Below are 57,671 nucleotides of genomic sequence, written 5' to 3' on the forward strand. Positions count from 1 at the left end.
GAATCGCCAGGGCACTGGTAATAATTAGCAGTTCATTCAAGGCGCGGTTTTTATGGGCTTCAATCAGCATGCGCGCCAGTCTTGGGTCAACCGGTAACTGCGACAACTGCCTGCCCACCCGGGTCATACAACGATCGTCATTAACCGCCCCCAGCTCCTGCAACAGTTTAAAGCCGTCGTTAATCGCCTTGGAGTCCGGTAAGTCCACAAACGGAAAAGCCGCGATATCGCCCAGCCCCAGTCGTAACATCTGCAGGATAACCGCTGCCAGGTTGGTACGAAGAATTTCAGCATCGGTAAACTCAGGCCGGGACAGAAAATCCTCTTCACTGTACAGACGAAAACAGAGCCCTTCCGCTACCCGGCCACAACGGCCTTTGCGCTGATTAGCCGACGCCTGGGATACAGGCTCTACTGGTAAACGTTGTACTTTGGAACGCACACTGTAGCGGCTGATCCGGGCCGTTCCCGGATCGATCACATAGCGAATGCCCGGAACCGTCAGGGAGGTTTCCGCGACGTTGGTGGAAAGAATTACACGACGCCCGGAGTGCGACTGAAAAATCCGGTTCTGTTCAGCCGCTGACAGGCGGGCATAGAGAGGAAGAATCTCGGTATGCGCCAGACGGGCATCCCGCAGGAACTTTGCCGTTTCACGGATTTCCCGTTCACCACTGAGAAACACCAGCACATCGCCCAGCCTTCCGCTTTTACTGCCCCGCTCCAGATCTTCAATTTCCCTTAGCGAAGCAAGAATACCCTGCTGTAAACGCTGATCGGCATCACGCCCTTCCAGCTCCAGGTTTTCCAGAGGACGATAGTTGACGTCAACCGGGTAGGTCCGACCCGAAACCTCAATCACAGGGGCGTTATCAAAGTGTTTCGAGAAACGCTCAACATCAATGGTGGCCGAGGTAATGATGACCTTAAGATCCGGACGTTTCGGCAACAGATGTTTCAGGTAGCCCATCAGAAAATCAATGTTAAGGCTGCGCTCATGCGCCTCGTCAATAATAATGGTGTCGTAGCGGTTCAGAAAGCGATCGTTCTGAACCTCAGCCAGCAGAATACCGTCGGTCATCAGTTTAACCAGGGTATTCTCGTTACCATGATCGGTAAAACGAACCTGATAACCCACCTGCTCACCCACTGGCACTTTCAACTCTTCCGCAATGCGGCTGGACACCGAACGGGCTGCCAGCCGACGTGGCTGAGTGTGACCAATCAGACCATAAACGCCACGCCCGGCCTCAAGACAGATTTTGGGTAACTGTGTGGTTTTGCCCGAACCGGTTTCACCGGCAATAACCACCACCTGATGTTCACGAATGGCTTTGGCAATTTCATCCCGACGTTGCACAACGGGCAAAGCGTCATCGTATTCGACCTCAGGGATGGCAGCCGCTCGCGCCTGCGCCCGGTTAACTGAGCGTTCGATACGATCCTGCAGCTTTTTCAGTGCTGGCTCATCGCTGCGCTTCAGGCGCTGCAACTGCCGCCGCAGGGGATAACGATCCCTGATCATGCACTGGTTAATGGCACTGCGAAGTTCGTTTTTACCGGACACTCAGCTCTCCTGTATTTTTTACATCAAATAAGAAAGGGCGGGATTATACCCGCCCTTTGCCTGTAAACAACAATGTCTTAAGCAACAATGTCTTAAGCAACAATGCCTCTAAACAACAACCGGTTGCCTTTAAGACGCTGCCCGCTTTTTCAGCTCTTCGTCACGCAGCTCACGACGAAGGATTTTACCAACGTTCGTGGTAGGCAGCTCATCACGGAACTCAACCTGCTTAGGGACCTTGTAGCCTGTAACATGTTTGCGCAGATGAGCAATGACATCATCACGGGTCAGTTCAGGATTAGAAGATACCAGGAAGACCTTAATCGCTTCGCCGCTGCGCTCGTGGGGAACCCCGATGGCGGCACTCTGGGTAATATCAGGGTGCATGGTCAACACCTCTTCCAGCTCGTTCGGGTAAACGTTAAAGCCGGAAATACAAATCATGTCTTTTTTGCGGTCGACGATGGTGACATAACCTTCATGGTCAATATTGGCAATATCACCGGTTTTCAGCCAGCCATCCCCATCAATGCTGTCGACGGTGGCAACTTCATTTTCCCAGTAGCCTTTCATGACCTGCGGACCACGAACACACAGTTCACCGGCCTTGTTCAGACCCAGTTCATTGCCTTCATCGTCAATCACTTTCAGCTGGCAGGACGGAACAGGAATGCCAATGGTACCCAGCTTGATACGATCCAGGGGGTTAATGGTGACTATCGGCGAAGTTTCCGTCATGCCATAACCCTCACAGATTTTACAGCCGGTCAGCTGCTCCCAGCGCTCAGCAGTATCCATCTGCAATGCCATACCGCCAGATATAGTGTTCTTCAGGTGGCTGAAGTCCATTTTGCGGAACTCTTCATTTTTCATCAGTCCCACAAACAGGGTATTCAGGCCAACAAACATGCTGAACGGCTTACCCTTAAGGTCTTTCATAAAGGTTTTCATATCCCGCGGGTTGGTAATCAGCAGGTTATGAGCGCCCACCAACATGCCGACCATGCAGTGAACAGTAAACGCGAAAATATGGTACAGCGGCAGAGGTGCCACCAGCAGCTCTTTACCGTCTTCCAGATTGCGGGCCACCATGGCCTTGGTCTGGAACATATTGCTGAGAATATTGCGGTGTGTCAGCATCGCCCCTTTAGCGACACCCGTCGTACCACCGGTGTATTGCAGTACTGCAGTTTCGTCGCCTTCCTTGCGGGCATCCAGAGGCGTATTCAAAGCCCCCAGTCTCATGGCTTTCGTGAACGGCACCGCGTCGGACACAACATAGTCCGGCACCATTTTCTTCACATGCTTAACTACCGCATTGACCAGCACACGCTTCACGGCTGGCAGCATATCGCCCACATTGGTAATGATGACATGCCTGATGCTGGTCTTTGGCACCACACGTTCAGCCATGTGAGCCATGTTTGACAGCACCACCAACGCCTTGGCGCCAGAGTCATTAAACTGGTGCTCCATTTCACGTTCGGTGTACAGCGGGTTGGTATTCACGACAACCAGCCCCGCACGCAGAGCTCCAAACACAGCGACCGGGAACTGCAAAAGGTTGGGCAGCATCACGGCAATACGGTCGCCCGGACGCAGGTCGGTATGGTTTTGCAGATAGCTGCAGAACAGTCCGCTCTGGTGGTGCAGCTCTGCATAAGTGAGGGTTTTACCCAGGTTACTGAACACCGGTTTATCAGCGTATTTGCGTGCTGAATAATCCAGAACGTCCAGAATAGAACGGTACTGTCCGGTATCTATTTCGGATGGTACGCCATCAGGGTACTTGTCATGCCAGAAGTTGTTATTAATCACTGTCGCCCTCCGTTGAGGGAACCGGTGCGTTGCGGCAGCTGCCCTTTAGACATAAAAATCACGAAATCCGTTACCACTCAATACGGTCAAAGTTCAATCAGATTGGAGCTGGATGCATAGGTACTTTTAATTCCTGTCCAACCCCGGCGCCGAAAGGTTATCAGTTTTGACTTTTTACGAACAGGCAGTATTCGGTAAATACCTTGTTCTTTCTTGTAACTGAGCTTCAGGCTCAGTTATGCAGGGAATAACAAAACAGTCCGAAGCCCGAACTGTAAAAATACGGACACAAAAGTAATACGATGGTATAACTACGCAAAAAATAAATGAGCCAGAAGAGCATGGATCAAACAATAACCCTGCCAACTGATGACGGTCATAGTATTCCCGTTTTTCAGTGGCCGTGTGATCAGGCAAAAGCCGTTGTGCATATCAGCCATGGACTCAGCGAACACGCACAGCGTTACCACCAACTTGCCCTTCAACTGAACGACGCTGGTTTTGAAGTCTTTGCCCACAATCACCGGGGACACGGACACTCTGCCTCGCAGCCCGCCTTCTTTGCCCACAAAAGAGGCTGGGACAAAGTGGTCGAAGATCTGGACATTGTTGTACAAAGCATCGACGAGCAATCTCCGGGCAAGCCTCTGTTTCTGCTGGGACACAGTATGGGCAGCTACATCCTGCAGAGTTATCTCATGCGCTATTCACCAAAATCTGTGGCCGGGTCTGTACTGTCTGGTTCCAACCTTGCCCCACAGCCCCTGCTGACTCTGGCACGATTCATTGCACAGATTGAACGCTACCGGCAGGGGGAAAACGGGCAAAGCCCGATTATTCATGCGCTGGTATTTGGTCAGTACAACAAGGCATTCAAACCTAATCGCACAGGCTTCGACTGGCTCTCCAGAGACCCGGCTGCAGTGGATGCCTATGTTAATGACCCTCTTTGCGGACAACGTCCCGGAAACCACCTCTGGTACGACCTGTTTGGGGGTCTGCAATCCATCTCCTCTACCAAAGCACTGCAACAGATCAATGCTGAACTTCCCATACTGGTGATGGGGGGAACGCACGATCCGGTCAGTGCCCCGGCAGCACCGTCTGCAAAAAACGGACAACATAAACTGTCACAGGCGTTACAGAAAGCAGGCGTAAAAGATGTCACCCTGACGCTCTATCCTGAAGGCCGCCACGAAATGTTCAATGAAATTAATCGTGAGCAGGTTGTCTCAGACCTGATAGAATGGCTTGAATCTAAAATTCAATAATTGGACTCAAAGACGTATGCGCCAGTTGGAAAACATTCCCTTTGAAGAACTCACCGTGGGCCAGACCGATTCCCTGACCCGCACCCTGACCGAAGAAGACCTGCTGCTGTTTGCCAAAGTGTCCGGCGATACCAACCCGGTTCATCTCGATAAAGCCTTCGCGGCCACTACCCAGTTTGAAGGTCGTATCGCCCACGGCATGTGGACGTCGTCCCTTATCTCCTGTGCGCTGGCCACCAGACTGCCGGGGCCTGGCGGCATCTACCTGTCTCAGGAAGTAAAGTTCATGCGCCCGGTCAAGATAGGCGACACGGTGACCGTTAAACTGGAAGTGCTGGACATTAACGAACGCCGCAAGCGTGCGACAGTTTCCACCAATGTAGTGAATCAGGATGGCAAAACCGTCGTAAAAGGGAAGGCTGAAATCATGCCGGCTGTTGAGAAAGTAGTGGTGGATGAATACCCTCTGCCCGAGGTTGAGCTGAAGGCTTAATCTCTGATGGCCAGTTAAAGTCAGACCGCTCAGAGGCTGTTTTAAAACTAAACAAGCCTCTTAACCATTATTCGAATCATACATATATAGATAAACGATTCTGAATTCTCTGGTAGTTGCTCATAATCCTTTGCCAAGCGACGAGAGCCTTCAAACCACCCAAAGGTTCTCTCTACGACCCATCGCCTGGCTTGCACAACAAACTTACCCTGCGGGCGCTTTGTAATTTCCAGCTCTCGTCTCGGCTTTCTCCGATAAAACCACTCTTCCAGATACCCTCTGTAGCCGCAGTCTGCCCAAACCTTACGGATTCTCTTGAAGTGCTTGATCACGCAGGCAAGCAATATTTCTCCAGAAAGTAGGTGTAAACAGTTCCCCAAGGCGGGAAGTCAGAAGGCAGCTGTCGCCACTGACAACCAGTTTTATCGACATAGATAATGGCATCCAGAATGTGTCGATAAGTCCACTCTCTGGGTCTGCCATTTTTGGGTTGGTCATATCCTGGATCGGGAAAGAAGGGCTGAATTACTTTCCACTGGTCATCAGTCAAACCTGAGGGGTACATGGACAACCCTCCATCAAAGGAACTTTATAAAGGGTAATACATTGCGTACAAATTTTCTTGAGTCAGTGGTCTATAGCTTTTGAAACAGCCTCTCACTTTTCTCTCCGGATCAGGGTACAATCCCCACCTTTCTGCGGGGAATAAAACCTTCAGAGCTTTAAACGACAAAGCATTACTGTTTCCGTGGCTCCATTGTCTTTTTAATCACATTTAAAAGATTTCGCTTTTTACTGTGTTTTTTATCATAAGCATATTTAATTTCGAGCCTTTTATTTTCAAGAGCCAGTCGTGAATTTTTCTGCCGTGCTTCAATACCCTGTAATACACCCAGCTCAAATCTCGCGATATCGGTAATGTGGGCTGTCAGAATTTCATTGGAATCGGACAGGACGGGCAGACTGTCAAGATGAAAAGCCAGTGCTTCTCGAATGCTGCGCAAAACATCCAGACTGCCTGAGTTCACGATAGTATGAGGCGTTTGACCAGAGAAGGGCATTCTCATCAAAAAATAGAGGGAGTGGTACACGTCAGGGCGATAGTACTGCAATCCTAGTGTGCTGAGCATGTCCATATTACCGTCAACCACCCGGTTGATTAAAGAGCTAACCTCCTGACTATCTTCACCTCGCGGAAAGGTAACTTCTCCATCGGCAACGGTTCGAAGAATCTCGTGGGCTCGTGAAGTATCCCCCATAAATGTCATGTAGAGAGCAGTAAAAGATCGGTATGCAGAATTAATATAGCGACTCTCTTCACGAGAAAACTCACGAACCCCATCGAAGAGATGGAAAAGCCAAAACAACGCTCTGCTTCTGGCGTACGCTTCCCGGTTCCCCTCCAGATAGTTTTGTCCATCAAATGTTGATGCCACATTTTCGGAAAGATGACGAATAAAAACCAGTAATTGTCCAATATTAGGACGACCTCCGGGGTTCGCCAGAGCGTTTTTATACTGTTCCAGCGCATACAAACGAATAGCGTTGTATAAATGCGAGTTAACAATACCCGGCAACAACTGGGCAGCATTACCTGCATTTGCACTGATGCTGACGGCGATTCTTAAATCATTCAATCTGCTCAGCAAGGCCTCTCTTCCAATAAACTCTCCGGACAGTTGATCGAAAGTGATCAGATCCCGCATAAAACTGCGGGACAGCAAGTTAGTGTTTAAAACCAACGTCCTCATAAGCCCCCGGCTCCCGATATTATGAGCAATTCTCCAGAGTACATAATGAAGATCAATGAGCGAATACTGGGCGAAATTTTCAACTATAGAATCCAGGGCAGTAAAATCATTTACTGATTGTAGCCACGGGTTGACCTGCTCAGTGTCCGGAAAACGATCAAATACACCATCCAATACATCGTTTCCACCACCCATGCGATCTCTATTGGCGCGATCACTACTCGATAGTGGCGCTACCAGTTGGCGGTGGCTTTGCTGCCAGAAACGATTAGCTTCAATTAAGAAGTTAAGTGAGTCAGAACGACTTGATGAATGTGTGGAAGGACTGGCTGCATCATTAGAATCGACAGCGGTTGCTCCTTCCGGTACAGGTTCCTGATTCTGGTTAGCCTGATATTCGGAATCTTCGAATGGAAGAGTATTGACCTCGAGACTTCTGATATATTCCAAAGCATCTGCTGGAAGATTTGGTCGGACTGCAGTGCTCTCAGCGACAGGCTGTTGATGTGGTTCCATCTGTTGCTGAGGGTTTTCGGGGATTGCAACATTATTTGAATTTAAAGCTTGATGACCAAAAGCACCTAATGCTGCCAGTATCGCTATGTTGCTTGTATCCGGAACATCCCCCTTCCCGGGCAGCACTGCATGGACGGGGCATACAGAAAGAGAAACTAACAGGCTGGATGAAAGAAAAAAAGGGTCACGCATCAAACACGTTGATACCACGTTCGTGAGATGAACTCCCCGATAACCTTATCATGCAGTTCGTCTGATCGAGAGAAACAGATCGTTCTACGTGTTAACCGCTTCAGCCGAGTGCGAAGCGTTAGGTTTGTTCTCTCGATGCTCTGGGTCAGCTTCTTACTGATAACATGGCTATCTTCCGGCAGTTCTGATCCGTAGGGCTTCCAGTCATCTGTGCAGTAAAATTTGAACTTGTAAGGTTTGACCAGCTTTATCAGTTTCTTCAAGGTCTTTTTCGTTCTTCGACCAAAAACATGAGCGATCACCCTCTGGTAGCGAGGTTCCCACGCATAGAATAGCCAACGCTGATTCTTTTTATTGCCGACATAAGACCATTGCTCATCCATCTGGCAGATGAGCACCAGCTCTTCATTGTCGAAGGGGAGTGATGTCACCTGTCGCGGGACGAGTTTTTTAAGTGGCTGATGACCGTCGTTGGACTGATGCCCAGAACGCGTCCCGTATCTCTGACACCGGAACCATTCATGGCCATATCCACTATGCGCTCGTGAGCACCGGGCTTGTTGGCGTTGTAGACAAATTCAAGCTGGAAGCTTTGCCTGCAATTTCGACACAGATAGCGCTGTATGCCTGAGGGCGCTTTACCATTTTTCACGACACCATCTGTGGTATCACAGTGAGCACAAACGACTTTAATAATTGCCATAGGAAAATCGGCAGGATAACAGCAAGTATTGGTCGTTAGATATACGAGATCAACGCATTTGATTCATGACCAAAAAAAGACTTGCCAACCTTTTCTGGAACGGTTGAAAATGGCATTTTTTTTTAAACATTTTTTACGTTCTCATATCATTGAATGGTTTGTGAAACATCAATGCCCTTTGATTCTAAATCCTGATTTTCCTTTTCTATAAAATAAAAATCTCGAAATAAACCAGATTTTGAACGGTCATTATAGTTAATGTTTTTTTAAAGAGGTGTGTATTTTTTATGAACCGTATTTCATTCTGTTTACTAGCCCGAATATTTCATGAAAGGAGGCAAGTTCCGCCCAATCACTTGATATAATTGGGTCGACCAAAAAACCGCTTCGGAAGAAGCAGACCGGAACTTGCCATGTCTAAATCTACACAAGAACAGCTTCGTTTTCACCCCTCAAATGGAAAAACCATCCGGGCTGACTTTAACGGTGGAGAGCTATCGTCAGACTTTGGAACCCTGCTGCTACGCGAAACTATCCTTCAGAGTGGGCTCATTAACGGATTGACTGATGCTATCAACGACAGGCGTCACCAATCCTACATCGACCACACAATGAAAGAGCTTCTGGTTCAGCGAGTGCTGCAAATGGCCTGCGGCTATGAAGACGCTAACGACTGTAATCGTCTACGCTCAGACCCCATGTTCAAGCTTGCCAGTGGTCGTAATCCCCTGGACAGTGATAACCACTTTTCCGGATGACAGCCATGAAATGTCGACTCGGGTGCGGTGCCTGCTGCATTGCACCCTCTATCTCCAGCCCCATACCCGGTATGCCAGAAGGAAAACCTGCCGGAGTGCGTTGTGTACAACTGGACGACAACAACCTGTGCAAACTGTTTGGCAAGCCGGAACGTCCAGCCGTATGCCTGAGTTTTCAGGCAGACCCGGACCTTTGTGGCACTGGCAGAGATCAGGCAATGACAAACCTGATTCAGCTTGAGAATATTACGCAGTGTGATTAACAGATAACTTGTTGAATGAACACAGCACAACAACTGTCCAGGCAAGAGCCCTGAACCCGTTTCTGGCTCAGAGCCAGCGCACAGGTTAACGGTTCAGAGCGTTCTGAAGCTTATCGCGGCTAACCATCCTTTTGATGAAGCAGCAGACTCTCCAGATCTTAACTAGACTCCGGTGTGTATGCTCTACTTCCAGTAGTTAAGCGAAAGCCGATATGCCTGTCTATCAATGCCCTCAATGTCCAAAAAGCTATACGACTCAGGAAATACTGAATAGGCACATGCGAGTTCATACTGGTGTAAAACCTCATCAGTGTGAGGTATGTGGTAAGAAATTTGCACGTAAGGATGTTTTAGCCAAGCACATAAAATGCCATACTGGCGAACGCTCCTACGTCTGTGACATTTGTAAGCGGAGATTCTTGCTGCCGGGTCACCTTACTGACCATAAGCGAACCCATACAGGTGAACAACCTTTCTGCTGTGATGTATGTGGTACACGTTTTTCTAAAAGTGGCAATCGTGATAGACACAGACGAAACAAACATCCCGGGAATCCAGGAGAGTCTACGTCTACTGTACACGCTCAGGCAGAGCCGGTAGGAGTAGTAACGACAGTAACTCAGACCTTGGCATCTACATCCCAGCTGACCACGATCAGTGATGTAAGGTCCCCAAAAGGAAGCGCCCACGTTGTGGAGACTCGTACAGCTTCGTCTACAACAACAATTGTGGCCTGGGGGTCAGGTAAGAGTATAACCAGTGTTGCCCCCAGCCCTGACAGCGATGATGATAACTATAATCCAGACAACGACCTTTGGGATATATCAATCAATGAGTGATTAACCAGGGTCCTTATCATTGTGCGAGATCAATCGGCATAAACGGGTTTAATCCGTTGCCAGCGACAGAGGTGACTGCCAGCACATCCAGCTGCAAAGTGATGTTGGCAAAATCGTCAGAGATAAATCCAAGATTCTGCGCTGGTGAGAACGTCACCCGATGCCTCCGGATATTAAACGGCAGACCTTTCCGGGCATCGTTCAGCTCCTGTCGCATCAGTTCCGAAAATGGTTTCAGTAACATCGGATCCATGTTTGCCAGCTTGCCTGATGCCCGTCTGGTAACCTTCGCTACCTTGTCCGGGGAATCTTTGAACCCGGCAATCAGAGGCTCAAGTTCGTCATCAAGATAGATCTTCATGCACCGTCCATGTGGCCAGGCTTCCTCCAAGACCATGCAGAGTCCGCATTAGTCAGTTAGAATTGCCCCTTTGCAGTATTATCAATAAGAATCGAGGCAAGCATGAAGCTTTCCACCTTTGGTACCAAGTTCACGACTCATTCGGGCATACTCTCGTTAATGGATGACCTTGGTAACGCTCTGGCAACAGAAGACGAAATGATCATGATGGGTGGCGGCAACCCAGCCCATATCCCTGAAGTTGAGGAAATCTTCCGTACCCGCCTGCAGCGCATTCTGGACAACCAGGGCGAATTTACCCGGCTGGTAGGCACCTATGACCCGCCACAGGGTGAAAAAGAATTTGTCCACGAAGTGGCGGCGTTCCTGAAGCGTCAGTTTGGCTGGCAGCTGAGCGAACGCAATATAGCCCTGACCAACGGCAGTCAGGCAGGCTTCTTCATGTTGTTCAACATGTTTGCCGGTGATTTCGACGACGGTTCCCACAAACGTATTCAGCTCCCCATTGCCCCAGAGTACATCGGTTACACCGATGCTGGCCTCAGTGAAAACTTTTTCATAGCCAGCCGTCCGGCTATTGATCACATAGCTCCTCATCAGTTCAAGTACCGGGTCAATTTCGGCAACCTGACCATTGATGACTCTACTGGTGCGCTGTGTGCTTCAAGACCTACCAACCCTTCCGGTAATGTCCTGACCGACGAAGAGGTCAGCACCCTCGACACTCTTGCCCGCACTCACGATATTCCACTGATTATTGACGGCGCTTACGGCACCCCTTTCCCTAACCTGATTTACACCGATGCACAGCCTCAATGGAACAGCAACACCATCCTGTGCCTGACGCTGTCCAAACTGGGCCTGCCTGCGGCCCGAACCGGAATTGTCATTGCTAACGAAGAAGTGATTAAAGCGCTGACTGGCATTAACGCCATTATGAACCTGGCACCCAACAGCTTTGGCAGTCTGGTCGCTCTGGACATGGTGAGGGATGACAGCATTGTCGATATCAGCAATTCCCTTATCCGGCCGTTCTACAAAAACAAGGCTGACTTTGCCATAAAATGCCTGCATCGTTATATGGACGACAGCCTGCCCTGGCACGCACACAAACCGGAAGGTGCCATGTTCCTGTGGCTCTGGCTCAAGGACCTGCCCATTTCCAGCCTGGAACTGTATGAACGACTGAAGCAGCGTCGTGTACTGGTCGTATCCGGACATTACTTCTTCCCCGGCATTGATGACTGGCGCCATAAACACGAATGCATTCGCATGACCTTTACCCGCGACAATACAACCGTCGAACAGGGTATTGCCATTATTGCTGAAGAAATTCGCAAAGCCTACGCAGAATAACCCGTTCATAAAGGTTCCCTGTTCAAAGGGAACCTGCCTTGCTTTTCCTCAAATCAGTCCTAAAGTTATCGGATGCAGATTTTGCTGTTCAGAGAGTCTGTTCTGAAGCCTTTCCCCGATGCTGCTTCCTGTTACAACACTCTGATAACGTACGACAACGAGTCTTCATCATTGGCTAACAAGAACGTCAATGCCTTCATAAGGAAGGTCATTATGAATACCTTTATCCGGTCAAAAGCGCTGTGTGTACTGGTTCCGTTTTTTGCTGTCACCCTGACCGCGACCTCACCAGCCTACTGCCAGACCAACACGACCAAACGTCCAATCCCGCTGGAGCAGATCATCAGCCAGATGCGCAAACAGCATGGTAACGTTGTCGTTTATAATGCACGCCTTATACAGGAGGACCGGCGTACTGTTCGTCTTATTGACTTTACTCCCGAGTTTAAAATCAGCCGTCAGGGAATGCAGCGCCTGGTGGTCGATGCCTTCACCGGTAAAGAGATTGAACTGGTCACCATGCGCCTCCCGATGTCACTGGAAAAAACACTGGCTAACCTGCGCAAAAATCACCAGATTGCCAATATCACCAAAACCTGGATTGAAAACAATCAGGGTAACGAGATTCGGGTGGTCGAATTCACTGACAACACAAAAAAACGCTGGCATGCAGAAACAGATGCTTACACTGGCCTGCTACTGAATGAACACTCGTTCGAGTTCACACTATCCGGTAAACAGGTTCCGCTGAGTGATATTCTTAACGAAGCCCGCAAAACCCACAAAAATATGATCATCCTGAGAACGACTTCAAAACACCGCAAAAACGTCCCAGTCAGAGAGATCGTTTATCTGGATGAAAACGGTTATCGGAAACGCCTTATTGTTAATTCAATCACAGGAGAAACCATTAGCGACCAACTAACACCAACCCTGCCCTATCAGTAACAACTTTCAACATTTGAGTGTAAATAATATTTACATATTAAGTATTTAGTCCCATTAAAATCACATACTCATAGGTGTCAGCGCGCTTCAACAACCAGCAAAACGAAAACACAAAGCGCCAGAAGCATAGAGCCTCCGAACAAACGCTACGCCATGCCACTATGTAAACGTATTTGTACGTAGTGCTATCTACATACGTCAACGATAACCTATACCCGTTGTGTTCAATCCGTAAACGATATGGGTTTTTACAGCTCTGCATAAAGGGTTGTTTGGAAAATTATTTCATCAGCGTAGCGACTGCACGCTACTCTACCCGATATTACTTATTCGCATTCAGAGTCTGGACATCAGACCTGAGGCGATAGAAGATGTTCGATTCTGCGATTAGGGCTCAGCCTGCAGCCTCTCAATCAGCGATCCAACTTTTCTGTGTATCCGGAGTTTACTGGACATTTGTTCCAGAACCTCCTGACAGGAAACTGATTAAAAAAGAGCAATATTATGGATTTCAGACTGAAAGATCGTCACTTCGTCAAACTTCTGGATTTCACTTCCGAAGAAATCAACAGCCTGCTGACACTATCCCGCGAATTAAAAGCCGCGAAGAAGTCATGCGAAGAGCCTCGTTTTTTACAAAATAAAAACATTGCCCTGATTTTTGAAAAAGCCTCCACCCGCACACGCTGTGCTTTTGAGGTGGCAGCTTTTGACCAGGGAGCCAATGTCACTTACATCTCCAGTGGCTCACAAATGGGAAGTAAGGAGTCCGTAAAAGACACAGCCAGAGTGTTAGGACGCATGTATGATGGCATAGAATTTCGCGGACATTTACAACAGCACGTCGAAGAACTCGCCGAGTTCTCCGGTATTCCCGTATGGAATGGTCTGACCAACGAATGGCATCCAACCCAGATTCTGGCCGATTTCCTGACCATGATTGAACACGGCAACGGTCGTCCGCTGAACGAACTGAAACTGTGTTACGTGGGTGATGGGCGTAATAATGTCGCCAACTCACTTCTGGTGGGTTCAGCTAAAATGGGTGTGGATTTCCGAATCGCTGCTCCGGCTGGTTTTGCTCCTGATGAGGCACTTGTTGAACAATGCCAGAACATCGCCAGAGACTCAGGTGCCAGACTCACTATTACTGAATCGGTTGAAGACGCAGTCGCCGGTTGCGACTTTATTTACACCGACGTCTGGGTATCCATGGGCGAACCGATGGAAGCCTGGGAAGAGCGGGTAAAACTGATGACCCCCTACCAGGTCAACCAGACCATGCTGGAACAGACCGGCAATCCGGATGTTCGCTTCCTGCACTGTCTGCCAGCGTTCCACAACGACGAAACCACCATTGGTAAAGAAATTGCGGAACACTTCTTCAAAGGTGAAGAGAAAATGAACGGGCTGGAAGTGACCGAAGAGGTCTTTGAGTCTGAACACTCCATCGTGTTTGATCAGGCCGAAAACCGGATGCACACCATCAAGGCTGTTATGGTGGCAACGTTGGGCGATTAATCTCCCAGCTGTCCCAGCGGCCTTGACAGACCGGAGATATTCCATGCTGGTTGTCATTGCCCTGGGAGACAGCGCGATTGTGCAGAGAGACCAACCTCTCAATTCACATGCGCTGCGACAATGCATTCAACACGCAGCCCAATGCATTGCCGAAATAGCAAACCAACATCAGGTGATATTGCTGCATGGCAATGGTCCGGCCATTGGCCTTCTGACCCTGATGAATGGCAACTGCGCCGACCTGAATACCGGTACCGCCGATGTTCTGGGAGCCCAGGCCAGGGCAATGACGGGCTTCCTGCTGGAACAGGGGCTGAGAAACCAGCTGCCGCAAAAGTCATTTTGCAGCATGTCGCATCTGACACTGGTTGACGCTGACGATCCGGCAATGATGCATCCGACACGTTACGTTGGACCATTGTACAACAGAGTACAGGCACAACTGGTACAGGAGCAGAACCCGGACTGGGTACTGCAGCGGACAGGAAGGCTTTATCGCCGGATGATCCCGGCCCCGGTACCAAAAGACGTCCTGGAAATGGCGACTCTGAAACATCTGGTCGCCGCTGACAATATATTCGTTATCTGCGGCTGCGGCGGTGGTCTGCCCGTCCGAAATGACACAGATAACCGCCTCCATGGTGTTGAAGCCATGGTTGACAGAGATGAAACTGCCGCATTTATTGCGCGTAAACTGAATGCTAATGCTTTGCTGATGTTATCCAGCATCGATGCCGTTTTAGACAAGCCCGGCCATCCGGAAGCAAGACAGATTCGCACCATTACCATCAACCGTCTTGAATCACTGGGATTCAATGACACGGCGATGGCTCCAAAGGTGAAAGCAGCCAGTGGCTATCTTGCTAAAAACGAGCTTGCTAAAGATGACTTAGCCGACCGCCAGTTAAACGACAGGCGACGATTTTGTGCAATAGGCAATCTGCACAACGCTGCCAGTGTGCTTTCCGGTCAGTCCGGAACCCGGATCAGCGCATCAGCGTCTTCTTCATCCGAAGGCGCTGAGATTGTCTACTATTGAGAGATTTTGGGTTGCCCTCACACCGAAATTTTCTGAAAACCTGTAGGACTTTTGTTCTACATTATTTGGGGTTGTTGCAAAGGTTTGGAACAGTGTGGCATGAACGGTTTGTTATGAAGCCAGTCATGCCAAAGCAGCTCCGTTCTTTTGCAACAGCCTCAATTGAGGGCATTGGTCTTAGTGCTTCTATCAAAACGTTCTTTCATTCAATGAAAACAAACGTCCAATAGAGGTGCTGTGTTTTCCATGGAGCCTGACAGGCCTGAGTCCCCCGTCACCGGGTCACTGACTTAAGCCCAACAGGTTCCGAGCAGTACAGAGGAGCAGAAATGCCCCAGAGCTTATTGCGATACACCAACATTCTCAGCATTGTTGGTGACTTGATTCGCGTTCAAGTGCCGAACCTGACGGAGGGCAATGCCCGGGCCAATTATGGCGACCTGGCATTGATCGAGCAGAATGGTCAGCCCTATTCCATGGCCCAGATCATCAAGATCGACCATGAAGAGGTTTCCCTGCAGGTATTCGCAGGCACCAAAGGTCTGTCTACCGGTGCCGCCGTATGCTTTTTGGGTGAGCCAATGAAGGCGACCTACTCTCCGAACATCCTTGGCCGTATCTTTAACGGTGCCGGTGAACCGATTGACGGTGGCCCTGCACTGGAACAGGACCCCAAGGTAGAGATCGACGGCCCTTCCGTAAACCCTGTTCGTCGTGTATTGGCGTCCCGCATGGTACGTACCAATGTGCCAATGATCGACGTATTCAACACCCTGGTAGAGTCCCAGAAGATTCCTATCTTCTCCGTGGCCGGTGAACCGTACAACCGTTTCCTGGCGCGTATTGCGATTCAGGCCGAAGCCGACGTCGTAGTATTCGGCGGCATGGGTCTGATCTTCGACGATTACCACTTCTTCCGTAACGAGTTTGAGAAAGCGGGCGTATCCTCCCGTACCGTTATGTTCACCAACCAGGCGTCCGACCCGACGGTAGAACGTCTGCTGACTCCGGACATGGCGCTGGCCGTGGCAGAGCACTTCGCTGTAGAAGAGTCCAAGAAAGTGCTGGTCCTTCTGACCGATATGACCTCCTACGCTGACGCGATGAAGGAAATCGGTGTAGCAATGGATAAGATTCCTGCTAACCGTGGTTACATGGGTGACCTGTACTCCCAGCTGGCAAAGCGTTACGAAAAAGCCTGCGACTACAAGGGTGCAGGCTCTGTAACTATTCTGGCGGTAACCACCATGCCGGGTAATGACGTTACTCACCCGGTACCGGATAACACCGGTTACATCACCGAAGGTCAGTTCTATCTGCACGACGGTGTACTGGATCCGTTTGGTTCCCTGTCCCGACTGAAGCAGATGGTTCAGGGTAAAGAAACCCGCGACGACCACGCACCGATCATGAACACCATGATCCGCTTCTACTCCGACTCTGTGAATGCCAAGCAGAAGCAGGCCATGGCGTTTGAACTGTCCAGCTACGACCTGAAAACCATCCGGTTTGGCGACCTGTTCAAAGAGCGCTTTATGGCCCTGGACGCAGCTATGAGCCTGGAAGACGCTCTGGATCTGTGTTGGGAAACTCTGGCGGAATGCTTTGAACCGGGCGAAACCCTGATGAAGCAGAGCCTGCTGGAGAAGTACTGGCCAAACAAGGCAGCTGTCGGTGTTGAGGAAAAAGAACTCGCAGCAGCAGAGGCATAAACCATGGCCAAGGTAGCCCTCAACAAAAGTTCGCTTAACAAAGAAAAGCGCAGCTTAAAAACGTACAACCGTTACCTGCCGGCGCTGGAACTGAAGCGCCAGCAGCTGATGGCTGAACGTAAGAAAGCGGAAGAGGCACTGGCTGAGGCTCAAACCGAACTGGCTGACGTTGAACGTCTGGTACAGGCACAACTACCCATGCTGGCCCGTGCCGACGTTCCGGTAGAAAATTTGGTTCGAGTCAGGAACGTCAGACTGATTGATGAAAACATCGTCGGTACCACTGTACCTGCCGTGGGCAACATCGATATTGAACTGACGCCATACAGCGACCTGGCCAAGCCTCACTGGGTGGATTTCCTGGTGGAACTGCTGCAGAAGATGGTACGGCTGCGTGTTGAGTATCAGGTGCGCGAACTGCGTCATGCTGAACTCGACAAGGCAACCCGTACGACTTCTCAGCGAGTCAACCTGTTCTCCAAGGTACTGATTCCTCAGACCAAGAAGAACATCCAGAAAATCCAGATTTACATGTCCGACCAGGACCGCGCCAGCGTTATGAACGCCAAGCTCTCCAAGGGCAAGGTGTTGGCGCAGGAAGCCAAAGCGGCAGCGGCTGGCTGAATGAGGCATTCTATCTGGGAATAAGACATGGCTATAAAACAACTTAACAAGATCACCCTGTACGGACCGAGCCAGGACAAGGCTCATGTTCTGCAGGGACTGCAGTCAATGGGCTGCCTGCACCTGATCCCGTTGACGGATCAGCCTGCAGAAGCCTCTGTACGACTGCAGCCAGCTGAAGCCAGCGAAGCACTGGCCTGGCTGGAACGAGCGCCCAGAACCAGACGACAGGTGAAGGACAAGTCCATAGCGGATATCGACACGGTAGTGCGTGAAGTACTGGACAACAAGTCCAGCACCCGCGAAGTCAGCGATGCCCGTGACAAGCTGGAAGAACGTGTTCGGGAAGTTCGCCCCTGGGGTGAATTCCACTTTCCGGAAGTCTCCCAGCTTGATGGTCAGCGCTTCTGGTTCTATGTTCTGCCAGAGGGCGATATGTCAGCTTTGAATGACATTGAACTGCCCTGGCAGCTCATGGCAAAGGATAACAGGCAAAAACTGGCTTATGTGATCGTGATCAGCGAGCAGGAACCTGCAGAGGATCTCCTGCCGGTTTCACGGTCCCATATCGGTATCGTGCCTCTGTCCCGCCTTGAAGACGAACTGGAAGAGTCCGAACAGCTTCTGGAAGACCTGTACGCCGAGCGCGAAGCCCTGACTCGCTGGAACTACCTGCTGGGTCAGGCGGTTGCCGCCAGACAGGACGCTGCGGAGCTGGCAGAAGCCCAGAGTACCACTCAGGATGAACAGGAGTTCTTCCTGGTACAGGGCTGGATTCCTCAAAGCGAGCGTCAGGCAGCTGAAGCGTTCTGTATTGAGAACGGTGTGGCTGCCCTGTTTGAAGAACCCACCGAAGACGACCATCCACCGACTCTGCTGGAGAAAAAGCCCGGCACCGGTGGTGGCTCCGACGCCCTGGGCTTTTTCCAGACCCCGAACTATCGGGCCTGGGATCCGGGTAACGTGGTGTTCTACTCGTTCTCGCTGTTCTTCGGCATGATCATGTCCGATGTGATGTACAGTTTTCTGTTCGGTCTCATCGTCTTCATGTTCCGTGGCAAGCTGAAAAAATCAGAAGCCGGCTCCCGCCTGATGAACCTGGCGTACTTCATGTCCGCCGTCGGTATCGTCTGGGGCGCCATGATTGGCAGTTACTTCGGAGCCTCGCCCGGTGGCGGGATACTCGACAGTATCGCCTTTGTGGACCTGAACGATTACAACGCCATGATGAAACTCTCCGTCTTTATCGGTGTGGCTCATCTGATCATTGCTAATATCATGACCGCCTGGGTCAACCGCTCACGCAGTTATGCCCTGTCCCCGCTGGGGTGGGCGCTGGTGATGGGTGGCGGCCTGAGCATCTGGCTCGGCATGTCCGGCACGCTGCCGGAAGCCTTTGCCGACCTGTTCGGTCCGGCGATGATGGCAGTGGGCGGTGCGTTTGTATTCCTGTTCACCAGTACCCGTAAGGTTCGCTCGGCAGGTGACCTGCTCCTGCGCGGCCTGGACGGTCTGAAAGCGGTCTACAACATCACATCGGCCTTTGGCGATGTTCTGAGTTACATGCGTCTGTTCGCGCTCGGCCTGTCCGGTGCGTCCCTGGCCATGACCTTTAACTCACTGGCAATGGACGCACTGCATTCCAGCCCGGTCATCGGTGTGCTGTTTGCAGGCCTGATTCTGCTACTGGGTCACGTATTGAATTTCGCTCTGTGTATCATGAGCGGCGTGGTTCACGGCATGCGTCTTAACGTAATTGAATTTGTTAACTGGGGTCTGTCCGACGAGGGCTACCCGTTTAAAGCATTTAGTAAGAAAGAGGATTGATAATGGAACAATTAATTATTGCACTGGGCTGGTTGGGTGTTTTTGCTCCTGTTGCACTGGGTGCGGTAGGTTCTGCGATTGGTTGTTCGGTTGCCGGCCAGGCGGCCTGTGGTGCAATGCTGGACGTCGAGAGTGGCTACGGTAAATTCGTCGGCCTGTCTGCGATGCCATCTTCCCAGGTTATCTACGGTATCGTAATCATGTTCACCCTGAGCGGTCTGGGTGTATCTGAAGCGACTGCTCCGGGTCTGTTCGGTATTGGTCTGCTGACCGGTGTTGCCCTGATGTACTCCGCTACCTACCAGGGTCAGGCGGTTGCTGCTGCAATCAACGCTTCCAAGAACAAGCCTGAAGTATTCGGTCTGTCCATCGCACCAGCTGCGATTGTAGAAGGCTTCGCGGTATTCGCATTCGTATTCGCTCTGGTTATGGGTCAGGCCATCGGCGCCTGAGCCGTCTGACTCATCCCGTGATGATGCTGAGCCGCTGCTTTTATATGAAAAGCTTCAATATAAGCAGCGGATTCAGCCAATGGAAATCAGAGGAAATACATTATGACTGCAGCGATGCACCCCGAAGGTAAAGCGTCCGTTGGCGTTCAGGAACTGATTGAAAAACTGCGCAAGCAGGGTGTTCAGAACGGTCGTACTGAAGCGGACAAGATTATCAGCGACGCCGAGGCAAAAGCCGCCGAGCTGATCAAAGAAGCACAGACCAAAGCTGACGCGATTGTCGGCAAGGCCCGTGAAGAAGCAGACTTCATCACCAAAGCCGGTAAGGAAGCCCTGCAACTGGCAGAGCGCAATGCCATCCTGGAACTGAAAGACTACCTGCTGGAGCAGTTCTCCCAGCAAGTAACTGCCGTTGTCAGCAGCTCCATGGAAAAAGAAGAACTGCTGCAGAAGATGATTCTGGAAGTAGCCGGCGAAAACAATCTGCGCGGTGAAGACAATGTCGAAGTTGTACTGCCACGCAAGGTCATCGGTGTTGACGAACTGCGTTCACAACCGGAGCTAGTGAAGGAAGGCCCACTGCTGGAGTTTGTGACCAGACAGGCTGCCGACATGCTGGGCGAAGGTGTCACCTTCACCATCGACGACAATACCGGCATCGGTTTCCGTCTGAAAGACAAGGACATCGAAGTCGAGCTGGACGATGAAGCCGTAGCGGCTGTACTGCTGCGCCACCTGCAGCCACGTTTCCGCGCACTGCTGGAAGGCATCGTTAAATAACGCCGGTTGGGACGGGCAAAACGCCCGCCCCAACCCGCGCAAGTCAAGGAGAATGCAATGGCAGAGAATGCCTACTACACCTTGCTGACATCGTTGCCGCATATCGACTCGCTGTTTGACAGCAAGATCACACCGATCTCCCGTCTGCAGCTTGATCGTCGACTGTCCATGCTGTCCACAGAAGACCGGGACACCCTGATCAAGGTGGAACAGCTTATGCACTGGAGCCACCTGGGCGAAGACGTCGATGAAGCGGCGCTGATCCGTCTGGCCGCGCGTCTGAGTTCCGAGCTGACCAGCGACACCCTGAAAGAACTGGTGGACTGGCGACTGGACATGCGCACCGTGGTAGCAGCCCTGCGTCGTAAAATGCGTGGAGCACAGGCTCCGGGCGATCCTCAGTGGAGCTACGGTTCCCGTTACGCCTACATCCGTCGTAACTGGAGCAACCCGACCCTGGGGCTGCAGCACGCCTTCCCATGGATTCCAACCGTTATCGAGTGCCTGAACAAGCAGGACTACCTGACGCTGGAAAAGACTCTATTGGAAGCCGTGTGGCGCAAGCTGGACGACGTTGGTCGCAAGCATAGCTTCGATTTTGAAGCCGTTATTATTTATGTGCTGCGCTGGAGCCTGGTTGCCCGCTGGACCGCCTACAATGGCGAGCAGGCAATGGAACGTTTCCGCGAGCTAACCGATCAGGCACTGGGCGAATTCGTTAAGCAATTGCCCGGCACCGCAGCCTGATCCGGATTACTGGACATTGAAGTATGAGTGAACAAGCAAGTACTGAAGTAAAACTTGAGTCAACTGCCCGGGTAGTGGCAGTGATGGGCGATATCATCACCATCGAAAGCACCAGCGAAAAACCGCTGGTAAAAAACGAAGTGGTGTACGTTCTGCCAAGCCGTCGTTCCAATGAAGCCGTAGAAGAACAACTGATGGCGGAAGTTCTGCGGGTACGTGGCAACACGGCTGACATCCAGGTGTTCGAAGACACCCGTGGTGTTGCTGTGGGCGATGGCATCATCCAGACTGGCCAGTTGCTGTCTGTGGACCTGGGTCCGGGCATTCTGGGCATGATCTATGACGGTCTGCAGAACCCTCTGGAAAGACTGGCAGCCATTCACGGCAAATTCCTGCAGCGCGGCGTTGCCGTAGAATCCCTGGATCGCGCCCAGACCTGGGCGTTCACAGCCGTTGCCAAGATTGGCGACAAACTGCGTGCCGGTGAAACCTTCGGTACCGTACCGGAAGGTCGCTTCACCCACAAAATCATGATTCCTTTCGACACCGACGGCGAAGTGGAAGTGGTATGGATTCAGGAAGGTAACTTCTCTGTTGATACCGTTGTCGCCCGCGTGAAGAACGAGCGTGGCGAAGAAGTCGAGCTGACCATGTACCAGAAATGGCCGGTACGTCGCTCTATTTCCGAGACGTTGCAGAAGAAAGGTAAAACTACCCGCCAATACCCGAACACCCCTCTGGTAACCACGCAGCGTATCGTCGATACCTTCTTCCCGATTGCCCGTGGTGGTACCGGTTGTATTCCTGGTCCGTTCGGTTCCGGCAAGACCGTACTGATGCACTCTTTCTCCCGTTACAGTAACGCCGACATCGTAATCGTTACCGCCTGTGGTGAACGTGCCGGTGAGGTGGTGGAAACCATTGAAGAGTTCCCGCACCTGCAGGATCCAACGACTGGTGGCGCACTGATCGATCGTACCGTGATCATCTGTAACACGTCCTCCATGCCGGTAGCGGCCCGTGAAGCCTCTATCTACACCGGTCTGACCCTGGGTGAATACTACCGCCAGATGGGTTACAACATTCTGGCGCTGGCTGACTCCACTTCCCGCTGGGCGCAGGCCATGCGTGAAACTTCCAACCGTCTGGAAGAGATTCCGGGTGAAGAAGGCTTCCCGGCGTACATGGACTCTGCAATCAAGGGTGTGTACGAACGTTGCGGCGTTATCACCAACGAAGAGGAGCAGGAAGGCTCCCTGACCATGATCGGTTCTGTATCACCTGCCGGTGGTAACTTCGAAGAGCCAGTGACTCAGGCGACTCTGGGTACCGTTAAGACGTTCCTGGGCCTGTCTTACGACCGCGCTTACAAGCGTTTCTATCCGGCGATCGACCCTCTGATTTCCTGGTCCCGTTATCTGGATCAGCTGAAAGACTGGTACGGCAGTAACCTGTCTCCGGAGTGGGTAGAAGACGTTAAGGAAATGCAGAAGCTGCTGGTTCAGGGTGACAGCATCAACCAGATGATGCAGGTAACCGGTGAAGAAGGTGTAACTCTGGACGATTATGTCACCTTTCAGAAATCCTTCCTGCTGGACATGGTTTACCTGCAGCAGGACGCCTTTGACGATGTCGACAGCAGCTGTCCTCTGTCGCGCCAGAAAGCCTGCTTTGAACTGGCAGTCAGCCTGATTCGCCAGAACTACAACTTTGCAGACAAAGAAGTGGCCCGCGATTACTTCGTGAAACTGACCGGCCTGTTCAAGAACCTGAACTACTCTCACGACGGTTCTCCGGAATACAACGGCTATATCCAGAAAATCGAAGAACTGCGCAGCCAGTTTATTGGTTCAGCTAAAGCGGCTTAATTCAGACAACCGCTTAAATTGAAAAAGCCACAGACAGCCTCCCTGTTTGTGGCTTTTTTTTGTCTTTTTACCACTACAATAAAAATAATTATAAACCCATATTTTTTATTCTAAATACAGCTATTAAAGCGGTCTCCTCCTTCTGTCCAATCTACGGGGGTAATCCCCGATTATTCGAAGTCAAAAAATCAAAATTGCCAGCATCGACTTGCAGCTATCTCATTAACTGCTAAAAGTCTTTGTTTAAAGTCAATTTTTTCATGCAAACGCTTTGTGACTTTCCAGCCGTTTGAGGTAGCAGAATGAGAAACGAACGTCCCAGCTTTATGAGAAGTGCCATTGCAGCGGCGATTAGCTCCTCATTCATTTGTACCGCAGCCTTGTGTGATGAGTTTGAGATAAATACCCTGACCTGGGACGCGAAAAATTCAGTTTTTGCTGAGGGGTCTGCCAAAGTCGAACTTGAACAAACAAAAAGTGAAGGTAGCTCTTTTAGGCAAACTATCGGTCAGACACCCAGGCTGGATGAAAAAAACATGCCTTATTTCAGTCTTCTGAATAAAGGACTGAAGGATTCAGGAGTTGGCATCGTAGTCCAGACAAAAAACAAAGAATTAGAAACAGGGCAAATAGCAAGTCACTTTATAGTCTCTATCCAAAAAGATGGAACGGATGCTATCAAGATGTCTCGCGACCTGGAAACCGGAAAGACAATTTTTTCAATACAGAAAAAGCTCCATACAGGCAAAGGATTTCATAGTGAATTAAAGAGTTATTTGCAAAAACATCATACCGAAGCGTTGACTATCGATGATACGAAAGTTGCAGCACCCAGTACTGCAAAAGTCATCTTCGACAGGTTAGCCATCAATAAGCATGCATTAACTAGCAGAGATCAAGATGATTTCACAGTAATAGAAATACCGCTCAAAGGTGTATCCAATAGCCCTCCATTTATAAACACTGTCTCATCTGCAAGCGCATCACCTGACAAAGCCACTATGGTTGACGTTGATGGCGCCATAGCTGCTATGATGACAGCTTATACTCAGAGTTACCTGACAACATCGAGTGATGAGAAAGGATCTCACGATTTACTGGCATCGATCCTGAGAAAACAGCCGGGGTTTATGGTGGGAGCCCAGGACATTACTGCTCTTGCTCCGTTTGAAGATGTCCCGGTCTTCCTCATCCACCACACCGAAGGCAGCGATCCCAGAAAGATCGAATTAATTCCCCAGTCAGCCGCTGCCACCGTCCTTCTTGAACGATACAAAGAGGAAACTGACAGCTATCAGGATATTACTCTGTCCAAATCGTCTGCCAAGGATTTAAAACGGAAAGCTTATTCTTCTCTGCTGCAGCAGCTTATTGTGATGAAAGCTCGTAAACAGGGCTTAGCTGCTTTGCCCGGACAAGAGGAGATAAAGAAGCTGGCTTCTGATCAGGAACTGCTTTTTCTGTGTGGTGCCAAGTTAGATCGCGAGGCAAGTGCAGAAACCTCGATAACTCTAACAAGCCAGGAGCAAAGTCGCACCGCCCGCCTGATGACTTCGGAATCATTACTGACTTATCTCCGCAGTCAGTTTATGAACCATCCCGAAGTTGGGGGGTTTGTAATGGGTAAAGATTTAGAAGCAGCTGTAAAAGACCATCTGCCTGAGCGGACCGGTAGTCAGCTGTCAGAAGGTGATCAGGATAGTCTCAATTATCTTAATGCGTTCTACAGGAAAACACATCGCTCCAGCAAGCAACGGGTCAATGATCATCTCAATGCAGCAAAAGCAGAAGCAGCAGAAGGACGTGTTCAGCATCTCACTCAGCAACTGGATCAATCAGTTAGCAAGGTGGAAAATCTGCAGAAACGACTGAATCAAGTAGCTAGTGAAAAGGAAGCACTACAGAAAAATTTTAAGCAATTAACTAGCAATAAGAAAAAAATAGAGGAAGAACTGCAAAAGAACGAAGATGAAATGACTGCTGCAAATGCCGACCGGGAACAATTAAAGCAGGATAACGACCGTCTTACTCAGGAACAGAAGCAATTAGCCAGCAATGAAAAAGATCTACAGGAACAACTGGAAAAGACTAAAGATCAACTTGCTGCTGCAAATAACAATCTGAACAAATTAAACCAGGAGAAGAATCATCTGGTTCAGGAACAGCAGCAATTGGCTAGTGATAAGGATGATATACAGAAACAAGTACAAAAAGACAACGACGAGCTTTCTTCTTTAAATAAGGAGCTGGAAGAATTAAGGCAGATAGCAAAGGTACAGGATAACAAATCCATAAAACAGTCCATAGAAACCCTTCAACATGATATTGAGCAAAAGACACGCGAAAACACAGAGTTACAATCCAAACTGGATACGATAAGCAAACTGCTCGGTACAACAGCAAACAACCGCGATGGTAGCTTCCATCCCGATGCTACCAGATATGTGAGAGGAGACGCTGCCAGCCTGCTTCATCCGGACATTGCCATGCATGACGACATTTTGTCTCAGAACGAATTTATGGCGATGCAAAAGCTGAACTTACCCAAAGATATGCTGCCTGATGAGGTTGTTCAAAGGTTGAAGTACATGGAACCACTGATGGAGCATTTTGATGGGAAGAACTCCATAACTCTGGATCAATTTGCCAACGAATTACCTGACCTTCAGAAAACGTATTTTCAGCCCCCCCGGCAGGCCGGTGAATCCGGGCAAATTAAACTGGAACTGGAAACAGAGTTCCAAAATTATATCAGAAAAAATTTCGGCAATGCGGATCCAACCCCTTTTGTTAACGTTATAGGAAATTTCAACCCTGAAGATGTTCTGACATTTGGCGAATATGTCAGAGATATCAATAAAATAGTTCCGCCTTCAACCGAACAACCGCTATTACAACGCCTCAATACCTACCACATTATGTCCCTGCAGGCCGGAGTTGATCACGATACGCTATCGACAATGCTCGAGTACTATCAGCACGCACCTGTAGAATACCGGATTATGTGGAACCAGCTGGAACTGGCCAGACTTCAAAAATGGCTAGATCAAACTATGTTCGTGCCTGATGTAGAGGAGCTGAATGACTTCCCTGAATCCCGGTACCTCCCAGACAAAAAACGCCTGCAAACCCTTAAAGATATTGCTTCCTATTCCCCTTCACTGACCGCTGATGCGCTTGCCAGCTACATTCAGGCAGCGGGCAAAGTGATGCACTACCTGTCCCCTGAACAGCTCGTTCAGTTGCAGGTTGAACTGAAACAAGCCCCTGCACCACAGCAAGCGGATGCCAGTGACCCTGACATTGAAGCTCAATACAGAAGGATTGCACACCGTTTAGATATACCAGAAGAAAGCTGGGAAGCGTTGCTTACACTAGCCAGGCAACCTGCAGGCTTATGGAAGCATACGTATGAAGTCATTGAAGATAATGGTGGAACGAAAAAAGTTCTTCCCGATCATGTCACACCTGAAGAAATGAAACTGGCGAAATCGCCTTTTGATCCAGTCACCGTCATTGAAGCAAGGAAATTCAAGGAACTAAGCCCTAATGCTTATAAAGTAAAATTGAACGCACAAAAAGCATTACAGGCAGAAACAGATCAGCGTATGGATGAGCTGACACAAATTGCCACCGACGATATTGTCTACTCCTCAGAGCAGCTTAAGCGTTTCCCGGATAATAGCGACCTTAAAGACGGAAAATGGGTAGAGCCGCTAAAAGCGTTCTATCACAAACTGAAAGATCGATTCGACAGAAGAGATATTGTGAAGTATGCAAGACTCCTTGCCCATTTTTCACCGGATGAATATAACAGCCTGATTAAGACGATACCAAGCGTTATAGACTTGGTTGATCCCAACAAAGGAATTCTGCCCGGGAGAGAAATGGAATTTAATGAATCCCTCATGGGCGCAGCTCTTGAAGGAAAGTTCAGAGAAGTTCTGAACTATATAAAACTGGCACGTGAAAACAGTAGAGAGAATCTGGAAAACTTTAAAGAAGAAGCCCTGACTCTTGGTCAGCACCCACAAGCTAAAGTGCTGACTATTGAACATATTGCAGTAGCAATGCAGGAAGCCGATCCCCAAAAAATCATGGATCAGCGACAGGTGTTGCGGAACAATCCAAAATATTATGATTTCATGGCTACCAAATCAGCCTCTAAACGAACAGAGAAACTTGATCAGGGACACAAGGGGCTTAATGCTGTTAACAAACTGGTTGAAACCTATACAGCCGATTCAGACTACGACGCAGAGCGGCTTACAAGTCAGAAACAATTAAAAGAAACTCTTGAAAGTATCCAACAGGAAATCAGAGAAACAAAGCTGCCTGAACTCTCAAAAACAACCGGGGGAGAGACCCCACTATATAATAAGCAGCTGCAAGAAAAACTTGACTCACTGACGACTGGCAGCAATCTGAAAGAAACCAGGGAGCTGCTTGAAAGCTGGGATGATGTAAAAATTGTCAAGATCACAGATGATATCCAAGAGCCACTGCATCGCATTCGTAAAATAAAGCTCCCCGGCGAACTGTTTATTCATCCTGGCCCCGACATGCTGGATTTAAGTCCGCTGCAAGATCAGCTGAAGACAGCCAACAGCCATAGCGGCGGAGATCGCCTTCAGGAAAAGAATGCTTTAGCCCAGATATTAAAGCTCACGGAGCCGAAAGAGTTTCAAACAGAATTTGTTAAATATACAAAAAGCAAAAGGGACTTAAGACCTTACGCAGAAGTCCATAGCAGCATGCTTGAGTTAAAAGAATTACTTAAAGTTGAGCAGTGGAGTGAAGAACAAAACACCAGAGCTGCTGAAATTATCAAGCCCTGGGCAACAGATAGAAATTCAGAAACAGCTAAGCCATTTAATCAATACGTTGCAACAAAAAAAGGGGGTGCCCGACATCATTTAGAGGCTGCTAGGGCCTCGTCGAAACCGTCTCCAAATTTCAGAGAACAGATTAAAAAAGCGATGGAGTCTCAGGTTATAAAAGAGGCCATCACAATCGGAAACATCCGCCAAAAACTGTCTGAAATCAATGATGACCTGTCAAATCTGGACGAGTTGCATAAGACACTACTTAGTCTTAAAAGTGCTGCAGAAACAGACGGTGCATCTGAAATTGAAGGAGTGGAGGCCGTTCAGGGTCTGCTGGCTGATATCAATGAAAAATCAACACCAGACCAAGTCATTGAAGTGGTCAAAAGCCTTCAGCTGTCCGATGAGGCATCACCGATAAACAAAGCCCTGGAGACGGTTGATGGTATTGTGGAGACAACAGCTAACATCAGAAAATTCATAAGCGAACCCGCCCTTCAAGTAGATGAGGATGTTGATCAGGATTACCTTCAAAGACATGAGGAAACCATTAAAAACTTCGCGGGTGAATATAAAGAGCTCCATGAGACAGACGTTTGGAAAGAACACGTAAACCAGCCTCTCGATGATTTGACGGATAAAAATGGGTACCCTCTGAGAGATAAACTGGAGGAGATCAAAGGCCCACTGGAGGAAGCAGAGCAAGATATCAATGCATATCGTTTATTTTCCTCAAACCCGGAAGAAGCCTTCAGGAAGAACAAAGAAGGCCAGCTTAACATCCAGAAGCTGGAGGAAGAAAATAGAGCATTACAAGAGAAGCTGGCTAACAGCCCTTTACCGGCCACCTCTGAGTCTTATATCGACCATTACCTGCAGCTGAAACCCGGCAGTTCTGAGGCTCTGTTGCTGGGTGATTTACTGAGACTCACTCAGGCAGGAGTTCCGTTGGAATCTTTCAGTAAACTGGATTTCCAAAGCCCTCAGGATGTTATGAGGCTTGCAGGTCTGGCGAAAAACAAGGAAATAAAGCCAGAAGCGTTAGAGATGATAACTGTAAGACTGATGGAATCGAACGAGCTTATTAAGCCAATGCTCGATAAACTTGAGAAAATCAAAGCAACTGAACCTGTCCCCCACAGAGAAACATTAGAGACAGCTCTCACAGAAAGCAGTGCAGCCGCTGATCAGGATCTGACGAGCTCATCCAGTGTCTACCGCAAAGCGATGATGAAGTCGAAAGAATATTACGACTTTGCTATGCCCTACATCATTGCTGAAAAAAACGACCCTGAACTGCACAATAAAGTGCTGGAAACATTGAAGTTCTACGCTGAAGGCAAACGTATAGAAGATCCGACCGTGATCGCCCCTGATCAGAAAACACTGGATGAACTCGGCCTGACCCGGAAAAAGTCTGAAATTCTCCTCAATCACATCACCAGGAACTGGATGTTTAATGATGATCTGACACATGCAGATATCATTGAGATAGCGCTTCTTGACATGGTCAAAGCAGAACTCAGGAGATACGAGAAGTTCGGTTACAAGGTCCAACAGAAAATTGCCGCAATGAGAGAATACGCCAGTGACAAGGCACAACGTCTTGACACTAAGACGGCGAGCACCCGGAAGTGGTTAATGGACAATGGCTACATTGCCGGAGAGGCTACCTACCACACCATTGAAAACCTGCTGTACCTGTACTTCAGAAATCGCATTAATGTCTATCTGGATGATATTGCCTATAACGATGGCAAGGGACTGATTGCCGCCATTAATGACGTAGGGGAAGGGCTGGATGAATTCCTTCTGGCTGCCGGACTGGTTCGCGGAGAACATCAGCAGCAGATTGTGTCAGATATCCTGAATTACTTTGGTAAAGAGGCTTATCATATCTACGACGAGTACTTCCGGTCCACACTGGGAGAGCGTGCCGACTTTATGGACAATGTTCTCAAACCCGCCGCTTTAGCCGTTCAGGCACCTGTCGGGTTTCACGAAATCGGCGTCATGCTGAAACTTGGCGGGGCTGATAACGTCTGGAGCTGGAACACCGCCTGGCACACCTTTGGCTACACTGCGATTGGTCTCATTGTCGATATGTCAAGGGGCAACCATTACAACAAGATGATGATTCAGGCCATTGACCCGGCTATGACAAACCTTGCAGGGTGGATGGACAGTAAAGTTCATCTGTACTCCGACCAGTCCAGCCCGGAGGATAAGTATTATTCGGAGCTCTGGTCTTCAACCGCCAAGCACTGGAACGGCTGGAATGACTACCTGGGACAGAGCATTGGAGCAAAAATGACGCGAGCTCCTGCGGAACTGGCACAAAGCCTGATCACAACCAAAATATACAGCTCAGCCTTGATTCCAGCATTGAATCCTATAGCATTCACAAGAACTAACCCTGCTATCAGGGCAGCAAACAAGGCTTTGCTGGATGCTGGAGCGGCAGCCCCTCTTAAGCCGGAAGTGCCATACTGGCAACCTGGTTTTAAATCTGTCTCAGCCTATTATCTGGCCAAAGGCGTTAATGACTGGAGTCGCAACGACCTTGCCGGTACCAAATACTTACTGGAAGGCTTTGCCGGGTTTGCAGATTACATGAATGGCGTCCCCGCTACCGCCAAAAACAGCTACTCCCAGGGTCTTGAGAAAAACCTGCATAAACTGAGCCTCAGTCACCAGGATACCCGGTTTGCGGAAGGCAAAGACCTCGAGGCCTGGACTCCCTTCACCAATGCCGTGAAATTTGTTGCCACAGCCGTTGCCAGGGTTGGTCAGGCAACCGGACTTGATCAACTGGGAGGCTTCTCTCAGGGAACCTATGACCAATTTGGTAAGCCTGATCTTGCCGATCAGGTCAGAAGACCCAACACAGTATCATCATGGATAAGTACTCTAAGCGAATACGGAGCCTGGGCTATGAAAAGCTCCGGTGCCTCAGATGCTGTTCTGTGGGGCATTGACAAGGTCAGACCTCCGGTTATGAGCGTTCTTTCAACAGCCGCTGGAGGTGCTTCAACAGTGGGTAGTGGCATTGTTTCCACAGCCCTTACAGCACGAGAGGTGTTGCGATCTGCTGAAGAAAGGATCTATGAATTAATGGGTTACCAGCTGGAAAGAAAATCAGAACCTGGAGTGGTTAGCGAACATGACACGTCTCAAACTGTCGACCCGGGGCAGTCAGGAGGAGATAAGGCCTTTAAAGAACCGATTCCCGACCAGCACCCCGTCACAGATCAGGATGAAAACGACGAAAGCAAAGTTGCTGATCAGACCATTGCGTTTGAGCAAGGTAACGTACAAGAGCCGTCAGTAACAGAAAGCGAAGCCTCTGACGAACAGGTTCCCGACCAGCACCCCGTCACAGACCAGGATGAAAACGACGAAAGCAAAGTTGCTGATCAGACCATTGCGTTTGAGCAAGGTAACGTACAAGAGCCATCAGTAACAGAAAGCGAAGCCTCTGACGAACAGGTTCCCGACCAGCACCCCGTCACAGACCAGGATGAAAACGACGAAAACAAAGTTGCTGACCAGACCATTGCGTTTGAGCAAGGTAACGTACAAGAGCCGTCAGTAACAGAAAGCGAAGCCTCTGACGAACAGGTTCCCGACCAGCAACCCGTCACAGACCAGGATGAAAACAACGAAAGCAAAGTCGCTGATCAGACCATTGCGTTTGAGCAAGGTAACGAACAAGAGCCGTCAGTAACAGAAAGCGAAGCCTCTGACGAACAGGTTCCCGACCAGCACCCCGTCACAGACCAGGATGAAAACGACGAAAACAAAGTTGCTGATCAAGCCTCTGCGCCTGAGCAGGTTCAGGCAATTGAGCCGTCAGCAACAGAAGATGACGTTAATAAGCCTGAAACTACCAGTGAAGAAGAAAGTGAGGAAGAAGAACCCTACTTCGGTGAAGAGGAGGATCCTGTAGACCTTTATGACGAAGACGATGAAGAAGGTCTTAGCGATAGTCCGGACGCTAATGTCAACACAATGGCAGCACAACAAGGTGATTGAAGAAGAACAATCACCGACCAGAAGAGGCGCACGTCGCTAATCTCTGAAACCAGAGGGGAGAAATGAACCTTTCCCCTCAATACTACACCACCTAATTGTCATAACAGCTTTTCATAACAACGTGCAGAGACATTGACTATGAAACCATTAGCATTGCGCTTTCTTCCCGCAGCACTATTGACCATTATTGTTGCCCTGGTATCCCCGTTAGCCTTTGCCGACATGGACGACGACCAGTTTGAAGACAGTCAGGACTCCTATTACCAGAATGCGACATCAGAGCAGGAGACTGATGACGATTACATGATCACTGGTTTTGAAGAAGAGTCCGATGCTGACAATCAGTACCAGAACGACACGTATTATCAAGGTCAGGAAGAAGTGGTCTTTGATGAGGACGAAATGGATGGTACTCAAAACTATTATGACGATGATGAAGAGGACGGTGAATACTGATACCCATTCCATCCTCTAAACATGAATTACACAGCTATTTTAAGCTGACAAAGATGGATTTCTATTCCTCACTGTCGCGGAAACTCAGGGCAACCGAATTCATACAATAGCGATGACCTGTTGGCTCAGGCCCATCCGGGAACACATGCCCGAGGTGTGCATCGCATCGGGAGCAGCGAACCTCGGTTCGTTGCATACCATGACTGTGATCTTCCAGATAAACGACAGCCTCCTGATTAACAGCCTGCCAGAAGCTGGGCCAGCCACAACCTGCATCAAACTTGGTCTTTGAGTCGAACAGAACCTGGTCACAACAGACACAGTGATAAACCCCGTTTCTGTCAAACACAGCATACTCACCGGAAAAAGGGGTTTCTGTACCAGACTGCCGACAAACCCTGAACTGTTCGTCGGTCAGCTGCTCACGCCACTGAGCCTCTGTTTTCTCTACTTTCATCGTTTACTTCCTCCTCAGATCAATGGCTGAGAATTAATACAGCAGGCTAGACATCCACAGAAGACGACGATAAATTACCCTGCAACAGTATCTTTTTTCAAACAATAGTTCGAAAAAAACGACAAAAACCAGAATTAATCCTTTACGTCGTTCCTGTCAGGCTCTTAGCTGCATAACAGAGAGTTTTATCAGAAAGGAACGCTCGCCAGCAGGAAGTAGTATTACCGGTATCCCCATGAAGGCAATTGAAAAATCCCTGAAACTGGATAATGTCTGTTACGACATTCGCGGTCCAGTGTTGCGTGAAGCAAAGCGCCTTGAAGAAGAAGGCCATCGAATTCTGAAACTGAACACCGGTAACCCTGCAGCCTTTGACCTTGAAGCGCCAGAAGAAATCGTTCAGGACATGATCCTGAACCTGCCCAATGCCCAGGGCTACTCAGACTCCAGAGGTCTGTTTTCAGCCCGCAAGGCCATTATGCAGTACTGCCAGCAGAAGAACTTCCCACAGGTTGAACTGGACGACATCATCATTGGCAACGGTGTCAGCGAGTTGGTCGTAATGGCTATGCAGGCACTGCTGAACAATGGCGATGAGATGCTGGTGCCGGCACCGGATTACCCGTTATGGACGGCTGCCGTCAACCTGTCGGGCGGAAGGGCAGTGCATTACCTGTGCGACGAACAGTCCGACTGGTATCCGGACATTGAGGATATTCGCAGCAAGATCACCTCGAAAACCCGTGGCATTGTTGTTATTAACCCCAACAACCCGACAGGGGCAGTTTACCCAGAAGAACTGCTGGAACAGATCGTACAGCTTGCCAGGGAACATGACCTGATTATTTACGCTGACGAAATCTACGACAAAATTCTTTACGACGGCACCGAACACACCGCAATGGCCTCCATCGCAGATGATGTGCTGTGTATATCCTTTAACGGTCTGTCCAAGTCTTACCGTGCAGCAGGCTTCCGGGCGGGCTGGCTGATTGCCAGTGGCCCAAAGCATCTGGCGCAGGATTATCTTGAAGGTCTTGAGATGCTGGCCTCCATGCGTTTGTGCTCGAATGTCCCGGCACAGTACGCTATTCAGACCTCGCTGGGAGGCTATCAGAGTATTAATGACCTGCTCCTTCCGGGGGGCAGACTGCTCGACCAGCGTAATACGATCTACAGCCTGCTGGACCAGATTCCCGGAGTTTCCTGCGTCAAGCCCAAAGGCGCACTGTATGTCTTCCCTAAACTGGACCCAAAGGTTTACCCGATACACGACGACGAAAAGCTGGTTCTGGATCTGCTGCTACAGGAAAAAATTCTGCTGGTTCAGGGAACCGCCTTTAACTGGCCAAACCCCGATCATCTCAGAATCATCACCCTTCCCAGGGTAGAGGATCTTGAATCGGTTGCCACTAAGCTTGAACGTTTCCTGAGCCGATATAAACAATAAATTTCTGGCAGACTGGCAAATGCACCGGGGGAGATCATGGCTGATATTCATATTGACGACTTCTACCACGACTGCACCCGGATTCTGGTGCAGCTGTATGAAGCTTTCCCCCGTCTGACATCGGTTTACATTGACGATATCATCGGTCGCTTTGAAACGGACGAATACGGCATCCCTTCACGCCGCCACCAGGCCTGCTTCGACACTCTGTTGTGGCTGGCTGCAGAAGGCTATATTCGTTACCTGGACCGGGTTCGCCTTGAAGGTCTGGATCAGGTGGTACTCTCTGAAAAAGCCTTTCTGCGCCTGAACCAGCTCATACCCTTCGAACCGGACTCATCAACACCGGCCAGCATTGCCCGCAAACGTTCGAGCCTGGCCTGGGACCTGAAGCAGGCATTAAAGTCAGGCAGTAGCGAGACCATCTGCCTGACGGCCCGGCGCTTCTTTTTATGAAGCCCGGTTTATGAAGAAGAAAGCAATTTTGAATGATCTTTCAGCAAACTGTAAAAGTAATCAATCGCTATTGATAAACACTTCAACTCACATCATATTTCCACTATCTAATGGCCTGATTTATACGAACTGTCGGGTCAACTTTTGAACCAATACAGGTATCAAATCTTGTAATGAAAAGAATACTGCTATTTCTGGCCACAAACCTGGCGGTTATGCTGGTGGCAAGCATCACGCTTAACATTCTCGGTGTCGGCCGCTTTCTGACTGCTAACGGGCTGGACATGGGCGCACTGCTGGCGTTCTGTGCCGTATTCGGATTCGCCGGCTCCTTTGTCTCCCTGATGCTGTCCAAAACCATGGCCAAAATGGGTACCGGCACCCAGATTATTGATCAGCCACGCACAGCTCAGGAACGCTGGCTGCTGGATACCGTTAAAGAGCTGTCAGACAAAGCCGGTATCGGCATGCCGGAAGTGGGTATTTTCCCTTCACCGGAGTCCAACGCTTTTGCCACCGGCTGGAACAAAAACGCTGCTCTGGTGGCGGTCAGCCAGGGTTTGCTGGATCGCTTCAGCCCAAGAGAAGCCCGGGCGGTGATCGGACATGAAATTGGTCATGTTGCCAATGGCGACATGGTCACCCTGAGCCTGATTCAGGGTGTGGTCAATACCTTTGTCATGTTCTTCGCCCGTATCATTGGTTACGCCGTCGACAGCTTCCTGCGTCGCGATGATGAAAACTCCGGCGGCGTGGGTATCGGTTATTACATCACCAGCATCGTGGCAGAAATTGTCCTGGGGATTCTCGCCAGTGCCATTGTTATGTGGTTCTCCCGCCAGCGGGAATTCCGTGCTGATCAGGCCGGTGCCGAACTGGCCGGGCGCAGCGATATGATCGCAGCCCTTGAACGCCTGCGTTCTGAATACGACGCCCCCAGCGTGATGCCTGCCACCATGAGTGCCTTTGGTATTCGCAGTGGACTGAAGAGTGGCATCGCCGCCATGTTCACCAGCCATCCACCGCTGGAAGACCGGATTCTGGCTCTTCAATCCTCTCGTTAAAAAAGCAGGCTGTGGGGATATCTCTTATCCTCACAGCCTGCCCTGCCTGAAACCTCTATCCCTCACCTGAACATTAACGGTCAGCTTTCCTCAGATAAAAATAATCAACCACAATCTGTATTTATCAACTATTGTGTATCCTTGTTCCAGTTTCTGATTCATCTGGAACAGTCCTTTTTATCCAATAAAGATAATAATTATGTTTGGAAACAGTCGCTTAGTCGTATTTTTCTGCGTATCGTTGTTCTGTTTACTGTCCATCGACAAAGCTCAGTCAGCAATACCTGGCTGGAAACTCGTTGTCGCAACCAATAGCCTGGATGACAGTCAAAGAACAACTGTCTTTTTATTTCAGAAAGCTGGCCTCAGAGATCATTTTGCCGGAGAGAAAGCACCGTCTACTAATACTCTTTTTTCGGGGTTTATTCCTCATCAGGAAGCTTCTTTCCTGAAAATGGAAGGGAGCGGCTACACCGAAGAAGTTCAACTCAGAAGTAAGGACGCATTGGTTCCGTTAAAGCTTGAAAATTTATTGATCAACTTAAATCCATACAGCTTAAATCCAGACAATGTAAACCCAGACAATAATAAGCACTGGAACAAACAGTCCCAGCACAGCTTATTGATTATACCTTCACTGAATCAAACCCTGCCGGACAACAGTTCGGCTATATCTGAGAGTCCGGATATACTCGTATTCTCATTTTCTGGTACAGGTCTGGATGATCTTTATGCAACCATCTGTGATAATGACGCCGTTACTCTGGAAGGGTCTGATGGTCACTGGCACTTAATTATCAGGCTTCAGCATTTAACCAGAGAATGCCTGATATCCTTTCCTGAAACAGCCTCTGTTACGTTACAATCAGCTGATTTAAACCATGCAGTCAAACAGATTTCTCTCCCAATCGAAGCCAGGCCATCCAGTTCAGCAGATCAAACACCAGACAGCCATTCACAGGCAGAAACGTCTGATGAAACCGTTGCCCAGGACTCAGCATTAGTCATCTATTTATCACCCGCCACTGTCGGTCAGCATTTATATGATCAACATTATGAGACTATCTATTCCACTCACATCTGGTTGATGTCAAGGGGGGAACCGGTTCGCAACACTGAGCTTAACAGTCGTCCGCTGGTGTTATCAGAGCAATTTAAGCTTGCAACCCCGTCGATCCAGCTCCATCCGGGTACCAGCCACCGTTCAACCAGAACAATCAACTCTGACGAGGCCATACAATTATCAAAACAGCTCGACGGCTACATTGACATTCTGATGAAACACAGCTTTAAAAAGGCTGTTATTGATTTGGAATTTTCAATGCCTGCCATTGAAACAACAGCACAGTTAATCAGCCAGCTGGATCAAATCAGATATGCTATTGCCTTCCCTAAAAAACGAACCGTAAATAAAAAATCAGGGAGTAATACAAAAAAACTTAACGCCGTCTACCAGTCTATCCTCACAGCCATGGAAACGCTGTTGCTTCGAACTGGTGTAATGACGATGGATGAACTATTTAAAGACATGATAATAAATGGCGAAAAAAAAACCTTTATCGAATTTATTGCCGACTGTTACAGTGTTCTGCCGACTATATTACTCCCCGCTGGGGAAAACCCGACCCAGCTTCGGTTTATCACAGGCCGCATCAATGGAGTACTGAGCAACATCATATATTCTGTATTTTCTGATCAGGACAGCTATCAGCTGCCCGACAGGATCTACCATGTAATAGCCAGAATATTCAGAACGACCATAAGCAATCACTGGCACTTCGTAGCCGTTGATGATGTATACAACATGTTCAGCATTGCCGGTCAGAATTTTATTCGAAACAACGATGTTGAACTTATGTTTCTGCTTGCGCAACACCTGAGTGAGCATTACGACAAAGACACATACTCTAATGAAGGTGCGGACAAAGACGAGTTTGAAGATAACAAGTTATTCTTCACCGATGATTTATTTTGTTTCTATCTGGAATAAATTAACACAATTGATGCCTGACCAGGATATATCTGTCGAACAACTGCAACAGTTCGAACAACAGGCAAGGCATGTCAACACCGATACGACCGGCTGGAGTGAATTTATCAGCAGCTATGCAAAAGCGAAACAGGACTACATAGAATATTATGAAGCTCTGCTGAATCAGCGGGCTCAGGAGAATGCCGATCGTTTGCTGAACGAACTGGAAAAAGAACATCAACAAAACCAGCAGGCGCTGAACGAGGCAAGGTTGGCCAGAAGCCTGATGGTCAGTAAAAAAAGGGTTAAAACAGTCCCGACACGGGCTGATGATACACAGCCAGGTACCACAGAACAGGAAACTGACTCTGATAGCCAGTCACTCATCGACGCTTCCGAACCTGAATATAAACTGGAACCATGGGAAGAACTCTACCAGAAAGGTTCCCTGAAGCTGTCCAACAACCAGTTCACTGCCGCTCGCTCTCTTTTTCAGGAAGCACTAAATGCCCAGCCCGATTTGCTAGGTGAAGCAATAATTTATTCAGCCATTGCTGACACTTACTTTGTACCCGGCGAAATGCTGCTGAATACTGTCAATCAGGCATTTGGTCAAACCCAGCTTTTACTCAACACTATGCGGCATGCGACGCAGAAGCCTGTTGACAAGAAACGTCTGAACGCTCTGGTAGAACAGTTTATTGCAAATGCAAAAGAGCTGGATGAACCCATTAAATACTCTGCTGAGTACCATCTGAAATCGATGCAATGCCTTAATGCTATACCTGCTGAACAACTGGCACAAAACCAGGCGAGTACACTGCACGCTATTGTGAAGCAGGAGGGAGTACAGCTTGAACAGATACGGCACATGCTATCAGGAGGCGTCGATGCTCTGCTTGAAACCTATAACCTGAGAAGGGACTTTATCTTAAACATGCCATCAGACGAATCACAAAAAAACAGAGACACCGATCAGCTTTCTAAAGAGGCAGAATACAAACAGTCACTACAGGCATTAAAACATCAGTTAAATCCTGATCAGCAGGCAGAAAGCGATTACCCACACTCACGAAACCGGCAGTCAGCCAACCGCAAACCAGACACACTTTACAGCACCTTCAGAGAGGCCCTGAAAGAGGCTGAAAAAACTGAAAAACACTGGAATTTGCCCTCTTATGCTGCCTCTGAAGAAACCATTAACCTCTCTCATTACCCGATCAGGGAAATGTACAGAGCGTTTCATACAGAAAACCCTCAGTTCAGCTTCAAAAAGCTCAGAAAAAAACACCAAAAAATAGTGATTAAACCTTCAAATATTCAGTCACTTATCAACCGCCTGAGTCAGCTGACACTGGATTCAGACGACTCTAAGCCACTACCTTACTACCGCCTGAATCAGTTTCTGGCACCCGCAAACATGGCGATTGAGGATGTTGAGGCTGATCACTTTTGTCTATTCAACGCCATATACCTCTGGCTCAGCCATCACCGGGAGGCTACTTCGGCCTTTCCAAATGTTCATAATGGGCAGGCACTGTTTCTTGCTTTAGCGCCCTATGCCATCGAGCTGGCTGCATCACACCCTCAAAACCGTGAACTTAATGCCATTGCAGCAGCGTTTCATGTTGACAAGCCTAATATCCAGTTATGGGGTACCAGCGATATGCTGTATGCTCTCATCGCCCCAATACTTCAAGTGCCTGTACTGGTGCTTAATAATGCCCAAATCGAAGCCGGGCTACCCGTCACAGCAACCCTGATTGATGCATCAGGCAGTCAGCAAAATGTTGATCAGGAAGATATTTTCAATGTAATGACCAGAAATACTATGGTTCTGGTGCATAACGCTAATCACTGGATGACGGTCTTACCGGTTTCTGAATATCATGACCCCGCCAGCCAGCTGGAGACTTTACCCAATCCTTCCGATCATTTGAGAACACCTCTGTTGCCCAACCATTAGAGGTAAGAAGCGCTTCGGCAATTATACCAATCACATCCAATGCCCGTTTTTTACCATAAAATTTTTTCATCACCGGGGGTGACGAAAAAATGTTTCTTGTGCTCATGGCTGTTTATAATGGGCATTTACTCTGACAGTGGTCAATTATGCCAGTATCACATCCCGATCCCATCTGGGTTACAGACAACGACACTCTTGCCACGTACTGCACCCAATGGTTGAAACTGGATGCGATTGCGCTGGACACCGAATTTATCCGAACCGATACCTTTTACCCCAGGCCCGGCCTGATTCAGCTGGGTACAGGTCAGGAAGTGTTTCTGCTGGACCCGTTGAGAATTGATAACTGGCGGCCATTTGCCCAGCTGCTTGGCAGTGAACAGGTGATCAAGGTTCTGCATGCCTGCAGCGAAGATATTGAAGTTTTCCACATCCTGACCGGCGACAAACCTGCCGCTATTTTCGACACCCAGCTGGCAGCGTCCTATGCCGGACTGGGGCATTCGCTGGGCTACCAGAGCCTGTTGAAAACGCTTCTGGACATTGACCTGCCAAAAGACGCGACACGCTCCGACTGGCTACAACGACCTTTAACCGATAGTCAGGTCAGTTATGCAGCCCTTGATGTGGTTCATCTGCTTGAGGTGTATGACCTGCTGAAACAACGTTTACAGCCAATGCCTCACTGGAACTGGCTGCTTGAAGACTGCGCCAGCCTGTCCACCGGGGCTCTCTACCCGAAGCCGGAAGAACAATGGAAAGAGGTTAAACGCGCCTGGCAGTTACGACCAAAACAGTTATGCGTACTCAAGACTCTGGCTGAATACCGTGAGCGTGAAGCCCGTCGCAGCAATGTCCCCAGAAACCGGGTGATACCCAAAGGATCCTTGTGGCCGCTGGCACGCTATATGCCTGACAATATCCGTTCACTGTCGGCTATTCAGGACATGCGTCACCCCATTATCCGCCACTATGGGGAAGAAATTCTCAGCCTGATCAAAATGGCCAGTGAACTACCGGGAGAGCAGCACCCGGAACCATTGCCAGCCCCTTTGCCCAAAGCCGCAAAAGAGCATGGCAAACGGGTCAAACGATACACCAGCCAGAAAGCAGAAGAGCTTAACCTCCCTGTCGAGCTGCTGATGCTGGGCAAGATTCTGACTCCCATGCTCCGCAGCCGACTGGAACACGGGTTGTTCAAACTGCCGGAACAACTGCAAGGCTGGCGTCGTACCGTTTTTGCTGAACCAATGGTTGAGCAGCTGAACCAGCCTGAACAATAAAGAAGCAAGCACTCACTATGAAGAAGTTACTGGTCTCTATCTATAAAAGCAGCCGCAGGGATGAAATGTATCTGTACGTACAGAAACAGGAGCGTCTGCAAAAAGTACCTGCTCCACTGCTCGACATGTTTGGCAAAGAACAGCACGTCATGGATCTGCTACTGACTCCCGATCGCCAGCTGGCCAGAGCCGAGGCTGATAAGGTGATCAATGATATTGAAACCCGGGGTTTCTACCTGCAAACACCGCCCTCCGACCCGGACACACAACACTGACAGACTGTTACTATAAGGTTGCTGTACACCATTATGAAAAAGTCCACCCCAGGTGCCCTGACACTTGTGTTGAGTTTACTCTCTGTTACCCTGCACGCTGCCTCTTTGCCCATTGAAGAACGTTATGTCGCAGTCACCACGAGACCTTACTTTCACCCGGCCTATGAATTCGGGGACGGGCGGGCAGGAGGATGGTGTTTCGATACGGCACTGTTCCGGCTGGACGGCGACGATATCCAGCAGGTCAGCATTGAAGGAAAGATACACAGCCAGCAGCTGACAGACGTTATCCCTGATCTTGACGGCTATCCTGATAAACCCGTTCCGACTGAAACCTTTGATCAACACGACGGTCGTCGCACCTTCTGCGCCCCCTATATTTTACGCGGGCCAGATTTGTCGGAGCTGTCAGCAAGCGCCCGCTATATATTTTCAGATAAGCATCAGCAGGCCGAACTGCACAGTATCGCAACGGAAGCCGAGGCTGTCCCCAGCTTCCGCTTTTGACTGATCTATTTAAAATTTTTTACTGACTATGACTCAAGAATACTTCTGGGAAGACAAAGCCCTTTCTGAAATGACCCCGGAAGAATGGGAAAAACTGTGCGACGGCTGCGGCCGTTGCTGCCTGCAAAAGCTGGAAGACGAAGACACGGGTGAGGTTTACTATACCGCTATTGCCTGCCAGTTGCTGGATACCCACTCATGCCAGTGCTCCGATTATCCGAATCGCAAGGCAAAGGTTCCGGGCTGCCTGAAGCTGGGACTGGAAGATGTTCCTCAGTTTCACTGGTTGCCAGACACCTGTGCCTACAGACTGTTAGCCGAAGGCCAGCCACTTCCGGCATGGCACCCGCTGGTGTCCAGCTCCACAAACAGTGTGCATGAAGCCGGAATCTCGGTGCAGAGGTTTGCGGTTTCCGAACAGCAGGTGCCAGAAGACGAGTGGGAAGACTATATTATTCCCATGTTACCCGTTGGCTAACCTTCCCACGCCATCACATAATCCTTTGCCTCCAGTGGTTCCAGCTTTTTAGCGGAACCACCGGGCGTTCCCATATAGATAAAACCCAGCAGCTGTTCATCCTCTGCCAGCCCCAGCCCTCTGGCCGTTGCAGGGTGATAATTGACCGCGCCAGTTCGCCACATGGCACCCAGCCCCAGGGCATAAGCCGCATTCAGAATATTCTGTGCGGCAGCCGCTACAGACAACTGCTGTTCAATATCCGGTACTTTCGGATGCTCTTTAACCTTGCACACCAGAGCCACCAGCAAAGGCGCTCTCAGGGGCAACCCTTTAAACCGTGCTATCGCTTCCGGTGCCAGGTCTGGCTGGTCTTCCAAAGCGGCTCTGGCAAACACGTCACCCAGCGCATGCCGGGCTTCCCCGCTAATGGTCAGAAAACGCCAGGGGCGCAGACGGGCATGATCCGGTGCGCGCAACGCCGCCTGAAAAATCTGCTCCAGTTGTCTGGCGTCCGGGCCAGGTTCCGTGAGCCTTGGTGTCGACACTCGTTGTTGCAGCCCTTGTAATAATTCCATAACTACTCCCCCTTCAACCCATTTATGGCAGATGCGCTATTTTCTGGCAGTTACACTATTTTCTCGCAGTTACACTATTTTCTCGCAGTTACTCTATTTTCCGTCAGTTACACTAGCACGAAACACAGCCGTATGACTCTGCCAGACCACTCTGTACGGAAAATTGTATTTCCATAGCAAAAGTGTGGAATAATTTTGCTGACTCAGAAAAACAAAAAAACTGGCACACCCATGAGCAAAGAAACAGCTGGCAGCTTTCTGAGCCAACCGGCTTGCAGGAATTACCCGGTACGGGTTCTGTCTTACTCGCTAACGGCTCTGGCTATCGCTTACGGCATTTATCTTGGCAGTCTTCCCGCCAATCGTTATATTGCCGTCGTTTATTGTCTGGCTTATCCGCACATTGCCACGTTACTGTTATATTTCCTGAAGCAGTCTATTGGCAAAAAAGCCCTGATTGCAGCGCACATGGCAGATGCGGCCAGCCTGGGAGCAATATTAACCATAAGCGGCCTGCCCCTGCTGGAAACTCCTCTGTTTATCACTATGCTGGTGTCAACGGGGCTGATCAGCTTCGGTGTCAGGTCGCTGTTGTACAGTATTCCAACCCTTCTGATTGCCATCGAGGTCATTCACCACCTGTTTCAACCCGAACTTCTTGTTGTTATGCCGCCCGGGCTGACGCTGTTCTGTATCGCCATCTTTGCCCTGAACACCTTTATCCAGTCCCGTCAGCTGCGCCTGAAGCACAAAGCCTTTACCAGCCTGAGCCAGGAAGCCGAACAACAGCAGGAACGTTATACCGAACTGGCTCATGACCTGGCTAAATATCTTTCACCACAGGTGTGGGAGTCTATTTTTTTAGGCAGAAAAGCGGTCAAGCTCGGGAGCCAGCGCAAAAAGCTGACGCTCTTTTTCTCTGATATCAAAGGTTTTACTGAGCTGTCTGAAGAACTGGAGCCGGAAACCCTGACAGAGTTGCTGAACCAGTATTTAACGGAGATGTCTGAGATAGCGTTGCGACATGGCGGCACAATCGACAAGTTTGTCGGAGACAGTATGGTCGTCTTTTTTGGCGACCCCAAAACCCGGGGGCCAAAAGAAGATGCCAGGGCAGCCGTGTCCATGGCTCTGGCCATGCGTGAGCAAATGACGGTGCTGCGTCGGCAATGGCTTGATCAGGGGATAGAAAAACCCCTTGAAATTCGTATGGGCATCAATACCGGTTACTGCACAGTTGGCAACTTTGGCGCGGACAACCGTATGGATTACACCATTATTGGCAAAGAGGTAAACCTGGCCAGCCGACTGGAAAGCGTAGCCAAGGCCGGTGATATTCTGATTTCCCACGAAACCTGGTCTCTGATCAAGGACATCATTCTCTGTCAGACCATGGGAGACATCCAGGTAAAAGGCTTTAGTCGTCCAGTGTCCACCTATCGGGTACTGGATTTCCGCAAGAACCTCGGCTCCGGCAAAGAACTGCTGACGTTTGAGACCAAAGGCTTTGCCATGTCCCTTGACCTCAATTCGGTGGAAGAACATGAAGTTCGCAGAATCATCAAGACACTGAAACTCAGTGCTAAAGAGTTACTGGACAAAACGTTTTAATACTAATTTGCTATAACAATCGCTATAACCACTTAAACGACTCCGCAACCCGGATCAGAAACTGGTTGATCTCAACCACATCGGATTTCTCACCCTGCTCATTCCATAAAACCGCTACCGTGTTGTCCCGGCATATTACCCGAACCACTGACTCCGGCAGGGAAGCCAGCCACTCCTGCGTAAGATCAGCCGATCCGTTCCAGCGACCTTCCGGACTTTTTTCCATCGACACCGGCACCATTTCATCCGCTGTATCAATGGTCAGCGCGTACTCCAGCCAGGGGCCGTCAACGGGGTCGACACCAACAGGCAAAGCACTGGCTCCCCTGATTTCACGACAGGTCAGCCCGAGTTTTATGGCTTTATTTCGCAGCGCCATTCGATGACGCTCAGCCCTGGAAGGCAGAAGCCAGAAAAGATTGCCAAGAATAACCAGAAAGACAAGGGCAATTATCCAGATCATAGTATTGTTCTCGTTATTTAAACTGGATGTATGAACGCTGTAAGGATACCACAAAGCCAGTGTCAACACTGACCAGAATATACTACTCTGGTCAGTTATCAGCGCGCTTTATTGCCTTACCAGACGCAGGCGATTGGTTTCTTTGTGGTGGGTACTGCGCCACGGGTTAATGTCCAGACCGCCACGACGAACGTACTGCGCATAAACCGTCAACTCATCCATCTGGAAACGCTGCTGGATGTCAGTAAAGACTCGCTCAGCACACTGCTCATGAAATTCCTGATGTTCCCGGAATGAGCAGATATAACGCAGGAACGATTCGTGGTCGATGGCCTCTCCCCTGTATTCCACGACAATGGTTCCCCAGTCAGGCTGTCCGGTCACCGGACAGTTGGATTTCAGCAAGTTGGAATGAATGGCTTCTTCAGCATGCCCTTCACCTTTGAGCAGAAAGTCCGGCTGATACATGTAGGTATCAATGGCAATATCCAGTTCATCAACACACTGACCCGGAGCCTTGCTGAAACCAAAGGCTTCCATCTCTGCCACGGTCATCAGTTCAACCTTGACCGGAGCGCCCGCTGCAGTGGACAGGTCTTTGATCATGGTTTCACGGGCAACGTCAACGCTGTCGAAACGGCTCTGGTTAAATGAGTTCAGGTACAGTTTGAACGACTTGGACTCAATCAGGCAGGGAGAGTCGCAGGGCAGCTCAAAGCGAGCCACCATAGCCAGAGGCTTGCCCCGGGCATTCAGCCAGGAAATTTCATAGGCGTACCAGACGTCACAACCCACATAAGGCAGATTGTCAGGATCAAGACCCAGCTCTTCCTGTTTTTCCCGGCGGGGAATAGGGAACAGGATGGAAGGGTTGTATTCAGTTTCGTACAGACTGGTCTTGCCCAGCTGGGACATTTCGACCGTATTAGACATGGTAATCTACGCCCTTGTATCAGGTTGTGACTGAAGAATAGTCATTCAAGGACGTGGATTATCATTGAAGCCCGTTTATTATTCAAACGCCTATGTTCTGAGCCCTTTACCGGTTCTGAGCAGCCAGAGGGCAAAAGCAGCAAACAGGGCAATAGCCAGGGCCATCACCACAAAAGCCATGGTGACATTCACTCCTCCATCTTCCCCCAGAATCCCGTACCGGAAAGCATTCACCTGATACAGAATCGGGTTGAGCATGGAAACAGAGCGCCAGGGTTCAGGGAGCAGTTCTATGGAATAAAATACGCCCCCCAGATAAGTCATGGGCATCAGTACAAAGGTTGGGATAATGGAGATGTCATCAAACTTTCTGGCAAAGATGGCGTTAATAAACCCGCCAAGGGCAAACAGTATGGCTGTCATCAATACCGCCAGCAGGGTAATCGACACACTGTAGATTTGCAGGTCTACAAAAAAAGCCCCCATCAGCATCACCAGAATGCCCACCAGCAAACCTCTGACGGTTCCGCCCAGTACATACCCCATCAGGATAATGCTGTTGGATACCGGCGATACCAGTAGCTCTTCCACACTGCGCTGAAACTTACTGCTGAAAAAACTGGATACCACATTGGTAAAACTGTTGGTGATCACTGACATCATTGCCAGCCCCGGCACCACAAACGTCATGTATTTAAAACCAGCCATTTCTCCGATGCGGGAACCAATCACAGTGCCAAAAATAATAAAGTACAACGCCATGGTAATCACGGGCGGCAATAACGTCTGAGGCCAGATACGCATAAAGCGGCGCACTTCCCGAACAAAAATAGTTTTGAACGCGATGGCCTGGTACTTCCATTCTGAAGCCATCTTCTACCCCCGACTGGTCTTTTGGTTGGAAACAGACTCTGAAAAAGTGTCTGAAGCTGACTGAGGAGAGCTTGACTGAGAGTGTCCGGACGTCATTTTCATAAACAACTCTTCCAGCCGGTTAGCCTTGTTGCGCATGCTGGCTACTTCTATCTGGTAATCACTGAGCTGGCGGAACAGGTCATTCACACCCTGATGCTTACCGACCTCTACCTCAATACTGTTATCTTCCACCTTCTTAACGTCGTAACCGGCAAACCGGGGCAACTCATCCACCGGTTCTTTCAGGTCGAGCACAAAGCTTTCCTGTTGCAGCTGACTCAGAAGCTTCTTGATACTGGTGCTTTCTACGATCTCACCCTTGTCGATAATGCCGACACTGCGACAAAGCTGTTCAGCTTCTTCAAGGTAGTGGGTGGTCAGAATAATGGTGGTTCCCTGTTCATTAATTTCCTGAACAAACTCCCATAACGAACGCCTGAGTTCAATATCCACACCGGCTGTCGGTTCATCCAGAATTAAGAGTTTAGGGTTGTGTATCAGGGCGCGAGCGATCATCAGTCGGCGTTTCATACCACCGGACAGCATTCGGGACATGGTATTGCGCTTATCCCATAAGCCCAGTTGTTTGAGGTACTTTTCTGAACGCTGACGGGCATCACGGGCAGGAATACCGTAGTACCCGGCCTGAGTCATCACGACATCTTTTACTTTTTCAAACTGATTGAAGTTGAACTCCTGGGGAACCACACCCAGCAGGCGCTTAGCCTGAGTCATATTCTTGTCGAGATTATGACCAAATACATCAACATAGCCGGACGTTTTCTGCACCAGAGTGGAAACAACACCAATAGCCGTTGATTTCCCGGCACCATTTGGGCCAAGCAGGGCGAAGAAGTCGCCTTCATTCACATTAAGGTCAATTCCCTTTAAGGCTTCAAAACCATTTCCGTAGGTCTTGCGCAGGGATTTTATTGTCAGGGCCTGATTCATTGTCTGCCAGATTGTTATTGTAATGACAGCGACTGCTGCCTTTATAAACGGCAATGTTATTATATGCAGCCTTAAGCGCTAAGAACAATCTTAAGCTCTAAAAACAGCCTTAAGCTCTAAAAACAGTCAGGAGAAATCAGCACATCGGGCAGAAACACTTTCTGCCCGGTACGACCTGCCAGAGAACGCTAAAAATAAGAAGGTTTTATCAGCAACTGCCTGAGGGCATCTTTAATTTCCGGCTGTTCCCAGATAAAACCCGCTTCCTGCAAACGCTCGGGGATGGCTGCCTGGCCATGGGTTACCATTGCTGAGGACTCCCCCAGCAGCAACTTCAGTACAATGGTCGGAACCGGTATAATAGCGGGACGACGCAACGCCCCGCCCAGAGCCCTGGCAAACTCTCTGTTGGATACCGGATTAGGCGACGTTGCATTAAAAGCTCCCCTCAGGGACTCGTTGTTCAACAGAAAGGTAATAACCCTGGTCATGTCGTCTGAATGAATCCAGGACATCATCTGCTTACCGGAGCCAATCGGCCCTCCCAGTCCCAGACGAAAGGGTGGCAGCATCTCGTGCAACGCACCATTATTCTGATGCAACACCAGCCCGGTTCGAACGATACAAACCCTGACACCAAGGCTTTCCGCCCGTTTGGCTGCCTGCTCCCAGCGCTCACACAATGAAGCAGCAAAGTCTGAACCAGCAGTCGATGATTCGCTCTGAGGCTCTGAAGCACTATGATGACCATAATATCCGACAGCGGAACAACTGATCAGGGTGTCAGGGCGGTTTTCCAGTCGCTCAATCAGGTCCACCAGCTCGCCTGTCAACCCTACCCGGCTATCGAGCAATAACCTTTTGCGCTGGTGAGACCAACGCTTCGCCATAACAGGCTCACCTGCCAGGTTGATGATCGCATCGAATGCTACAGAAGGATTAATGGCATTCAGGGATTGCACCGGGCGTACACTGCTGGTCAGCAACCGGCGAACGTCGCTGGGTGACTGACGGCTGAGTACAGAAACGCGATGACCACTCATGATAAGGGCGCGAACGACCCCGCCTGCCGATAAAACCTGTGCCACCTGTAATCAAAATGTGCATGACGCTATTTACCTCATGACGCTATCTACCTGTTACTACTTTACCTGTTATTGCCAGCTACCTGACCATGTACTTGCGCTTACTTTTTTACCAGCTTTTCTGCCACTTTCATACAGATCTGTAAAGATAAGAATTCCGGAGAAATATCTTAAAACTATCGACAACAGGGCAAGCTTATTTATAGCGATGAAGAACAGGCAGGCATGCCCCGGACATTTTCAGATTATTCACGACAAAAAAATACCCGGGTCCCCTCAAACCCGGGTTTTTACTGGCTGGCTGTTTTGGCGGTTCCCGCTTCTGTTATTGTATCCATCTCAGGAGTTGTAAGGCTTGTCTGACGCTACCAGACCCAGACAGGAATTATTTTTAGCTTATCTGGCTGGTGAATCGTTCACGGCTCTAACTATACGTATTGTTACGTAGGTGTGAATTGATCCAAATCAACATTTTGCGCACTCTACCTAGTTTTTTCCGCATCACCACTATTCAAACAGCTATAAATGTCCTCGCACATACCGAGCTATCCACCGCCATTTTTGACTTGAATCAAGTTTGCCATCTTTTTAGTTACCTCTCGATGTAACCGGTTTCAGTAACCGGTTTCAAAATCAATAAAAGCGATGTACACTGAACTCGATTCCCAAACAGACACAACGTCGAAATATTGGAGTTGCGCTATGGACCTTGAATCTACCGTGATGGAAATCATCATCAATTCCGGACAGGCCAGAAGTTTTGCCTACGAGGCACTGGGTAAAGCGAAGGAGGGTGACTTTGACGGTGCAGAAACTCTGATGAACGAATCAGCAGAAGCTGCCAAACAGGCTCACAAGGTGCAGACCCAATTGATCGAACAGGATCAGGGAACAGGAAAAACGCCCATGACACTGGTCATGGTTCATGCCCAGGATCACCTGATGACCTCAATGCTCGCACAGGAAATGGTGACAGAGCTGATTACGCTTCACAGAAGGCTGGCACAGCGGGGATAATGCCAGCAATCCTACTTTAAGAAAGACTAACTATGGCCACAATTAAAGACGTAGCGGAACACGCACAAGTATCGCGAGCCACTGTATCCAGGGTACTGAACAACACTGGACAGGTAACAGAGAGTACCAGAGACCGGGTGAATGCTGCCATCAAAGTCCTGGATTACCGACCAAACCCGGTTGCCCAGTCACTGGCGTGCAATACCACCAACACCATTGGACTGATGGTGTCCTCTTTTCGAGGGGGGTTTTTCGGCGACCTGATGGCCCAGGTACAACAGGTTGCTGATACCGCAGGCAAAGTTATGATCGTTACTCAGGGCAAACATTCTGCTGAATGCGAACGCGCTGCCCTTGAGCATCTTATGAATATGCGCTGTGACGGTCTGTTATTGCATGTACGTTACCTGAGCGATGAAGAACTGATTGAAATGGCAGAGAAAATGCCTCCCTTTGTTCTGCTGGATCGTTATATAGAGGCTCTGGCTGATCGCTGCGTTACCTTTGATCATATAGCCGCAGGTGAACAGGCTGTTCAGGTATTGATTGATCAGGGCCATAGCCACATCGCCTGCCTGGCAGGCAAATTATTCAAAGAAAATGCCCGCCAGCGCTTTCAGGGATATGCCAATAAACTTGAAGAAAAAGACATTCAGCTGGATATGGAGCTGGTGACAGAAGGCGATTACGACCGGGATTCCGGTTACCGTGGCATGAAACAGATATTGTCGACAGGAAAGCCTGTCACCGCCGTCTATGCCTGCAGTGAAGAGATGGCTGTCGGTTGCATGGATGCCCTGCGGGAACTGAATATGAAAGTTCCGGATGACATTTCTCTGATCAGCTACGACAGCGTTGATCTGTGTACATTCCTGACACCCCATGTATCCGCCCTGCACTTCCCGATTACGGAAATGGCCAGTGTTGCGGGTACCCTGCTGATGAGTCAGATGCATATCGACGGCTTTAACAGGCCAGTCCAACAGCACTTTAAAGGTGAACTGAGAATCAGACAGTCCGTCAAACAGCCCTTGTAACCCGGGTCAGACACTCAGAAGAGCCGGCCACTCTTACGACTGCTGACCTGTAATCGAATGATCGCAATATGAAAACTATAAACGACACCACTGCCAGCAGTGGCGGTCAACAGAGCAAACGACAGGTGAGCCAATGAAATCGTTAAAACTAGCCGTTATCGGTGGGGGAAGCAGTTACACACCCGAACTGATAGAAGGAATCATAAACCGGATTGACCGCCTGCCTGTCACCCGGATTGATCTGATTGATGTTGAGGCAGGAAGAGAGAAGCTGGAAATAGTCACCCAACTGGCGCAGCGAATGATTGCCCGGTCCGGACTGAATATTGAGGTGCGCCACAGTCTCGATCGCAGGGAGGCCATTCAGGGTGCCAGTTTCGTGATGACCCAGCTACGGGTCGGAGGACTGGAAGCCCGGGCAAGAGACGAACACATTCCCCTGAAATACAAAGTCATCGGCCAGGAAACAACGGGACCCGGCGGCTTTGCCAAAGCCCTGCGCACCATTCCGGTAATTCTTGATATCTGTAAAGATATGGAAGAGCTGGCACCCGACGCATGGCTGATCAACTTTACCAACCCCGCTGGCATGGTCACCGAAGCCGTACACAAATATTCCAGCATTAAGGCTCTGGGACTGTGTAACGTTCCTATTAATATGCACCATCAAACCGCAGAAGCCCTTGGTGCCTCTGTTGACCGGGTAAAAGTCAACTTTGCCGGACTCAACCATCTGGTCTGGATGAGCAACATCCGACTGGATGGCCGGGATGTGACGCACAAGGTCATTGAGATGTTATGCGACGGCGCACACATGAATATGAACAATATCCATGAGTCCCCCTGGGACCCGGCATTCCTGCAATCACTCGGCGTAGTTCCCTGCCCTTACCACCGGTACTTCTATATGCAGGACGACATGCTGGAGGAAGAACTGGAATCGGCGGCCAGCACTGGCACACGGGCTGAAGTCGTTATGAAAACCGAACAGGAACTGTTCAGGCTCTACCAGAATCCGGAGCTGGCTGAAAAACCCAGGCAGCTGGAACAACGTGGTGGCGCTTATTACTCCGATGTTTCGCTGAATCTGGTCGACGCCCTTTACAATGATACCAGCGCCATCAATGTCGTTAATACTGTCAACAACGGCGCTATCAGCAATCTGCCTGACGATGCAGTGGTAGAAATCAGTGCCGTCATTGACAGCGCCGGCGCTCACCCCATTACCCAGGGAACATTGCCTGAGAACCAGATTGGCCTGGCCAGAAGCGTAAAAGCCTACGAACAGCAAGCCATCGAAGCCGCCGTAAAAGGGGACTATGGCCTGGCATTACAGGCTCTGGTCGCTAACCCTCTGGTACCCAGCGCCAGGGTAGCAAAACTCATTCTGGATGATATTCTTGAGCAGAATGCCGACTACCTGCCCCAGTTCCAGTAAAGACAAAACAACCCGGGACAGGCAGGATCAGCCCTGCCTGCCCAACATCAGGGAAAACAATGAAACTCATTATCAATGCAGATGACTTTGGTCTGAGCCCGGGGGTCAACCACGGTATCGTGGACGCTTTTAAGCTGGGCGTTGTTCGCTCCACCACCATGATGGTTGGCATGCCCGGTGAAGCTCATGGGGTTGAGCTGGCAAAGGCCAACCCACAACTGTCCGTCGGTATCCATTTACGCCTGACTGCAGGCAAACCCTTGTGCGACAACCTTGAAACACTGACCGATTCATCCGGACTGTTTCTCGACCAGCTCAGCTTCTACGACAGTGATAACCTGTGTCCCAAAGAAATAGAGCAGGAATTCCGCGCCCAGATTGAGCACTTCCTGAAACTGGGACTGACACCCACTCACCTGGATAGTCACCATCACTGCTACGGTCACCCAATCGCCCAGCCTGTGATCATCAAATTATCCAGAGAGTACGATCTTCCCCACCGGACCGTGGATGCTTCCCGGGTTACAGAAATAGTCACAGAAACAGCGAAATACACCTACCGTTTCACCGACCATTTTTATGGAGAAACAAGCCAGCAGATGTTGCTGGACATTGTAGATAAAGAACTGGCAGCCAGGGGGCATAATGCCATTCTTGAAGTGATGTGCCACCCCGCCTACATCGACCAGGGCCTGATGGAAGCCAGCTCCTACACCGAGGCAAGAGTCAGGGAGTTTGAAATTCTGACCTCAGCGGAACTTCAGCAGAACCTGGCCAGCAGGGAAGTTGAACTGACCGACTATAAAGAAATCAGTAAACTGATAAGCCTGTAGCCTCTTTCTTTTTTGATGCAATGTGACGCCCAGGCTGGGTCGAAAGCATAGGCTCTTCGTTCGCCCCAACCTGCGGCTGAAAAACAATCCCACCCGCATAAGCCGCTAACAGCCGGTTTCGACAGAGCAAGTAAACAAAAATAATTGTTCACTTATTCAGAATGAGATTGCCGAGTCGCACATATAGTCTATGCTTCCAGAGTTTTACCTCTTAACTTGCAGCGTTAGTCCATCCTCTGATTGAGGTTCTGCCGCTGTAATCCAGCAGAATCTTCCTGGAGTTATTCCTCATGGTTAAAACCGTGTTCGGCACATTCCAGAAAATTGGTCGAGCACTGATGCTACCCGTAGCCGTACTGCCTGTAGCAGGCATACTGCTGGGCGTAGGCAGTGCCGGTTTCTCATTCATTCCAGACCTGATGTCCAGCGTCATGGCCCAGGCAGGCGGAATGGTTTTTGGTAATTTGCCCATTATCTTTGCCATTGGTACAGCCATTGGACTATCAGAAAATGACGGTGTCGCCTCGGTGGCTGCCGTCGTTGGCTACGTTGTCATGCTTGGCACCATGGGCGTCATGGCTCTGCAGCTGGGCGTTGAACCCAGTGTGATCATGGGGGTAGACTCCATCGACACGGGTGTATTTGGTGGTATTCTGGCTGGCATGCTGGCCTCGGTCATGTTCAACCGATATTACAAAATCCAGCTGCCAGAATACCTGGGGTTCTTTGCCGGAAAACGGTTTGTCCCGATCATCACGGCGTTGTGCGCTATTGTTCTTGGGGTTCTATTGAGTTTCATCTGGCCTCCGATCCAGGAAGGCATTGATGCGTTCTCACAATGGTCTGTTACCGAGAACCCGGTCATGGCGGGCTTTATTTACGGTGTCGTTGAGCGGGGTCTGATTCCCTTCGGGCTGCACCATATCTGGAATGTCCCCTTCCAGATGGAAATGGGGCAATACATCGACAGTGCTGGCAATGTCTATACCGGGGATATTGCCCGCTTCTTCGCCGGCGACCCCACGGCAGGCTTCCTTGCCGGTGGCTACCTGTTCAAGATGTTTGGTCTGCCTGCTGCCGCCATTGCCATGTGGCACTGTGCCAAACCAAAGAACCGCAATGCTGTTGGCGGCATTATGATTTCTGCCGCACTGACTTCATTGCTGACAGGCATTACAGAACCGATTGAATTCTCCTTCCTGTTTGTTGCGCCGATTCTGTATGGTATTCATGCCCTTCTGGCAGGTCTGGCTTTTGCCATCACCAACTATCTGGATGTGAAAATGGCTATGTCATTCTCCCACGGGATGATTGACTATGTCCTTTATTACACCATTGCCACCAGGCCCGCCTGGATTATAGGGCTTGGACTGGTTTATGCGGCGGTTTACTACAGCGTGTTCCGGATTGCTATTCTGGCACTGGATCTCAAGACCCCCGGACGGGAAGAGGAGACCCGAAAAGGTAAAGTTGAGGTCACTCCGGAACTGGCCAGAAACCTGGTCGAAGCGTTTGGAGGCAAAAGCAATATTAAAAACCTGGATGCCTGTATTACACGATTAAGGATCACGGTAAACAATCCGGATGATGTGGATCAGAACCGTATTAAAGCACTTGGCGCCACCGCTGTTGTGGTAGTAGGCAAAAACATGCAGGCGATTTTCGGCCCCCAGTCAGACAACATACGAACTGAAATGCAGGAAGCCATCAAGTCGATGTAGCTCTTTTATCAACTGTCTTCTGACCAGCACTCAGCACTGCACCGGGTGCTGGTCAACAACCGGGATCTTAAGCAGTCCCCCGACTCATTGCCCGAACCCGTTCAGACGACACTTCGCCATTATGAAGAACGCCACTATAAGCATGCAGGCTGACCTTCCCACTGGACCGCACTAACTGCCCCATTAACTCAGGGCTATTATCCGGCGATAATCCACCCCCAACCACAATTTCAATACATTGGCCTGCCTGAGCAATAAGCCTGTTCAGCAATGGCACTCCCTGCATTGCGGCTTCACCAGAGCCCCAGCGTGTACCGCTTGTTAATACCCGGTCAACACCGAGCTGCATCAATGTATCCAGAGATTTTTCAGGATCGAGGGTTGCATCAAAAGCTCGATGAAACGTGGTCGTCAGTTTCAGACTTCTGGCGGTATCCAGCAGTCGCAGCAAGAGTCCTTCATCAATCGCATTGTCTCTGGCTCTCAACCCTCCAAGGACAACACCGTCAGCACAAGCCCGGGCCGCCATTTCAATCTGTCGTACCATGACATCACTCTCTTCCAGGCTGTAATAAAAATTCCCGGCACGGGGACGAACCATTACCATCAACCCTTCTGGCCTGAATGCCTTTCTGGCAGCTCTTATATGTTCAATAGCCGGTGTCAGGCCATCCTGATCCATCGCTGCACAAAGCTCAATGCGTCTGGCACCGCCCAGCTCTGCCGCTGCAGCTGCCCTGTTGACATAGTCCACGCTCGCGCTGTTAATACAAACTTCTATTTCCAGTTCTCCCAACATGACATGAACTCCAAAATATTGGTTATACCCATTTCGCCTTGTGACTATTTCGCCTTGTGACTATTTATCCTTATAACTATGATCATGAGCAAGTCATTTTGAACCACCGCACGATAATACCCTGAAGGGTATAAAGGAGGAATTACGAGTAACAACGAACGACTTGTGCCGGTGGGTATTACTGTTAAGTGGGTAATGACAAAGGAGGCAGCGACAGAGAGGTACTCATTTTTTCAGAGAAGGGCTACAGAGTTAACTGCGCCGGTAGCCAAGTCATATTCAATAATACCCCCCTTTTCAAGCTCACCGCCTACATTTTCGTGCCAGTTTACGTAACGGAACTTGTCGTAAGAGATCGACAGACATTCAGACGGTATTGAACTGTCCACTACGCTAAAGTTGTAATAGACTATGCGGGCTTTCACTAACTGCACTTGCAAATAAATATGCCCCCCTTTTCCGTCACGATCCGGTTTGGTCGCAATAAAAGTAATAACATCACCTTCGTTGCCGGGAACATACATTCGCGACAAAAGATACTCTGAAGCACCATCCAGCTCCCTGGTAATAGAAACTTCACTCATTAACGTCATGCCTGAGTCGCGGTTCATACCATTTCCAATATCCATGGAGACCGAGCGGGCCGCTTCCCAATAGAAGGAATCGATGGAACACCAGCTTGGAGCGGCACCTCTGCCGGGTTTCTCCCCAGTGACTGTGATGGTTGCTCCGGGAAAGTCAATGCCTTCGATACTCATAAACATATTGGCCATAACAATGATCTCCGGAGACAGCCTGTCAGCTTACAGATTACGTTGCCATGTCGTTGAAGAATTTTGCAACGAACCTCACAGATCATTTCAAAACAGGTTGTATCGCTGATGAATTCTGAAATATTACCTATGTTCACTGCCAAGACTGTCATTCACACAATTTTTGTGAAATGTAGTTTAGCAGTCTTAAATCCGATTAGAGCCTTAGAGGTCACCTGAAAGGTCACCTGTGAATTTGAAGAGTATTTTGTCCTGAATCATCCAGCAGAATGACAAGCCGACAGAGAAGTGTTAGTAAGGTTTGCCAATCATACGTTTTGCACTGTCAATCAATACCTGATTCAAATCCTGAATCTGCTGGTGCAACTCCATAACCCCCCTTCTTGCTTTCATACGAATTTTTTTGGCCGGTTTCCCGGTTATTAGAACCGGTGCGTCGATTTCGTAATCAATATACTCATGATCCGGATACTCTCTATCTGACTCGTTATCCGACTCTCTATTCGAAGAGCCTGAACCCGTTCGATCAGAAGACTGACCAGCCTGTTCTTTCTCATAGTCTGTAAATTTAGGAACAGGCACCATTTTACCAACCCCTTTCATAGCCCGGCGTATCAATACATCACCCAGCTCGGCGTCCACTTCCCTTAACTGACGAATAGCAATATGTTTCTCTGCCTGAGTTTTCTCAGCATCTTCTGCCCGGAGCCTGTCCTTTCCTTTTGCTTTGCGTTCTTTATTTTCCAGCTCAGCCAGATGCGCACGCAGCTGATCCTGATAATCGAGCAGGTCACCGAGACTCATCGTTCTAACCGATTTTTTTGTATAGAGTGGAATTTGTCGTTTTGAGTCGGGGGAAGGCACGGACTCTTCATCTGCTGCGCGAGTCAAATCAATACCTGAAGCA

General features: G+C 49.5%; 49 protein-coding genes and 1 pseudogene (2 of these 50 cut by a window edge). 33 read left to right on the forward strand and 17 right to left on the reverse strand.

The window, feature by feature from the left end:
* Nucleotides 1-1,567, reverse strand: partial view of an ATP-dependent RNA helicase HrpA gene (gene hrpA, locus V5J35_RS05370; protein ID WP_354010275.1) — the 5' end (the start) only. The gene continues 2,324 nt to the left of window position 1, outside the view; 1,567 of the gene's 3,891 nt are visible here — the first part of the coding sequence; its start codon is at nucleotides 1,565-1,567; the stop codon falls past the left edge of the window.
* A gap of 129 nt (nucleotides 1,568-1,696) precedes the next feature.
* Nucleotides 1,697-3,385 (reverse strand): AMP-binding protein, encoded by a 1,689-nt coding sequence (locus V5J35_RS05375; RefSeq protein WP_354010276.1) that lies wholly within the window; start codon nucleotides 3,383-3,385, stop codon nucleotides 1,697-1,699.
* Nucleotides 3,386-3,726: 341 nt separating this feature from the next.
* On the opposite strand from V5J35_RS05375, the gene V5J35_RS05380 reads away from it, so the two are divergent.
* Entirely contained in the window at nucleotides 3,727-4,656 is a 930-nt protein-coding gene (locus V5J35_RS05380; protein WP_354010277.1) for an alpha/beta hydrolase, read from the forward strand.
* Nucleotides 4,657-4,672: 16 nt separating this feature from the next.
* Complete coding sequence (locus V5J35_RS05385; protein ID WP_354010278.1) at nucleotides 4,673-5,149, forward strand: MaoC family dehydratase; 477 nt, start codon at nucleotides 4,673-4,675, stop codon at nucleotides 5,147-5,149.
* Nucleotides 5,150-5,196: 47 nt separating this feature from the next.
* Here V5J35_RS05385 and V5J35_RS24275 read toward each other — a convergent pair whose 3' ends face one another.
* The 4 genes from V5J35_RS24275 to V5J35_RS05400 form a co-directional block, all read right to left on the reverse strand.
* Nucleotides 5,197-5,481, reverse strand: coding sequence for a transposase (locus V5J35_RS24275; protein WP_419095788.1), 285 nt, complete (start codon nucleotides 5,479-5,481; stop codon nucleotides 5,197-5,199).
* Nucleotides 5,478-5,714: a transposase gene (locus V5J35_RS24280; RefSeq protein WP_419095776.1), complete on the reverse strand. Its 237-nt coding sequence runs from the start codon at nucleotides 5,712-5,714 to the stop codon at nucleotides 5,478-5,480. The genes V5J35_RS24275 and V5J35_RS24280 overlap by 4 nt, the downstream gene beginning before the upstream one ends.
* A 172-nt stretch (nucleotides 5,715-5,886) precedes the next feature.
* The gene (locus V5J35_RS05395; RefSeq protein ID WP_354010279.1) at nucleotides 5,887-7,608 is read right to left on the reverse strand and encodes a hypothetical protein; all 1,722 of its coding nucleotides are present in this window, start codon (nucleotides 7,606-7,608) and stop codon (nucleotides 5,887-5,889) included.
* Nucleotides 7,608-8,311 (reverse strand): IS1 family transposase gene (locus tag V5J35_RS05400; RefSeq protein WP_354007591.1). Its coding sequence is split into 2 segments (ribosomal slippage): nucleotides 7,608-8,068 and nucleotides 8,068-8,311, totalling 705 coding nucleotides; the frame shifts between segments, so codons are not numbered across the junction. The genes V5J35_RS05395 and V5J35_RS05400 overlap by 1 nt, the downstream gene beginning before the upstream one ends.
* A 413-nt stretch (nucleotides 8,312-8,724) precedes the next feature.
* Here V5J35_RS05400 and V5J35_RS05405 point away from each other — a divergent pair.
* The 3 genes and pseudogenes from V5J35_RS05405 to V5J35_RS05415 form a co-directional block, all read left to right on the forward strand.
* Nucleotides 8,725-9,045: pseudogene (locus tag V5J35_RS05405) on the forward strand (transposase); the annotation flags it as partial.
* 29 nt (nucleotides 9,046-9,074) lie between these two features.
* The gene (locus tag V5J35_RS05410; RefSeq protein WP_354010280.1) at nucleotides 9,075-9,332 is read left to right on the forward strand and encodes a YkgJ family cysteine cluster protein; all 258 of its coding nucleotides are present in this window, start codon (nucleotides 9,075-9,077) and stop codon (nucleotides 9,330-9,332) included.
* 212 nt (nucleotides 9,333-9,544) lie between these two features.
* Complete coding sequence (locus V5J35_RS05415; RefSeq protein WP_354010281.1) at nucleotides 9,545-10,171, forward strand: C2H2-type zinc finger protein; 627 nt, start codon at nucleotides 9,545-9,547, stop codon at nucleotides 10,169-10,171.
* A 16-nt stretch (nucleotides 10,172-10,187) separates the two neighbouring features.
* Here V5J35_RS05415 and V5J35_RS05420 read toward each other — a convergent pair whose 3' ends face one another.
* Entirely contained in the window at nucleotides 10,188-10,532 is a 345-nt protein-coding gene (locus V5J35_RS05420) for a hypothetical protein (RefSeq protein ID WP_354010282.1), read from the reverse strand.
* A 102-nt stretch (nucleotides 10,533-10,634) separates the two neighbouring features.
* On the opposite strand from V5J35_RS05420, the gene V5J35_RS05425 reads away from it, so the two are divergent.
* The 13 genes from V5J35_RS05425 to V5J35_RS05485 all read left to right on the forward strand — a co-directional run bounded on the left by V5J35_RS05425 (nucleotide 10,635) and on the right by V5J35_RS05485 (nucleotide 32,723).
* Nucleotides 10,635-11,888: a valine--pyruvate transaminase gene (locus V5J35_RS05425; RefSeq protein WP_354010283.1), complete on the forward strand. Its 1,254-nt coding sequence runs from the start codon at nucleotides 10,635-10,637 to the stop codon at nucleotides 11,886-11,888.
* A gap of 213 nt (nucleotides 11,889-12,101) precedes the next feature.
* On the forward strand, nucleotides 12,102-12,836 hold the full coding sequence (locus V5J35_RS05430; RefSeq protein ID WP_354010284.1) for a hypothetical protein: 735 nt from the start codon (nucleotides 12,102-12,104) through the stop codon (nucleotides 12,834-12,836).
* Between the two features lie 504 nt (nucleotides 12,837-13,340).
* Nucleotides 13,341-14,357: an ornithine carbamoyltransferase gene (argF, locus tag V5J35_RS05435; RefSeq protein WP_354010285.1), complete on the forward strand. Its 1,017-nt coding sequence runs from the start codon at nucleotides 13,341-13,343 to the stop codon at nucleotides 14,355-14,357.
* A gap of 43 nt (nucleotides 14,358-14,400) precedes the next feature.
* Nucleotides 14,401-15,396 carry an amino acid kinase family protein gene (locus V5J35_RS05440; RefSeq protein ID WP_354010286.1) on the forward strand — a complete coding sequence of 332 codons (996 nt, stop codon included), beginning with the start codon at nucleotides 14,401-14,403 and terminating at the stop codon, nucleotides 15,394-15,396.
* A gap of 329 nt (nucleotides 15,397-15,725) precedes the next feature.
* Nucleotides 15,726-17,108 (forward strand): V-type ATP synthase subunit B, encoded by a 1,383-nt coding sequence (locus V5J35_RS05445; protein WP_354010287.1) that lies wholly within the window; start codon nucleotides 15,726-15,728, stop codon nucleotides 17,106-17,108.
* A 3-nt stretch (nucleotides 17,109-17,111) separates the two neighbouring features.
* Nucleotides 17,112-17,732: a V-type ATP synthase subunit D gene (locus V5J35_RS05450; RefSeq protein ID WP_354010288.1), complete on the forward strand. Its 621-nt coding sequence runs from the start codon at nucleotides 17,112-17,114 to the stop codon at nucleotides 17,730-17,732.
* A gap of 27 nt (nucleotides 17,733-17,759) precedes the next feature.
* Nucleotides 17,760-19,559: a V-type ATP synthase subunit I gene (locus tag V5J35_RS05455; RefSeq protein ID WP_354010289.1), complete on the forward strand. Its 1,800-nt coding sequence runs from the start codon at nucleotides 17,760-17,762 to the stop codon at nucleotides 19,557-19,559.
* A 2-nt stretch (nucleotides 19,560-19,561) separates the two neighbouring features.
* A complete protein-coding gene (locus tag V5J35_RS05460; protein ID WP_354010290.1) occupies nucleotides 19,562-20,011 on the forward strand; it encodes an ATP synthase subunit C in 450 nt (149 codons plus the stop codon).
* A 102-nt stretch (nucleotides 20,012-20,113) separates the two neighbouring features.
* Nucleotides 20,114-20,791 carry a hypothetical protein gene (locus V5J35_RS05465; protein ID WP_354010291.1) on the forward strand — a complete coding sequence of 226 codons (678 nt, stop codon included), beginning with the start codon at nucleotides 20,114-20,116 and terminating at the stop codon, nucleotides 20,789-20,791.
* A 57-nt stretch (nucleotides 20,792-20,848) separates the two neighbouring features.
* Entirely contained in the window at nucleotides 20,849-21,538 is a 690-nt protein-coding gene (locus V5J35_RS05470; RefSeq protein ID WP_354010292.1) for a DUF2764 family protein, read from the forward strand.
* Between the two features lie 23 nt (nucleotides 21,539-21,561).
* Complete coding sequence (locus V5J35_RS05475; protein ID WP_354010293.1) at nucleotides 21,562-23,406, forward strand: V-type ATP synthase subunit A; 1,845 nt, start codon at nucleotides 21,562-21,564, stop codon at nucleotides 23,404-23,406.
* 302 nt (nucleotides 23,407-23,708) lie between these two features.
* Entirely contained in the window at nucleotides 23,709-32,267 is an 8,559-nt protein-coding gene (locus tag V5J35_RS05480) for a hypothetical protein (RefSeq protein WP_354010294.1), read from the forward strand.
* 138 nt (nucleotides 32,268-32,405) lie between these two features.
* On the forward strand, nucleotides 32,406-32,723 hold the full coding sequence (locus V5J35_RS05485; protein ID WP_354010295.1) for a hypothetical protein: 318 nt from the start codon (nucleotides 32,406-32,408) through the stop codon (nucleotides 32,721-32,723).
* A 61-nt stretch (nucleotides 32,724-32,784) separates the two neighbouring features.
* Here V5J35_RS05485 and msrB read toward each other — a convergent pair whose 3' ends face one another.
* Complete coding sequence (gene msrB / locus V5J35_RS05490) at nucleotides 32,785-33,180, reverse strand: peptide-methionine (R)-S-oxide reductase MsrB (RefSeq protein ID WP_354010296.1); 396 nt, start codon at nucleotides 33,178-33,180, stop codon at nucleotides 32,785-32,787.
* A 235-nt stretch (nucleotides 33,181-33,415) separates the two neighbouring features.
* Here msrB and V5J35_RS05495 point away from each other — a divergent pair, with 235 nt between their 5' ends.
* The 9 genes from V5J35_RS05495 to V5J35_RS05535 all read left to right on the forward strand — a co-directional run bounded on the left by V5J35_RS05495 (nucleotide 33,416) and on the right by V5J35_RS05535 (nucleotide 42,631).
* Nucleotides 33,416-34,630: a pyridoxal phosphate-dependent aminotransferase gene (locus tag V5J35_RS05495; protein ID WP_354010297.1), complete on the forward strand. Its 1,215-nt coding sequence runs from the start codon at nucleotides 33,416-33,418 to the stop codon at nucleotides 34,628-34,630.
* Between the two features lie 36 nt (nucleotides 34,631-34,666).
* Nucleotides 34,667-35,086, forward strand: coding sequence for a hypothetical protein (locus V5J35_RS05500; RefSeq protein WP_354010298.1), 420 nt, complete (start codon nucleotides 34,667-34,669; stop codon nucleotides 35,084-35,086).
* Nucleotides 35,087-35,259: 173 nt separating this feature from the next.
* Nucleotides 35,260-36,150 (forward strand): protease HtpX, encoded by an 891-nt coding sequence (gene htpX / locus V5J35_RS05505; protein WP_354010299.1) that lies wholly within the window; start codon nucleotides 35,260-35,262, stop codon nucleotides 36,148-36,150.
* 199 nt (nucleotides 36,151-36,349) lie between these two features.
* On the forward strand, nucleotides 36,350-38,140 hold the full coding sequence (locus V5J35_RS05510) for a hypothetical protein (protein ID WP_354016287.1): 1,791 nt from the start codon (nucleotides 36,350-36,352) through the stop codon (nucleotides 38,138-38,140).
* The gene (locus V5J35_RS05515; protein ID WP_354016288.1) at nucleotides 38,112-40,088 is read left to right on the forward strand and encodes a hypothetical protein; all 1,977 of its coding nucleotides are present in this window, start codon (nucleotides 38,112-38,114) and stop codon (nucleotides 40,086-40,088) included. Before V5J35_RS05510 ends, V5J35_RS05515 begins: the two co-directional genes overlap by 29 nt.
* 146 nt (nucleotides 40,089-40,234) lie before the next feature.
* Complete coding sequence (rnd, locus tag V5J35_RS05520) at nucleotides 40,235-41,371, forward strand: ribonuclease D (protein ID WP_354010301.1); 1,137 nt, start codon at nucleotides 40,235-40,237, stop codon at nucleotides 41,369-41,371.
* Between the two features lie 17 nt (nucleotides 41,372-41,388).
* A complete protein-coding gene (locus V5J35_RS05525; protein WP_354010302.1) occupies nucleotides 41,389-41,646 on the forward strand; it encodes a YcgL domain-containing protein in 258 nt (85 codons plus the stop codon).
* 33 nt (nucleotides 41,647-41,679) lie between these two features.
* A complete protein-coding gene (locus tag V5J35_RS05530; protein ID WP_354010303.1) occupies nucleotides 41,680-42,153 on the forward strand; it encodes a hypothetical protein in 474 nt (157 codons plus the stop codon).
* 28 nt (nucleotides 42,154-42,181) lie between these two features.
* Nucleotides 42,182-42,631: a YcgN family cysteine cluster protein gene (locus V5J35_RS05535; RefSeq protein ID WP_354010304.1), complete on the forward strand. Its 450-nt coding sequence runs from the start codon at nucleotides 42,182-42,184 to the stop codon at nucleotides 42,629-42,631.
* Here the strand turns inward: V5J35_RS05535 and V5J35_RS05540 are convergent.
* Nucleotides 42,628-43,188: a nitroreductase family protein gene (locus V5J35_RS05540; protein WP_354010305.1), complete on the reverse strand. Its 561-nt coding sequence runs from the start codon at nucleotides 43,186-43,188 to the stop codon at nucleotides 42,628-42,630. The two genes, V5J35_RS05535 and V5J35_RS05540, sit on opposite strands and share 4 nt — an antisense overlap.
* Before the next feature lie 231 nt (nucleotides 43,189-43,419).
* Between V5J35_RS05540 and V5J35_RS05545 the strand changes: the two genes are divergently transcribed.
* On the forward strand, nucleotides 43,420-44,799 hold the full coding sequence (locus tag V5J35_RS05545; RefSeq protein ID WP_354010306.1) for an adenylate/guanylate cyclase domain-containing protein: 1,380 nt from the start codon (nucleotides 43,420-43,422) through the stop codon (nucleotides 44,797-44,799).
* 22 nt (nucleotides 44,800-44,821) lie between these two features.
* Here the strand turns inward: V5J35_RS05545 and V5J35_RS05550 are convergent, their stop codons facing one another.
* The 5 genes from V5J35_RS05550 to V5J35_RS05570 form a co-directional block, all read right to left on the reverse strand.
* Nucleotides 44,822-45,262 (reverse strand): hypothetical protein, encoded by a 441-nt coding sequence (locus V5J35_RS05550; RefSeq protein ID WP_354010307.1) that lies wholly within the window; start codon nucleotides 45,260-45,262, stop codon nucleotides 44,822-44,824.
* Nucleotides 45,263-45,370: 108 nt separating this feature from the next.
* The gene (queF, locus tag V5J35_RS05555; RefSeq protein ID WP_354010308.1) at nucleotides 45,371-46,195 is read right to left on the reverse strand and encodes an NADPH-dependent 7-cyano-7-deazaguanine reductase QueF; all 825 of its coding nucleotides are present in this window, start codon (nucleotides 46,193-46,195) and stop codon (nucleotides 45,371-45,373) included.
* 90 nt (nucleotides 46,196-46,285) lie between these two features.
* Nucleotides 46,286-47,068 carry an ABC transporter permease gene (locus V5J35_RS05560; RefSeq protein WP_354010309.1) on the reverse strand — a complete coding sequence of 261 codons (783 nt, stop codon included), beginning with the start codon at nucleotides 47,066-47,068 and terminating at the stop codon, nucleotides 46,286-46,288.
* A gap of 3 nt (nucleotides 47,069-47,071) precedes the next feature.
* Nucleotides 47,072-48,061 (reverse strand): ABC transporter ATP-binding protein, encoded by a 990-nt coding sequence (locus tag V5J35_RS05565; protein ID WP_354010310.1) that lies wholly within the window; start codon nucleotides 48,059-48,061, stop codon nucleotides 47,072-47,074.
* Between the two features lie 188 nt (nucleotides 48,062-48,249).
* The gene (locus V5J35_RS05570) at nucleotides 48,250-49,149 is read right to left on the reverse strand and encodes a TIGR01777 family oxidoreductase (RefSeq protein WP_354016289.1); all 900 of its coding nucleotides are present in this window, start codon (nucleotides 49,147-49,149) and stop codon (nucleotides 48,250-48,252) included.
* A 699-nt stretch (nucleotides 49,150-49,848) separates the two neighbouring features.
* On the opposite strand from V5J35_RS05570, the gene V5J35_RS05575 reads away from it, so the two are divergent.
* The 5 genes from V5J35_RS05575 (at nucleotide 49,849) to ptsG (ending at nucleotide 55,192) form a co-directional block, all read left to right on the forward strand.
* Nucleotides 49,849-50,163, forward strand: a complete 315-nt coding sequence (locus V5J35_RS05575; protein WP_354010312.1) for a PTS lactose/cellobiose transporter subunit IIA — start codon at nucleotides 49,849-49,851, stop codon at nucleotides 50,161-50,163.
* 32 nt (nucleotides 50,164-50,195) lie between these two features.
* The gene (locus tag V5J35_RS05580) at nucleotides 50,196-51,200 is read left to right on the forward strand and encodes a LacI family DNA-binding transcriptional regulator (RefSeq protein ID WP_354010313.1); all 1,005 of its coding nucleotides are present in this window, start codon (nucleotides 50,196-50,198) and stop codon (nucleotides 51,198-51,200) included.
* 133 nt (nucleotides 51,201-51,333) lie between these two features.
* Nucleotides 51,334-52,638, forward strand: coding sequence for a 6-phospho-beta-glucosidase (locus V5J35_RS05585; RefSeq protein WP_354010314.1), 1,305 nt, complete (start codon nucleotides 51,334-51,336; stop codon nucleotides 52,636-52,638).
* 59 nt (nucleotides 52,639-52,697) lie between these two features.
* Complete coding sequence (gene chbG, locus V5J35_RS05590; protein ID WP_354010315.1) at nucleotides 52,698-53,471, forward strand: chitin disaccharide deacetylase; 774 nt, start codon at nucleotides 52,698-52,700, stop codon at nucleotides 53,469-53,471.
* Nucleotides 53,472-53,761: 290 nt separating this feature from the next.
* Complete coding sequence (gene ptsG, locus V5J35_RS05595; RefSeq protein ID WP_354010316.1) at nucleotides 53,762-55,192, forward strand: PTS glucose transporter subunit IIBC; 1,431 nt, start codon at nucleotides 53,762-53,764, stop codon at nucleotides 55,190-55,192.
* Nucleotides 55,193-55,259: 67 nt separating this feature from the next.
* On the opposite strand, the gene V5J35_RS05600 is transcribed toward ptsG, so the two are convergent.
* From V5J35_RS05600 to V5J35_RS05610, 3 genes are all read right to left on the reverse strand, one after another.
* Complete coding sequence (locus V5J35_RS05600) at nucleotides 55,260-55,991, reverse strand: copper homeostasis protein CutC (RefSeq protein ID WP_354010317.1); 732 nt, start codon at nucleotides 55,989-55,991, stop codon at nucleotides 55,260-55,262.
* Nucleotides 55,992-56,224: 233 nt separating this feature from the next.
* Entirely contained in the window at nucleotides 56,225-56,764 is a 540-nt protein-coding gene (locus V5J35_RS05605; RefSeq protein ID WP_354010318.1) for a type VI secretion system tube protein Hcp, read from the reverse strand.
* A 291-nt stretch (nucleotides 56,765-57,055) separates the two neighbouring features.
* On the reverse strand, nucleotides 57,056-57,671 hold the 3' portion of the coding sequence (locus V5J35_RS05610) for a hypothetical protein (protein WP_354010319.1). 170 nt of this gene lie beyond the right edge of the window; the window shows 616 of its 786 coding nt (coding positions 171-786); its start codon lies beyond the right edge, outside the window; its stop codon occupies nucleotides 57,056-57,058.

Source organism: Endozoicomonas sp. NE40 (assembly GCF_040549045.1).
Classification (GTDB): Bacteria; Pseudomonadota; Gammaproteobacteria; order Pseudomonadales; family Endozoicomonadaceae; genus Endozoicomonas_A; species Endozoicomonas_A lisbonensis.

What these genes read in the sequence shown, in the direction of transcription:
- V5J35_RS05380 (WP_354010277.1), top strand. Translation starts at nt 3,727, where the DNA reads ATGGATCAAACAATAACCCTGCCAACTGATGACGGTCATAGTATTCCC.
- V5J35_RS05385 (WP_354010278.1), top strand. Translation starts at nt 4,673, where the DNA reads ATGCGCCAGTTGGAAAACATTCCCTTTGAAGAACTCACCGTGGGCCAG.
- V5J35_RS24280 (WP_419095776.1), bottom strand. Translation starts at nt 5,714, where the DNA reads ATGTACCCCTCAGGTTTGACTGATGACCAGTGGAAAGTAATTCAGCCC.
- V5J35_RS05395 (WP_354010279.1), bottom strand. Translation starts at nt 7,608, where the DNA reads ATGCGTGACCCTTTTTTTCTTTCATCCAGCCTGTTAGTTTCTCTTTCT.
- V5J35_RS05410 (WP_354010280.1), top strand. Translation starts at nt 9,075, where the DNA reads ATGAAATGTCGACTCGGGTGCGGTGCCTGCTGCATTGCACCCTCTATC.
- V5J35_RS05415 (WP_354010281.1), top strand. Translation starts at nt 9,545, where the DNA reads ATGCCTGTCTATCAATGCCCTCAATGTCCAAAAAGCTATACGACTCAG.
- V5J35_RS05420 (WP_354010282.1), bottom strand. Translation starts at nt 10,532, where the DNA reads ATGAAGATCTATCTTGATGACGAACTTGAGCCTCTGATTGCCGGGTTC.
- V5J35_RS05425 (WP_354010283.1), top strand. Translation starts at nt 10,635, where the DNA reads ATGAAGCTTTCCACCTTTGGTACCAAGTTCACGACTCATTCGGGCATA.
- V5J35_RS05430 (WP_354010284.1), top strand. Translation starts at nt 12,102, where the DNA reads ATGAATACCTTTATCCGGTCAAAAGCGCTGTGTGTACTGGTTCCGTTT.
- argF (WP_354010285.1), top strand. Translation starts at nt 13,341, where the DNA reads ATGGATTTCAGACTGAAAGATCGTCACTTCGTCAAACTTCTGGATTTC.
- V5J35_RS05440 (WP_354010286.1), top strand. Translation starts at nt 14,401, where the DNA reads ATGCTGGTTGTCATTGCCCTGGGAGACAGCGCGATTGTGCAGAGAGAC.
- V5J35_RS05445 (WP_354010287.1), top strand. Translation starts at nt 15,726, where the DNA reads ATGCCCCAGAGCTTATTGCGATACACCAACATTCTCAGCATTGTTGGT.
- V5J35_RS05450 (WP_354010288.1), top strand. Translation starts at nt 17,112, where the DNA reads ATGGCCAAGGTAGCCCTCAACAAAAGTTCGCTTAACAAAGAAAAGCGC.
- V5J35_RS05455 (WP_354010289.1), top strand. Translation starts at nt 17,760, where the DNA reads ATGGCTATAAAACAACTTAACAAGATCACCCTGTACGGACCGAGCCAG.
- V5J35_RS05460 (WP_354010290.1), top strand. Translation starts at nt 19,562, where the DNA reads ATGGAACAATTAATTATTGCACTGGGCTGGTTGGGTGTTTTTGCTCCT.
- V5J35_RS05465 (WP_354010291.1), top strand. Translation starts at nt 20,114, where the DNA reads ATGACTGCAGCGATGCACCCCGAAGGTAAAGCGTCCGTTGGCGTTCAG.
- V5J35_RS05470 (WP_354010292.1), top strand. Translation starts at nt 20,849, where the DNA reads ATGGCAGAGAATGCCTACTACACCTTGCTGACATCGTTGCCGCATATC.
- V5J35_RS05475 (WP_354010293.1), top strand. Translation starts at nt 21,562, where the DNA reads ATGAGTGAACAAGCAAGTACTGAAGTAAAACTTGAGTCAACTGCCCGG.
- V5J35_RS05480 (WP_354010294.1), top strand. Translation starts at nt 23,709, where the DNA reads ATGAGAAACGAACGTCCCAGCTTTATGAGAAGTGCCATTGCAGCGGCG.
- V5J35_RS05485 (WP_354010295.1), top strand. Translation starts at nt 32,406, where the DNA reads ATGAAACCATTAGCATTGCGCTTTCTTCCCGCAGCACTATTGACCATT.
- msrB (WP_354010296.1), bottom strand. Translation starts at nt 33,180, where the DNA reads ATGAAAGTAGAGAAAACAGAGGCTCAGTGGCGTGAGCAGCTGACCGAC.
- V5J35_RS05495 (WP_354010297.1), top strand. Translation starts at nt 33,416, where the DNA reads ATGAAGGCAATTGAAAAATCCCTGAAACTGGATAATGTCTGTTACGAC.
- V5J35_RS05500 (WP_354010298.1), top strand. Translation starts at nt 34,667, where the DNA reads ATGGCTGATATTCATATTGACGACTTCTACCACGACTGCACCCGGATT.
- htpX (WP_354010299.1), top strand. Translation starts at nt 35,260, where the DNA reads ATGAAAAGAATACTGCTATTTCTGGCCACAAACCTGGCGGTTATGCTG.
- V5J35_RS05510 (WP_354016287.1), top strand. Translation starts at nt 36,350, where the DNA reads ATGTTTGGAAACAGTCGCTTAGTCGTATTTTTCTGCGTATCGTTGTTC.
- V5J35_RS05515 (WP_354016288.1), top strand. Translation starts at nt 38,112, where the DNA reads ATGATTTATTTTGTTTCTATCTGGAATAAATTAACACAATTGATGCCT.
- rnd (WP_354010301.1), top strand. Translation starts at nt 40,235, where the DNA reads ATGCCAGTATCACATCCCGATCCCATCTGGGTTACAGACAACGACACT.
- V5J35_RS05525 (WP_354010302.1), top strand. Translation starts at nt 41,389, where the DNA reads ATGAAGAAGTTACTGGTCTCTATCTATAAAAGCAGCCGCAGGGATGAA.
- V5J35_RS05530 (WP_354010303.1), top strand. Translation starts at nt 41,680, where the DNA reads ATGAAAAAGTCCACCCCAGGTGCCCTGACACTTGTGTTGAGTTTACTC.
- V5J35_RS05535 (WP_354010304.1), top strand. Translation starts at nt 42,182, where the DNA reads ATGACTCAAGAATACTTCTGGGAAGACAAAGCCCTTTCTGAAATGACC.
- V5J35_RS05540 (WP_354010305.1), bottom strand. Translation starts at nt 43,188, where the DNA reads ATGGAATTATTACAAGGGCTGCAACAACGAGTGTCGACACCAAGGCTC.
- V5J35_RS05545 (WP_354010306.1), top strand. Translation starts at nt 43,420, where the DNA reads ATGAGCAAAGAAACAGCTGGCAGCTTTCTGAGCCAACCGGCTTGCAGG.
- V5J35_RS05550 (WP_354010307.1), bottom strand. Translation starts at nt 45,262, where the DNA reads ATGATCTGGATAATTGCCCTTGTCTTTCTGGTTATTCTTGGCAATCTT.
- queF (WP_354010308.1), bottom strand. Translation starts at nt 46,195, where the DNA reads ATGTCTAATACGGTCGAAATGTCCCAGCTGGGCAAGACCAGTCTGTAC.
- V5J35_RS05560 (WP_354010309.1), bottom strand. Translation starts at nt 47,068, where the DNA reads ATGGCTTCAGAATGGAAGTACCAGGCCATCGCGTTCAAAACTATTTTT.
- V5J35_RS05565 (WP_354010310.1), bottom strand. Translation starts at nt 48,061, where the DNA reads ATGAATCAGGCCCTGACAATAAAATCCCTGCGCAAGACCTACGGAAAT.
- V5J35_RS05575 (WP_354010312.1), top strand. Translation starts at nt 49,849, where the DNA reads ATGGACCTTGAATCTACCGTGATGGAAATCATCATCAATTCCGGACAG.
- V5J35_RS05580 (WP_354010313.1), top strand. Translation starts at nt 50,196, where the DNA reads ATGGCCACAATTAAAGACGTAGCGGAACACGCACAAGTATCGCGAGCC.
- V5J35_RS05585 (WP_354010314.1), top strand. Translation starts at nt 51,334, where the DNA reads ATGAAATCGTTAAAACTAGCCGTTATCGGTGGGGGAAGCAGTTACACA.
- chbG (WP_354010315.1), top strand. Translation starts at nt 52,698, where the DNA reads ATGAAACTCATTATCAATGCAGATGACTTTGGTCTGAGCCCGGGGGTC.
- ptsG (WP_354010316.1), top strand. Translation starts at nt 53,762, where the DNA reads ATGGTTAAAACCGTGTTCGGCACATTCCAGAAAATTGGTCGAGCACTG.
- V5J35_RS05600 (WP_354010317.1), bottom strand. Translation starts at nt 55,991, where the DNA reads ATGTTGGGAGAACTGGAAATAGAAGTTTGTATTAACAGCGCGAGCGTG.
- V5J35_RS05605 (WP_354010318.1), bottom strand. Translation starts at nt 56,764, where the DNA reads ATGGCCAATATGTTTATGAGTATCGAAGGCATTGACTTTCCCGGAGCA.